Source organism: Cryptosporangium sp. NPDC048952, from assembly GCF_043197895.1.
In the GTDB taxonomy this organism is placed as follows: domain Bacteria; phylum Actinomycetota; class Actinomycetes; order Mycobacteriales; family Cryptosporangiaceae; genus Cryptosporangium.
In genome coordinates this window covers 608,745-664,563 of the sequence record NZ_JBICTY010000004.1, presented here as the reverse complement: position 1 = coordinate 664,563, position 55,819 = coordinate 608,745, and the positions used below count along the sequence as shown (strand labels likewise).

Sequence of the window (55,819 nt, the reverse complement as noted above, 5' to 3'; positions counted from 1 at the left end):
CACCGGGGACATGCCCGCGATCACACCGATCGTCGGCGGCCACGAAGGTGCGGGCATCGTCGAGGAGGTCGGCGAGGGCGTCACCACGCTGAAGCCGGGTGACCACGTCGTCCCGATGTTCATTCCGGCGTGCGGGCAGTGCCGCTGGTGTGCGCAGGGCCGTTCGAACCTGTGCGACGTCGGCGGCACGCTGATGATGGGCATCGGTCTGGACGGCACCACCCGGCTGCACGCGCGCGGGCAGGACGTCTACACGATGGTGTTCCTGTCGACGTTCAGCCAGTACGCGGTGATGAACGCGCACTCGCTGGTGAAGATCCCGGACGACATCCCGCTCGACGCCGCGGCGCTGGTCGGCTGCGGGGTGACGACCGGATACGGCTCGGCCGTGCACACCGCGAAGGTTCAGCCGGGCGAGACAGTGGTGGTCGTCGGCATCGGGGGCGTGGGCGCGGCCGCGGTACAGGGTGCGCGGATCGCCGGAGCGGAGCAGATCCTCGCGGTCGACCCGATCGAGTTCAAGCGCGAGGAAGCGAAGAAGTTCGGCGCCACGCACACCGCGGCCAGCGTCGCGGAAGCCACCGAACTGCTCAAGGAGATCACTCCCAACGGCATGATGGCCGACGCCGCTGTCTACACCGTCGGCGTGGCCCGGGGCGACGAGATCGCCGGCCTGATGGCGCTGGTGTCCAAGGGCGGACGGGTCGTGGTCACAGCGGTGTCCCCGATGGAGGACACGCAGGTCACGATGTCGCTGTTCGAGCTGACGATCTGGCAGAAGGAGCTGCGCGGGACGCTGTTCGGCGCCGCGAACGGCCGCAAGGAGATCCCGGCGCTGCTGCGGATGTACCAGTCCGGTCAGCTGATGCTCGACGAGATGATCACCAACCGGTACACCCTCGAGACGATCAACGAGGGCTACAAGGACATGCACGCCGGGGTGAACATCCGCGGGGTGATCGACATTGAGCACGGTTGAGCAGCCACAGTTGACGGTCGGCGCCTTTTGGGGCGCCGAACCGCACGCCGGGTTGGCTTGGCTGCGCGAGAACGACCCCATCTACTGGGATGCGCACGGCGAGGTGTGGGGCCTGACCCGGTACGCCGACGTCAAAGAGGCGTCGCTGCACCCGGAGCTGTTCTCGAACGCGGGTGGCATCCGGCCCGACCAGGACGCGACGCCGATGCTGATCGACCTGGACGACCCGGCGCACATCCGGCGCCGGAAGCTGATCAGCAAGGGCTTCACCCCGCGCCGTGTCGCCGACCAGCGGGCCCGCATCGACGAGGTCACGCACGCACTGATCGACAAGGTGTGCGAACGCGGGTCGTGCGACTTCGTCTGGGACCTCGCCGCCTGGCTGCCGCTGATCGTCATCGGCGGCCAGCTCGGCGTGCGCGACGACCAGTACGAGAACCTGCTGCGCTGGTCGGACGACATGATGCGCGGGCAGGGCACGCAGGACCCGGGCCTGCTGGAGAAGATGATGGTCGCCGCCGCGGAGTACGGCGAGTACATCTATCCGATCCTGGCCGACCGGCGCGAGAACGGCGGCGACGACCTGATCGGCGTGCTGGTGCGTGCCGAGGTCGACGGTCAGCGCCTCGACGACGACACGCTGTACTTCGACTCGCTGCTGCTGCTCATCGGCGGCGACGAGACGACGCGGCACGTCATCACGGGTGGCCTCTACCAGCTGCTGCGGAACCGCGACCAGTGGGAGCGGCTGCGTGCCGACCGGTCGCTGCTGCCGGGCGCGATCGAGGAGATGCTGCGCTGGGTCAGCCCGATCCGGAACATGAACCGCACGGTGACACAGGATGTCGTCTTCCGGGGAAAGCAGTTCCGTGCAGGCCAGAACGTGCTCTTGCTGTACCCGTCGGCGAATCGGGACTCGGCGGTGTTCGAGGATCCGTTCCGGTTCGACATCACGCGCAGTCCGAACAACCACCTGGCGTTCGGAGTGGGGGCGCACTTCTGCCTCGGAAGTTCACTGGCTCGGCTGGAGCTGGAGTCGATCTTCACCGCGCTGCTCGACCGGCTGCCCGACATCTCGCTGGCCGATTCGAAGGAACCCGAACTTCGGCCCGCGACGTTCGTCAGCGGCTACGAAGGCATGAAGGTGCAGTTCTCGCCGACAGCACCACATGGTGTTCCGACCTGAGGGCGCTCGGCGCGCGCCGTGGTCGGGGCGCGCGCCGTCCTCGGACGCGCGGGAGAAGATCGTCGACGCGACGGTGGCGTGCGTCCGGCAGTACGGCCTGGAACGGACGTCGATCAGCTCGATCGCGGTGGCCGCGGGCGTCTCGCGGCCGACGGTGTACGCGTACTTCCCGTCGCGGGACGCGCTGGTCGCGGCGGCGATGGAGCGAGCCGCCGAGGCCGTGGCGAGCCGGGTCGTGGCCTCCGCGCGGCGCCGCGCCCGCACGCCGGCCGAGTTCGCTGTCGAGGCGCTCGTCGTGGCGCGCCGAGAGTTCCGCAAAGAGCCGGCGTTCTACCCGATCAGCCACGCCCGCACCGATCCGTGGGCGGTGGACCAGCAGCTCACGGAGGAGTCGCTGGCGCTGACCCGCACGATCCTGTCGCCGATCGCTTCCTACGACGCGCGGCTCGAACCGCATCTGGACGAGATCACCGAACTGCTCGTGCGGTGGCTGCTGTCCGTGCTGATGTACGACACGAAACGGACGTCGTCCGAGGCGAAGCTGCGCGCGTACCTGCACCGGGTGGTGGCGCCGGTGATCGACGCGTATCTCGCCTAGTGGAGGCCGGCTCTCGCTTAGCGGAGGTCGGCGGCGAGCAGGTCGATGAAGCCGTCGGCGATGCGGTAGACCTCGCTCATGCCGACACCGTGGTAGATGGCCTGGGTGAGCATCGAGTGGATGATCGCCCACATCATCGTCGCGGAGTCCGCGGCGCGGCCCGGGCCGAGGACGGCGAAATCCTGCACGAGGCTCGCCTGCGCCGCGTCGGCGAAGTCGGTGAGCAGCGCCTTCGCGTTGGGGTCGGTGCTGCTCTGCAGCACGACGTGCACCTTGTAGAACTGCGGCTGCCGTTCGAACGCGGTGATGACGCCACGGATGCGCGAACGCAGGTGCTGTTCGGGGTTCTTCTTCTTCGTCGTGCGCTCGCCGGCACGGCCGAGCGCGGACCATTCCAACAGCACCGCCGCGTACAAGTGCTCTTTCGACGAGAAGTAGCGGTACAGCGTTCCGAGGGCGACGCCTGCCTCCTGGGCGACGTCGCGGATCTGGATGCGGTCGTAGTCGTGCTTCTCGAGGAGGGAAAGTCCGGCGGCGACGATGCGCTCGCGGCGCGCGAGTTGCCAGGCGGGCAGGCCCTCCACCGAGAGACCACCTGCCGTCCCCTGCGCCTGCTCCGCCATCGTCCGCCCTCTGCTCGTGGCTACCTCCGAAGCACGGTACTGGACACGCTGGCACTAACCGCGCGGCAGGCGCAGGACACGTTCTGCGATGACGTTCAGTTGGATTTCGACAGTGCCGCCGCCGATGAGTTGCCCTGGCGTGTTCAGTTCGCGCGCGGCGACGTCGATCGCGCCGCCGCGTACCGCGGCTTCCGGGCCGACCAGCGCGAACGTGAGGTCGGCGGCGTCGCGGTGGAGTTGTGCGGAGGCGACCTTGGCGACGCTCGCGCCCGGGCCCGGTTGCCGGCCGGCGAGGCGGCGGAGGGTTTCGCGGATGGTGAGCGCGGACACGGCGGCGCCGTAGGCGTTGACGTGGGCGAGTGCTCTCGTCGCCTCCGTTCTCTTGACGGCGCTCTTGTGGATCAGGGTGCGGATCGGCTCCTCGTCGGTGCTGCCGAGCGTCGCGCTGATCGACGTGCGTTCGTTGCCGAGCGTCGTCATCGTGAGACGCCAGCCCTCGCCGGGGGCGCCGACCAGGCAGTCGTCGGGGACGAAGACGTCGGTGAGGAAGACCTCGTTGAACTCGGCGTTGCCGGTGGCCTGGCGGAGCGGGCGCACGTCGACGCCCGGGGTGCGGAGGTCGACGAGGAAGTAGCTGATGCCCTTGTGCTTGGGGGCGTCGGGGTCGGTGCGGGCGAGGCAGATTCCCCAGTCGGCGAGGTGCGCGGAGGAGGTCCAGACCTTCTGACCGTTGAGGGTCCAGCCGCCGTCGACCTTGACGGCCTTGGTGGCGAGGCCCGCCAGGTCGGACCCGGCGCCCGGTTCGCTGAACAGCTGGCACCAGACGAGTTCGCCGCGCAGCGTCGGGCCGGCGAAGCGTTCGACCTGCTCCGGGGTGCCGTGAGCGAGGATCGTGGGCATGGCCCAGTCGCCGATCACTATCGACGGTGGGGTGAGGTTTCGCCGGGCGAACTCCTCGGCGATGACGAGTTGCTGGATCGGCGTGGCGCCGAGGCCGTGGGGAGCGGGCCAGTGCGGGGCGATGAGCCCCGCGTCCGCGAGGTAGGTGCGCCGCGGCCCGGTGCGGTGGCCGGGGGTCGTGAGGGTGTCTTCGGGGAGCTGCATGGCGCGGTCGATAAGCGCCCCGATGCGTTCGCGGAAGTCGGCGCGCGGCGCGGCAGCGGTGCTGGCGCTTTCGGCGGCGGCGCTGGCGGCGGCGCCGGCACTATCGGCGGCTGTGCCGGCGCTATCGGCGGCGCTTGGGTCGAGGGCGTCGAGCGCGACGTTGCTGGTGCGGCGGGAGATGAGGGCGGCTTCGCCGAGGTCGGTGAGCCAGGTGCCGGTGGGGCCGGTGAGCGCGGCGAGGCTCATCGCGCGTCGCCAGTAGAGGTGGACGTCGTGCTCCCAGGTGAAGCCGATGCCGCCGAAGAGCGTGACGGCTTCGAGGACCGCGTCGGTGGCGCGGCCGAGCGCGACGACCGCCGCGCCGCCGACGGCAAGGCGCTGCTGATCGAGCCCTTGGTCGAGGCTACGAACCGCGTCCCAGGCCGCAGCCGCAGCGAGTTCCGCCGCGACGAACAGACGCGCGGCCTTGTGCTTCACGGCCTGAAACGACCCGATCGGCCGCCCGAACTGCTCCCGCGCCTGCGCGTACTCCACAGTGGCTTTCACGGCCCAGGCCAGCACTCCGGCGACCTCGGCCGCACTCAACGCGGTAACCAGATACCGCACCGCCTCCGCATCGATCTCCCCGAGATCGTCAGCGGCGGTCACACCGGCCAAATCAAGCCGCCCCACATCCCGAGTGAGATCCACCCCTTCCTCAACAACAATATTCACACCGTCAGCCCCAGGCTCCACCCGCATCCACACCGTCCGACCGCCACCAGCCGGACCGGAGCCGGCGAGCGCTGCGCCATCGCGGGCCACGCGAGGGGCGCCTTCATCGGTGAGCACGACACCACCGGCCGGAAGCGCACCGGCGGCCGCGGGATAGCCGGCCGCGGGATAGCCGGCCGCGGGATAGCCGGCCGCAGGATGGCCGGCCGCAGGATAGCCGGCCGCAGGATGGCCGGCCGCAGGATAGCCGGCCGCAGGATGGCCGGCCGCAGGATGGCCGGCCGCAGGATGGCCGGCCGCAGGGTGCCCAGCGGCGGCGTGCCCAGCGGCGGCGTGCCCAGCGGCCGCGGGATGCCCGGCGGCGGAGTGCCCGGCGGCGGAGTGCCCGGCGGCGGAGTGCCCGGCGGCGGGGCGCGCGGCAGCGGAGTGCCCGGCGGCGGGGCGCGCGGCAGCGCCCGCCGGCTCGGTGACTGTGGCGCCGACGATCACGACCTCGGCGCTCGGGAGCCCGAGAATCGGCGTGGTGCGTCCGGTGAGGACCCACCCGTCCGCAGACGGGGTCGCGGTGAGCCCGGCGTCGGGCTGAACGAGCGCAGCGGCAGCGCCACCGGCCAGCACGTCCAACAGCGCAGACCGAACGTCCCCCGCAGGCGCACGCGAAACAACGGCGGAGGCGAGAACGGTCGGGCCGAAAGGCCCGGGCAACAGCCCCCGCCCGACCTCCTCGAGCACGACCGCGAGTTCACCGAGCCCGCCACCCTGCCCCCCGAACTCCTCGGGCAGGTGCACGGCATGCAACCCCTGAGCAACGAGCGCGGCCCAATGCGCGGGCCGCCCACCAGCCGCGAGAGCGTCGAAAAGCTCCCGCGTACCAGCAACCGGCGCGTGCCGCGCAACGAAGCCGCTCACCGCAGCGCCGAGCTCGAGCTGATCTTCAGTCACCGCGATGGACATACCCTCACCGTAAATGAACTGGATTCTACTTGTACAGCAGAGACCATCTCAGATATACAAAATACGACGGCGCCTGACGCTGCCCGGGGGTTCGCATGCTGACAAACGACCTCGACCGCCTTCCACCCGACACCCGCGCCGCCCTCACCGGCCCGGGCTCTCCGTTCGAGCTCGTCCGCGAGAACGTGCGCGGCGTCGAGATGACGGTCTTCGCGAATCGCCCCCCACACCTCCCCGCGCTGCTGCAGAACGTCACCGCGCAGCACCCCGACCGCCCCTACCTCGTCTTCCCGGAACGCCAGCTCACCTACCAGGAAACAACCGACCAGGTAGCCGCCGTCGCCGCCGCACTGCAAACAGCCGGCATCACCCGCGGCGACCGAGTCGCCCTGGTCGGCCCCAACAGCCTCGAATACGCCCTGACGCTCTGGGCGCTGGCGTGGCTCGGCGCGGTCAGCGTCAGCCTCAACGGCTGGTGGACCGGAACCGAACTCGACCACGGCATGGCGCTCGCCGAGCCGAAACTCCTCATCGGAGACGAGCACCAACTGGCCCGTACGAACGCGGCGTCGCTCACGTTCGCGGACCTGTTCGCGACGGTGAGTTCCACGGGCGTCCCGATCACCCCGGACCTCGTCGAGGACGATCCCGTCTCGATCCTCTTCACCAGCGGCACCACCGGCCGCCCGAAAGGCGCTGTCATCACCCACCGCGGCCTGGTCAACTTCGCCCAGGACGCCCAGCTCCGCGGCTACGCCGACGCTCTGTTGAGCGGCGCGACCGACCCGCCGCCCAGCCCTCCGGTCGCGCTGGTCGTGAGTCCGTTCTTCCACATCTCGGGCCTCGGCCCGCTGCTCGGAGGCGGACCGTACAACGGCATGACGATGGTCTTCCCACCGCGCGGACGCTGGGATCCCGTCGTCCACCTGGAGCTGACCGAGCGCTTCGGCGTCACCCAGTGGTCAGGGGTGCCGACCCAGCTGGTGCGGTTACTGCGCCATCCAGATATCCACCGCTTCGACGTCAGCTCGGTGCGGACGCTCGGCATGGGTGGCGCGCCGATCACCGCGGAGCTCGCGGTGCTGTTCGGCGCGGTGCTCCCGGGAGCCAAGCCCGCGCAGGGGTTCGGGATGAGCGAAACCTGCGGTCAGGGCACGACGATCGCCGGCGCGCGGATGGTCGAGAATCCGCAGTCGATCGGGCTGGCGACCCCGACCTCCGACGTGACGATCCGCGACGCCGTCGGCACGGACGTCGCCGACGGCGACATCGGCGAGATCGCCATCCGCTCCCCCAGTGGGTTCCTCGGTTACTGGAACGACCCGGCGGCCACCGCGGCCGTGCTCGACGCCGAGGGTTGGTACCGCACCGGCGACTACGGCCGCGTCGTCGACGGCATGCTGCAGCTGGAGTCCCGGCTGCGGGACATGATCATTCGCGGCGGCGAGAACGTCTACCCGATCGAGATCGAAAACCGACTCTCCGAGCATCCCGCGGTACTCGACGCCGCGGTGATCGGCGTGCCGCACGACGAGCTCGGCCAGGAGGTGATGGCCGTAGTGGTCGGCTCGCTGACCGCCGTGGAGGTGCAGACGTGGTGCGCCGAGACGTTGGCGCCGTACAAGGTCCCCGCCCACGTGCACTTCGTTGACGCCCTTCCCTACAGCGCCACCGGCAAACTCCTCAAGCGAGAACTAGAGAACCAGGTTCTCGCCTAGCGAACGTTCTGCACGAAGGCAGGCAGAACCGGTGATCTGGGCGGACCGGAAACGTTTGAGTTCGCGGGGTGGGGCGCGGGGCGACAGACCTGGCCGGGTCAGGAAGCTGACTTCGGCGTGTTCTCGGTGCTCAGCGCCCCGTGAGCAAGCCCATTCGTCAGTAGCCAGCTCATGAGCCTGAAGATCTCCTCGGGTTTGGTGCCTTCGGGGTCGGCCAGCCAGGAGAGGGTCACGCCGTCGAAGAGGGCGGAAACCAGCTGGGCCAGCGTGTCGTGACTGAACGGCAGCCCGGCACCGACCTCCTGGTAGAGCGGCGCGGTCAGCCGGCCGGCGGTCTCCCGGTAGGCCGCGTATTGCTGGGTGGCGAGGTGCTCGCGTTCGGGGGCCCGCAAGGCCCAGGTCGTCAGTTCGTAGATCGCGATCTGGCGGCCACGGTCGTCGGCCCGCACGACGTGGTCGAAGGCGCGGTCGAAGCGCCGCACGATCGCGTCTTCGAGATCGTCCTGGCTCTCTTCCGCGGATCCCGCCGAGGCTTCGACCTCGCCTAGCAGCGCCGTGACGACCGCCTCCAGCAACTCGTCCTTGTCGGCGAACCAGTAGTGGACGAGCCCGGCGGGAAGGCCGGCCTCGGCGGCGATCTTGCGCGTGCTGGCGGCGGCGACGCCGTCCCGCGAGATCACCTTCGCGGCCGCCTCGATCAACTGCTGCCGCCGGTCATCATCGCGTCGGCGCCGTGGAGCTCGCTGTGAAGTGGTCACGGTGTCATTTTGCATCACCCGTATTGGGCACTTGACCAAGACAGTTGCCCAATGAATACTCGCCGGTATGGAAGAGGACGGCAAACACTCGCCCGACCTGGTCAGAGATCGATCGACCGCCGTGTGCGTGGTCGGCGCCGGGCCAGCCGGGCTGGCGATGGCGCGGGCCTTACGTGCCCGAGGAATCGACTACGACCAGTTCGAGCGCAACGCCGATGTCGGTGGCCTGTGGGACATCGACAGCGTCGGCAGTCCGATGTACGAGGCGGCGCACTTCATCTCCAGCCGGACGCTTTCGGGGTTCGAGAACTTCCCGATGCCCGATGACTACCCGGACTATCCCTCGCACCGGCAGGTTCTGACCTACTTACGGTCATTCGCCGCGCATTACGGCCTATCGGACGGCATTCGTTTCAACGTGTCGGTGGAGAAAGCCGAGCAGGGCGCCGACGGTCTGTGGAGCGTCTGGTTGAGCGACGGCACCGCGGCCGTCTACCGCGCGGTGATCGGCTGCTCCGGCGCGCAGTGGTACCCGAACATGCCGGGTGCTCCCGCTGGCTTCAGTGGAGAAGTGTTGCACTCCTCTGCCTACCGCAGCAGCGACATCGCCACAGGTAAGCGGGTCATGGTCGTGGGAGGCGGCAACTCCGCCTGTGACATCGCGGTGGACGTATCGCACACCGCGGAAACGACGATCATCAGCATGCGCCGGGGCTACTGGTTCATTCCCAAGCACCTTTTCGGCATCCCTTCCGATCTTTTCGCGGAGAATGGGCCGACATTGCCGAAGTGGCTCGAACAGCGCCTGTTCGGGTGGGTTCTGCAACGCCTGTACGGCAAGCCGGAGAAGCTCGGTCTCCAGCGCCCTGATCACCGTCTATTCGAGACTCATCCGGTCCTCAACAGCAATTTGTTTCACAGCCTCCAACACGGCGACGTCGTCGCGCGGCCAGCCATCCGGTCGGCGGAGGGTACACGGGTCGAATTCGTCGACGGACGCCATGACGACGTGGACATGATCATTTATGCCACCGGCTACAAGCACCGCGCCCCGTACGTCCAGTCGTACCTAGGGAGCGAACAGCACCCGGAGTTGTACCTGACCTGCTTCTCGCGCGACTACAAGAATCTCTTCGGCGTGAGCTTCACCGAATCCAACACGGGCGCCTACCTGCAGTTCGACATGTCGGCGCGGATGATCGCCAGCTACCTGGAAGATCAGGACCGCCGGCCGGACCGTGCGCGCGAGTTCGAAGCGCTGATCAAGAAGGACCATCCCGACCTCAGCGGCGGCCTCCACTTCGACGGATCGGCCCGGCACAAGGGCTACGTCGACGGCCACACCATCATCCGCTACCGGCAGCGTCTCTGCGCCCGCATGGGTTGGCCGTTCAAGGACGCCCCGACAGCGGACGCCCAACGCCTGACCCCCATCGACGCGATCGGAGTGTCAGCAATTGACGAGTAACGGCGAAACGATCGGTGGGATCGTCGCCGGCAAGACGCTGCCCGGAACCGGTGAGGGCGTCATCCGGCGCAGGAGTCCGGGCGACGGATCGCCACTGAGCGATGTGGCCGTCTCCGGGAGGCCGGAGGTCGACGAGGCCGTCCGGATCGGCGCCGAAGCGTTCGAATCGGGTATCTGGAGTGATCAAAGCCCGCAGGCGCGCGGCGAAGTCCTGCGGAAGCTGGCTGATCTGGTCGAAAGGGACGCCCGGTTGCTGGCCGAGCTGGACGCCGTCGAGGCCGGCAAGCCCATCAGCGAGTGCATCGAAGGTGATGTGCCCGCCGCACTCGAAGCCTTGCGGTGGTTCGCCGGCGCGGCGGACAAACTCTACGGCACCACGAGCCCCACGAACGGCCAGGAGCTAGGTCTGACCCTCCGCGAACCGATCGGTGTCGTCGCGGCGATCATGCCGTGGAACTATCCGATGGCCCAGGCCGCGTGGAAGTTGGGCCCGGCGCTTGCCGCGGGTAACAGCGTGCTCCTCAAGCCTGCGGATCAGACACCCAGTTCGGCGCTGCACATTGCGCGCCTGGCCTACGAGGCGGGCGTTCCCACCGAGGTTCTCAGCGTGTTGCCGGGCGACGGCGCCAGCACCGGAGCCGCGATCGCCTCGCACCCGGGCATCGACGCGCTCTCGTTCACGGGCTCGACAGCGACGGGCCGAGCAATACTGCACGCTGCCGCACGCAGCAACCTCAAGCGCGTCTCTCTGGAGATGGGCGGCAAAAGCCCGCAGATCCTGCTGGCGGACGCCCTGACCTACGGCGACGAACTCTTCGACCAGATGATCGACGCGTCGTTCCTCACGATGGGACAGAACTGCACCGCCGGAAGCAGGATTCTCGTCCACGAATCGATCGCCGATGAAGTCAGCGACCGGTTCGCGAAGCGTGCCCACCGGCTCGTGGTGGGACCGCCCCTCGAACCCACCACCAAGATCGGGCCGCTCATCACCCAGGCCGCCGCAGACCGGGTCAACGCCCTGGTCGACCGGGCGGTGGACGATGGCGCGGAGGTACTGCTGCGCGGGTCCGACCCGAGGCAGGACGGTCCGACCCCGCAATACGTCGCGCCGATCGTGCTGCGCGGTTGCACACCGGACAGCGAAATCCAGCAGACGGAGATCTTCGGGCCGGTGGCGACCCTGACAACCTTCGCCTCCGAGGACGAGGCGGTGGCGTTGGCCAACAACACCTCCTACGGCCTGGCGGCGTCGGTCTGGACCCAGGACCTCAACGCGGCGATGCGCCTGTCCCGCGCCGTCAAGGCAGGCGTGGTGTCGGTGAACTGTTACAGCGAGGGCGGTATGTCGACGCCCTTCGGCGGTTACAAGCAGTCCGGCTTCGGCGGCAAGGAGCGCGCGTTCGAGGCGTTCGATCAGTGGGTCCAGACCAAGACCGTCTGGATCCGGCTGCACCGGACCAGCGAGCGATGAGCACTCGGATCCCGCGGGTCGTCGATCTGACCCGGACGCTGACGCCCGGCTTTCCCACGGCGATCGCCGACGTGCCCCCTGTACGACGGTGGCAGGCGACCACGTATGAGAGTCACGGGTTCAGTGCCAACGGATGGTCACTGGTCGAACACATCGGGACCCACGTGGATGCCCCGGTCCATTTCGTACCGGGCGGCCGGGACGTCGATGCGATCCCCGCCGACGAGCTGGTCCTACCGGCCCGGGTGGTGCACCTGCCCTCGGCGCAGCTGGTGACCGTGGCTGACCTCCTCGTCGAGGAACGGCGGCGCGGGCCGATCCCGGCGCGCAGCGCCGTCCTCCTGTGCTGCGGGTGGGGTACCCGGGAGCCGGACGACCGGAGTTACCTCGGTTGGGACGGCACGGCGTACCGCGCGCCGGGCTGGTCAGCGGAGGCCGTCGAATGGCTGGTGGAAAACCGGGCGATCGTCGCCTTGGGCACCGACACCAGCAGCATCGACGCCGGGGATGCGTCGGCGGCCCACCTAGCGCTGCTCGGCGCGGGTCGTTATGCCATCGAGGGCCTGGTCAATCTCGAGCAGCTCGTGGAGTGTTCCTCGTTCACGCTCGTCGTCGGGGTGATCCCGTGGGAGTCCGGTACCGGCGGCCCCTGCCGGGCGCTGGCGCTGGTCGCACCGGCCGAAGAGTCACCATGAGCAGCGGACGTGTGCTCGTGCTCGCCGACGATCTGACCAGCGCCGCCGAGGTGGGCGGAATGCTGGCGCGGCGGGGCGAACCGGCGCTGGTGACGACGCGCCCGGACGCGCCGATCGTCTCCGCCGCGGCCGAGCGAGTCTGCATCACGACTGCGAGTCGCGCCATGTCGGCCGAGGACGCACGGGGCACGCTGGACCGTTGCGTCAAGACGGTGTCGGGGAAGCCAGGCCTCGTCTTCAAGACCATGGACAGCAGCCTGCGCGGGAACTGGGCCGCCGAGCTGGACGCGACGATGCGCGGCCTCGGCCGGCACACGGCCCTCGTCGCCCCCGCATTCCCGGCCGAAAACCGGATTACGCAGGGCGGCATCCAGTACGCCGACGGCGTGCCGGTCGATCTCGGTCCGGCTGGCTTCGATCCCTGCACTCCGGTCAGCATCTCGCGGGTGTCAGAGCACCTCAGGGCGGCCGGCCTGCACGCCACCGAGCTGCGCCGTCCCACCCTGGACAACGGGGAGGCGCTGCGGAATTGGCTCGCGGCGCGCGCCTACGCGCCCGAACTGGCTGCGGTCATCGTCGACGCCGAGGACGCGGCGGACCTGGAACTGATCGTCCGCAGCGGCGCACCGGAGCGCCTCGTGTGGTGCGGTAGCCCAGGGCTGGCCGCTGCCCTGCTGGCCGACGCCCCCCTGGCTCCTCCGCCGGTGTCGGCGGCCGCGCTGGCGGTGGTCGGCAGCTTGCATCCGGTCAGCCGGGGCCAGGTCGAGCACGCGCACGCCCATGGCATCCCCGTGATCGAGATCGCCGCCGATGCCTCTCCCAGCGCCACCGCGCTAGCGGTCGAGGGGCGGCTGCGGACCGCCCGACGAGCGATTCTCTGCACTCCGATGTCCACCCTGATGGACGCCCCGGACGCTCACGCCGCTGCCGTCGTCCGCGAAGTGGTGCTCCGCACCGAGGATCTGGCGCTCGTCCTGACCGGGGGCGACACGGCCAGCGCCGTACTCGCCGGGTTGGACGCCGACGTTCTGCACGTCGTCGGCCAGTGGGCACCCGGAATTCCGGTCGGTCGGCTCGACGGCGTCCGCACGCTGCCCTTGGCCACCAAGGCCGGCGGCTTCGGCCGGCCCGACACGCTCGTATCCCTGCTCACCCAGCTCACCCGAGGAGCGTCTTCGTGACCAGGCCGCTCGCGTTGACCATGGGCGACCCCGCCGGCATCGGTCCGGAAATCGTCGTCTCGGCTCTCACCACCGCCTCGGACCACGCGCCCGGCCCGGTCGTGGTCCTCGGTGACCTGTGGCGGCTACGGGATGCCGCAGCGATCCTCGGCGTCGACGTCGCGGTAGTCGCAGCGCCGGGCTCCTGGGACGAGCTCGATCCCGATGTGCTCAGCGTCGTCCAGATCGGAGAGCTTCCACCGAATCTTCCGTTCGGCCAGGTGGACGCGCGAGCCGGTGCCGCCTCATTCGCCTACTTCAGCGAGGGAGTGGCGCTGGCTCTCCAAGGACGGGTCGCCGCCGTTGTCACCGCCCCGATCCAGAAGGAGGCCTGGCAGGCCGGCGGGGTGCCGTTCCCCGACCACACGAGCGCCCTGGTCGCGCTGACCGGCGCCGAGCGCCACGCGATGATGCTGGCCAACGACGAACTCAGCACCGTCCTCGTGACGATTCACCTCGCGCTCAAAGACGCCATCGGCGCCCTCACCCAGCAGCGAATAGAAGCCACGATCGAAATCGCCCACGACGAGATGCGCAGCCGTGGGATAGCCGAGCCGCGGATCGCGGTCGCGGCCCTGAATCCCCACGCCGGAGAGGGCGGCATGTTCGGCGACGAGGAAATCCGTCTGATCGGTCCGGCCATCGAGGCGACGCGCGCGGCCGGCATCCGAGCCTCTGGCCCCTATCCGGCCGACACGGTGTTCATGCGGGCACGCCGAGGCGAGTTCGACGTCGTGATCTCCCAATACCACGACCAGGGGCTGATTCCGATCAAGCTGCTCGGCATCGAGAACGGCGTCAACGTCACGCTGGGGCTGCCCATCGTGCGCACCAGCGTCGACCACGGCACCGCCATGGACATCGCGGGCACCGGCACGGCGTCGGGGAAAAGTCTTCAGTACGCCATCACCGCAGCTCGCCGCATCGTCGACGCCAAAACCCGGACCCTGCGAACGCGAGGTGCCCGCTAGTGGAATTCATCCTGATGCTGACCCGCGACGACCGCACGGTGGCCGACGCCCACTCACTGGTCGACCTCTTCGCCGACGCCGGAGTACGGCACATCGGCTTCAAGGACGTCGGCATCCCGCTGGCCGAGCTCGCCCCGCTGGCGGCGCACATCTCCGCGCGTGGAGCGACTTCGTACCTCGAGGTCGTCAGCGTGAGCGCCGACGACGAGCAGCAGAGCGTCAGGGCCGCACTGGACCTCGGCGTGGATAACGTGCTCGGCGGAACGCGTGTAGCGGAAGCCACCGAGATCCTCGCCGGCTCCGCGATCCGGTACTGGCCCTTCCTCGGTGACGTCCGCGGCCACCCCAGCCAATTGCACGGCTCCATCGAAAGCATCGTGGACCAGGCCAAGCGCTGGTCCGAGCTCGACAGCGTGCACGGGTTCGACCTGCTGGCCTATCGCTATGCGGGGAACGCGGAAGCTCTCGCGCGGGCCGTCGTCGCCGCGGCGGGGGTACCGGTGATCGCCGCCGGGAGTGTCGACAGCGCGGAGCGCATCAGCAGCCTCGGCGAGGCGGGCGCTCACGGCTTCACGATCGGCACCGCTTTGCTGGATCGGTCTCTGAAGATCGACGCCCCGTCGTCATCGCTCGCCGATTTGGCCCGCGCGGTGCTCGTCGCCACGCAGACAGCGTCCAGAGCACGGTGAGGCGCGGATGACACCCGAAGCCGCTCTGGACCCGCTCACGGCCAGACAGACGCCGGTCTCCGGCCGATGGATCGCGCTCTTCTCTCTGGCGTGGCTCGGTCTGTGGATGACGCAGTTGACCGCCATCCAGCTCCTGCTGCCCGATCAGGTCGCCGCGGCGACGTCGTCAGCTCAGTGGCAATCGACCCTGCGGGTGTTCGGTCTGGTCAGTGCGGTAGCGGGTCTCGTCGCGCTGGTCGCCTACCCGGTGTCGGGAGCCTTCAGCGACCGGACCACGTCACGGTGGGGCCGACGCCGGCCGTGGGTGGTGGGCGGCGTCCTGCTCAGCGCCGGCTGCTATGCGCTGATCGGCATTCAGCACTCGATCGTCGGGATGACGATCTTCTGGTCGTTGAGCACCGCCGGATTCTGCGCCGCCTCGTCCGGCCTCACCGCGATGATCTGCGATCGGGTGCCGGTCGAGCAGCGGGGCTTCGTATCCGGTTGGATCGCCGTGCCGCAGGCCCTAGGCGTGGTGGTGGGCGTGGCGCTGGCCAGCGGCGTCATCACTGGCCCGACCGCCGGATACGGGCTGCTCGCGGCCCTCCTGAGCCTGCTGACGGTGCCGTTCGTGGTGCTGGAGCCCGACCCTCCGGCGCCGCCGCGCACGGCGGGTACGACGCCGTTGCTCGGCTGGCTCTGGATCAGCCCCCGCGAGCACCCTGACTTCGGCTGGGCACTGCTCAGCCGAACCCTGGTCAACCTGGCCAACGCCTTGGGAACCGGGCTGCTCCTCTACTTCTTCACCTACGACCTCGAGCTCGACGATCCCGCCGGCTTCCTGGCCACGACCACGGTTATCTACGTGGCCTGCGCCGTGCTGGGTTCGGTACTGCTCGGGCGCGTCAGTGACCGCGTCGGCCGACGTAAACCGTTCGTGCTGATCGCGGGCGTGCTGCAAGCGGCGTCGGCCTTGCTGCTCGCCTCACTTCCCAGTGTCGGCACCGCGATTGTGGGCGCGCTTCTCGTCGGCGCAGGTACCGGCGCCTACTTCTCGGTCGACCAGGCCCTTGCCACGCAGGTGCTACCCAACCCCGCCGACCACGGAAAAGACCTGGCCATCATGAACCTGGCACTGATCGTCCCGCAGGCCGCCGGACCACTGCTCGGGGCATTCGCCGTCGCCGCTTTCGGCGGATTCAGCGGGCTCTACTGGGTCGCCGGGGTCGCTGGTCTGCTGGGAGCACTTGCGGTGCTGCCTATCCGGGGCGCGGCCTGAGCGCATTGACCAACCCACGATGTAGCAGCGCTGACGGGCGTGTCATCCGCCGCGAAGTCGGAGCAGCTGTTTCACGGCGGAACGCCCGAGGGTGGCCCGGACGCGCCGAGGGCCGGGAAGCGTGTGCTTCCCGGCCTCCGGCTGCGGCTGATCGTCAGCTGCAGGGGTTGTAGTCCCAGCAGTCGTTGTAGCGCTTCTTGTGGTGGCGACGACGGCGCGGCTTGCACTCCTCGTAGGAGTAGTCGTTGCAGTTGTCGTACGAGTAGTCGTAGCAGCCGCTCATGTCGTCCAGCCTCCAGTGATTTCCTTCGCGGGGTGTTTCCCCGTCCTGGAACCAGGTTCCCGCGAAACGACGCCCCGCTCGATCGCCGGCCTGACGCCCTGAACGTTCGGTTCGCAACACTCGCTCATGCCGTCGAGATCGGGGCATCGCCTGATGCGTCCTCCCCCGCGCAGCACCGTCCAGCCGCCAGAGGTAGGCCTTCCGGTCGAAAGCACTCAGCGCGGCGCCGCCCGCGACGAGTGACCCACACCTGGCGCGCCAGGGCGTCACGCATTACCCGCTGGGCGAATGCCTTCAGTCCGAGTCGTCTCGAGAATCTGCTGCCCCGTGACCGCCGCGGGTGCGGAGATCGTCGTCGGTGATGGCTCGGACTACTCGACAGGGGGACCCGACCGCGACGGTCATGTCCGGGATGTCGTGAGTCACGACGCTGCCCGCGCCGATGACAGCGCCGTAGCCGACGTGAACTCCCGGGAGTACGACGGCGTTGCTGCCGATCCAGACCTTGTCGTCGATCACGATCGGTTCGGAGAACCGCCGGAAGTCCTCCCGAAGGTCCGGGTGGATCGGATGGCCGGTCGTGGTGAGAGTGACGCTGGGCGCGATCATCACCCCGTTGCCGATTCGGATCTCCGCGTCGTCGACGAATGTCAGATTGACGTTGCCGAAGAAGTCGTCGCCGATGTGCACCTTGCTGCCGAATCCGGCATAGAACGGCGACAGCAGCACGGTTCGCTCTCCGACGGACCCGAAGATCGCCTCAACGAGTAGCCGCCTTCGTGCGGTGTCGCTGGGGAGCGTCCGGTTGTATTCGAAGATCAGGTCCGACCGACGTTCACTGTCCCGGAAGGACGCTTCCGACTCCGTGTAGAAAAGGCCTCGCCGGATCCGGTCCAGCACTTCCTCGTCAGATTCTGCCACGGGTTGCACCCTTTCACGCCGCGGACGCTGTCCGCGCCGTGTCGGCGGTCCCGCGCACGGGCCGTTGCTGCTCCGCGTCAATTTCTGGCGATGACATCGCTGTCCGTCACGTTCGCGCCGGCCGAGGCGAATGACGCGCGCCAACCGCGCCGAGCACCGATGAGGTGCCGTCGTCAGAGGTCCGTCTGCGCCGAACAGAACAGGTGCTGGACGCGGGTCGTCGAGCCCAGGTGCGGCAGCGTCACGGGGCCGACGCCGGGCGTCGGCCCTGCCGGGTCCACCGCGTTGCCTGGCAGGACTCCGAGGCAGAAGCGCACGCCGGTGACAGGGTCAGGCAGCGCGACGGGCCCGTCACCGTAGTCGTCGCCGTAAGGGTGGTATCGACGCAGCGGAAGCGACACGGTGAAGGACTCCTCGGCTGCGCCGCCGCGCGGAACGAGCGTGCCGCCGACCCGGGCAGGGTTCGCCCAGCTCTTCTTCTCGGTGTCCGGCATCGCGAACGCCCGCTTGGACACCTCGACCTGGCCGCCGCTTCCGCGCCCGGTGACGTATACCGCGTTCGGATCGTCGAACCCACCGTCGGAGGGCGACGCCGCCCGGTTGAGCACGACGAGATTCCCAGCCGACTCGTTCACCAGCCGGTAATGCACGTGCAGTTGCTGCCCGTCGGCCTCGATGGCCGAGGTGAATTGCACGGCCGGCCCGGTGCCGGTCGCCGACGGGTCGGGTGGCTCGGCCGGCGACGACGGTGCGGACGTCCCGGTGCTGCACGCGGCACAACCGAGCACGGCGGCGAGCGCCAGGGCCCACCGTCGGGCGGGCCGCCGCCTAGTAGGCGTCACGGTGGGGCGCGCCCATCTCCTCGCGCAGACCGTTCTCGGTCAGCGCGTAGGGGTGCCGGGAGTAGATCTGGTTCGGCGTGGAGGGGTCGTCGTCCTCGTCGATCGGCAGACCCGCGGCCTCGCGCTCCCGGTTGGGCACGCCCGGGTTGTCCGGACCGTCGTACGTGCCCGGCGCCAGTGAGTCGTTCATGTAGTCGTAGACGTGCGCCATCTCGTGGTACAGCACCGCCGACGGCGGCCCCTCGACAGTGCGGCCGGTGCCCATCGTCAACTGGTTGATGTGCGTGTTGTAGCTGATGACGTTGTCACCGTCCTGGTGGGAGGCGGTGCTGTTGTTCGGGTCGGCCGGGTTGTCGTACTCCCGGATCGTGAGCGAGTCACCGTCGTGGTGCCAGAGCCACCAACCGCCCTCGGTGTCCTCGTGGCCCTTCTGGAGCGCGGCGAGCATCTCCTGACCACGCGGGGAAGCGCCGAGCATCGCGAGGTCGGCCTCGATCCGCTCCTTGAACTCCGGAGACCCTTCCACGTTGATGAACGTCTGCAGGGTCTTGATCTCGATGGCAACGTTCTGCTCCGTGCCGGACGAGACGTCCTGCCGCTCGCCGATGACCTTGTCGGTGCCGAGCCCACCGGTAGTCGTGTCCACACCAGCGCCCGCGTAGACGACGTCGTTACCGCCGCCTGCCCGGAGCGTGTCGTCGCCCTCGCCGCCGGAGACGATGTCGTTGCCGGTACCCGCGTCGATGCCGTCGGCGCCGGTTCCGCCCTCCAGGAAGTCGTCGCCCTCGCCGCCGACGAGCGCGTCCTTACCGCTCAGCGCATAGATGATGTCGTTTCCGCTGCCACCGCCGAGCACGTCGTCGCCCGCGCCGCCGTCCACGTAGTCGCGGCCCGCTCCGGCGGACACCCGGTCGTTGCCGGCGCGCGCGTAGATCCGGTCGTTGCCGCCGAGGCCGACGAGGACGTCCGCCCCGCTGCCACCCGTCAACACGTCCTCACCGGCACCGCCGACCAGCGTCACGTGTACGTTGGCACCGGAAGCGACCTGAATGGTGTCGTCGCCGTCCCCGCCGCGAATCACGATGTCGGTGCCGGGCTGGAACGCCCACCGTTTCCCGTTGACCTCGACCATCTGCAGCCCGGTCCGTGGGTCGACGCTGATCGTCACGTTGTCGTTGCCGATGCCGGTGTTCACCAGGATCCGATTGCCATCACGGATGACACCGGTCTTTTCCGCCTCCGGGGGCAGCCGGAACGGGCTCGTGTCCCCCTCGGCGATCGACGCCCAGGCAGACGCGATCGCCGCGAACTCGGTGCGCGCCTTCGTGATCCGCGCGATGTCGGCGGAGAGCCAGCCGTCGAGATGCGAGCGGATCTCGACGCACTGCGCCAGCGAGTCGCTGACGACCTTCGCCTGCGCGTCCGTCGTCGGCTGGAACAGGATGTGCATCGGCGCGTCGTAGGTGAACGGGACGACCGCGACCTTCGCCCACTCGCCGGTCAGGCGCTCCTGGGCCTCCCGAAGCGAGTCCGCGGCACCGGCCGTCGCTGTGGCCGCCGCGGTTGCCTGCGACTCGGCCCGGTCGATGTCGGCGACCAGCTTTCGGCGGTGCGCGTCGTAGGAATCCGCGGCGACGCTGCTCCAACCGTGTGAGAGCAGCGTCGACGCTGCTCCGTTCACCTCGTCGGCGGTCTTGCCGAGGGCAGCCGCGGTGTCGCGCCAGGCGGACGCGGCGTCGTCGACCTGGTCGGGTCTGGCATGCAGGCTCCAGACGTCCGGCGTGGAAATCGCGGCGGGCGGAGAACCGCCGCCCGGGTCAGGTATCACGTGGATTGCCTACCGGATAATCAGATCGGGATGTTGGGGTGCAGCCGCTGAAACTCGCGGGCCTCCTCCTCGTCGAGCTTCTGGTAGGCGAACGCGGTGCGATACAGCCGATCCATGTCGCCTTCGAGTACCGCGGCCAGCCGCCCGACGGTCACGTCGGCGGAATCCACTGCCTCGTGAAGGGCGGCTCGCACGTCCTTGGCGGAGACCGTGTCGCCGAACGCCGCCTCGGGCACCGTCAATTTCGCTTGTTCGAGTCGCCACGCCTCGGCAGCGGCCAGGGAGGAGCGCAGCATCTGATCACCTGCGCGGGTGAGCTCCGCGGGGGCTACCCGGACCTCGTCGTTCGCCACCCGGCCACCCTAGTCGCGTGCGCAAGCACTGATTGAACGCTGGCAACAACCGCCCTCGCCGAAACGTCCGCTCATGCCGCCACGCATGCAACCTTTCTTCGCGGAACCTCCGTCCTTCTGGCGAGACATCGTGCGGCGAGGAGGCCTGATTTGCGGAGAGCCGATGAGGAACGATTCCGTGTCTTCGTGAGTGAGCGCATGGGCCGCTGGCGACGCGGCGCGTTCCTGCTGTGCCGCGATTGGCACGTCGCCGACGACGTGGTCTCGGTGACGGTGGGCAGGATCTTCGAGAAGTGGCGGAAGGCCGCCGCCGCGGACAACCCCGACGCCTATGCGCGGCGCATGCTGTCGGTCGAGGAGACCGCGGAGGCATTGGACATTTCATCCGGAACTGTGAAGAGCCAGTCGGCGCGTGCACTGACCACGCTGCGCTCGCTCGCCAACTCTCCCCACGCCTGACAGGAGGCGACAGAATGACGCAGCAGATGTTCGAGGACCTGGTCGGCCAGCCTCCGCCGTCGACGGTCGACGGTCGACGCGATCATCCGGGACCGGACACGGCGGCGGCGAATCCGTCAGGCCCCGATGGTGATGGCGGCTGTGGTGCTGGTCGCGGTCGGCGCGACCGTCGCCGGCTTCGGCCACCTCGGCACCGGAACGACCTCCAAGGGTGACGTCGTCGTCGGCCAGGCACCGGCCGGCGGCACCAAGATTCGGCTAGTCGTGGACACCGCAGAGGGCAAGGCCAAGAGCGCCGAAGAGCTGACCAAGGCCTACGACGAAGCGGTGAAAAAGGCAGTGCGCGGCGCCGAATGGAAGGGCGGAAAGCCCCCTCGGGTGACCGATGAGGAAGCCGCGCCTCCGGCCGAGTTCATTTTCGGCGCCACCCTGATCGTCGACGGCAAGCCCGGAGCGCTGGTCATCCAGATCGAGAACTCCGGCGAAGGGCCCGATGACCTCGCCTCATTCCCCCTGAACTGCGACAACCCGGATGGACACTGCAAGGTGACCGAGGGCCCCAACGGTGAGAAGCTCGTTGTTCGCCGGTGGGACTACCGGGACGGCAACTGGCAAAAGGGCGATGTCTATACCAACGTCACCGTCGGTCTGGGCGAAAACCGGACGCTGAACCTGGAGTCGCACCAGGATCTGCTGACCGAGAAGCAGATCAGCGCCATCGTCTCCGACCTCGCCAGCCGCATCGAGAACGCCCCACCTTCGGCGTCCGCCCAGCCTGATCACAGGCTCGGCGGACGCCGTGGCGTCTTCCCTCTCGGCGACCTTCCACCAGCAGTCAGGCGGCACTCGGAGACACGCAGGGTGGAACGCGTCCAGCCGTTTTCGAGCTATCGTGCGCGAATGAGTACGCACCAGGAGCCGGCGCAGACCGACGACCTGCCGCCGATCGGACGACCGGCAACTCGCGCTCTGCTCGCGGCTGGGATCCGGACCCTGGAATTGGTGGCCACTCATAGCCGTCGCGAACTCCTCGCTCTGCACGGCGTCGGACCGAAGGCGGTCAGCATCCTGGCTTCCGCGCTGGCCGAGTGCGGCCTCGCCTTCGCCGACGAACAACCCTGACCGTGCACGTGCCAACCATGGAGCCCTCGAGCACTGCGGCACCGAGCTCCAGGTCTTCCGCGAACGAGCCGCCCGCGGCGCCGACGCCTTGGAAGCCGTAGTCGCGCCGCCCGCAGGGATTAACCAGCCCGAGTGACGCCGGACCAGCCGCAAGTTCCCGGCCCTACGACGGGTTCCAGGGCCTACGACCGGCGAGCGTAGGCCCGGGAACCCGTCGTAGGCCCGAGTAACCACCCGGCGGTACCGACGCGGCGAAACCCGGAACGCGTCGCGCTCCGGATCGACGACTGCTTCCTTCCGCGACGGAACGGCTGGAACGTTCGCCTCGCCACACTCCCCCCTCCGAGGGATCCGGTTCGCGCGCCAGAGGGATCCCCCCGGCGCCGGGTGCGACGACGCTCGATCACGTCGAGCCGGCGCATGAGAGGGACGTGCGATGCCAAAGATCAAAGCGACAGCGATGGGCCTACTCGGGCTACCGTCGACGGCCCAAGCACAGCCGAACCACCACGAGCCTCCCCAGAGGGTGACCGGCGTCGGACAGATCCAACTCGACGAGCCGAACGTCGTCGGTGACCGCATCTGCACCGCAGTCGCCGGTGGGTTCACCGTCCATGGTGGTTAACCGTTGGGCGGGCTACGCGGCCGCCGCCTGGTCACTGCTCTATGCCGCGCTCGGGCTGTACTGGACGCTCGGTGGCAGCGGCTTCCCGTTCGCCCCGATCGACGACGACCACGTCACGGGATCGGTGCTCGAGGGCAGCCGCGCCGAAATCGTCGCACCGATCATGGCTGTCCTCGGACTGCTCGGCGCGATCGTCGCCCTGGCGATGGCTCGAGGAGCCGCCACCGGCCGCGTCGCACCCGCGCTGATCGTTGTCGGCTGGACCATGGCAGCCGGCTTGACCCTGGTGATCCCCGACTACACCATGCTCGCCCTGGTGGCGTTCGCACCCGCGCTGCTGATCTTCGCCTTCACCGGCGTACCGGGCGACCAAGGCGGCATCGGCGACATCCTGTACTGGCACCGGAACAACCTGATCATCCTGTTCATCGGCGGTCTGCTCTGGGCCGCGGCGACTCTCGCCTATCAGCGTCGGGTGCGCGTCGCGTGCGGGCACTGCGGCCGCCGTTCCGGCGCGAGCGTCCCATCCCGGCAAAAACTACTGCGGTGGGGACGCTGGGCTGTCGTGGTCGCGGTGCTGGCGACGCTCCCGTACGAGGTCACCAGGCTGGCGTGGTACTTCGGATACCCGCTCGGTATCCCCGACGACTTCTTACGAATGATGCAGGACACCCCCGGCATGCTCGACATGGGCCTGGGCTGCGCGGTCGCCTCAGTGCTCGGCGGCGTCCTGACCCACGGCCTGGTCAGCACATGGGGCGAGGTCTACCCGCGCTGGATCTGGTTCAAGGCCGGGAAGCCGGTACCGCTCGCACTCGCGGTCGTCCCGGCGTCGGTCGTGTCCGTCACGCTGATTCCGGCCGGGCTGATGGCGCTGTGGACCCCCGAGCTCAGGGAGAGCTGGGCGCTGTGGGTACCGAGCCTCTTCTGGGTGGTCTGGGGCGCAGCTCTCGGTGCAGCAACCGTCACCTACTACCTGCGTCGACGTGGCGCGTGCAGGCACTGCGGACAGGGCGACGACACGGCGCGCACATCGGCCGACGTTGTCACAATGGGGCGATGAGCCTTCCCCGGGCGGTCGCGCCGCTGGTCAGCGCGACCACGTACCGGCGGGGTGTCCATCTGCTCCTCGGCGCAGTCATCGCGCTCGCGTATCTGATGCTCGTCCGCACGTTCTGGCAGATGCTCGTCGAGGACCCCGTCAACCGTCCGACGATCGTGATGACCGCTCTCGCCGCCGCGGTCATCGCCACGATGCCGGCGTTTCTCAGCGGAACGCGCGCGTTGGAGATCGCCGCCGCTCGGGCCCTGCTCGACGTCGACCTGGCGGATCCGGAACCCGGCAGTCGACCCGCAGTGGAGACGCGAGTTCGGGCTGCACTCTGGTTCGCGCTGCATCTTGTGGCGGGGACGGTGCTCGCATTGCTGCTGTTCGCTGCCGTACCGGTGGTCATGCTGACGCTCGGCCACCAGGTCGGTGTGGTGACCGAGCTCCCGGGTGGCTATGGCACGGCCGGATGGCTCGTGATCGCCTTCGGGCTGCTCGTGGGGACGGGCTACGCGACGGCGGGATTCGGGGCGCTGGCCACCGTGATGGCACCGGTCCTGCTCGGTCCGTCCGCCACCGAACGTGAGCGCGCGCTGGAAGTGCGGGCGCGGCAGTTGGCGGACCGCAACCGGCTGGCCCGTGAACTGCACGACTCGATCGGCCACGCGTTGACGCTCGCGGCGCTGCAGGCGGGTGCGGCGGGGCAGTTGTTCGAGACCGATCCGCAGTTCGCCCGACGCGCGCTGAGCGTCATCGAGGAGACCAGCCGAACCGCGATGGAGGACCTCGACCACGTCCTCGGAGTGCTCCGCGAGCACAGCGACGATCGACCGCGTCGACCGCGTCCGACGCTGGCCCAGCTCGCGCGACTGTGCGAGGACTCGCTGGCCAGCGGCGTGCCGGTGGACCTCACGACGAGCGGCTCGTTGACGGCGGTGCCCGCTGCGGTGTCCCGGGAGGGGTACCGGATCGTGCAGGAGGCACTGACCAACGTGGCGAGGCACGCCGGCCAGGTACCGGCGACGTTGCGAATAGCAGTGGCAGACGGTGGCCTGGCCATCGAGGTGACCAATCCGGTCCCGGACCGGCCGAGGAAGCCGCACAGAACCGGGCGCGGACTCGACGGCATGCGCGAACGGGTCGACCTCCTCGGAGGCCGGCTCACCGCCGACCGCTGTGCCGACGTCTGGCGGATAACAGCCGAACTGCCACTGCGTGATCCGGACGACGTTCGATGACCGACGCGACGAAGTTGCTCATCGTCGACGACGAGGAACTCGTCCGGATGGGACTCCGCGCTGTCCTCGACGCACAACCGGACCTGCGCGTGGTCGGTGAGGCCGCCGACGGCGCGGAGGTGCCGCCGCTGGTGGCCCGGTTGCGCCCGGACGTCGTGCTGATGGACGTGCGGATGCCCGCCACCGACGGCATCCAGGCCACCCGACACCTGTCGGCGCGTGTCGACCACCCACCGAAGGTACTGGTGATCACGACCTTCGAGAACGACGAGTACGTCTACGCCGCCCTGCGGGCCGGCGCCAGTGGGTTCGTGCTGAAGAGAGCTCGTCCCGCACAGCTGGTCGACGCCGTGCGCGTCGTCGCCAGGGGTGAGTCTTTGCTGTTTCCGGCGGCGATCCGGCGCCTGGCAGGTGCCTACGGCAACGGTGCGCACCGGCTGGCCGACGCGGGACTGACCACACGTGAGCTGGACGTGCTGCGTCGCATGGCGGCTGGGCGGTCCAACGCGGAGATCGCCCGCGACCTCGTCCTCAGCGTGGAGACGGTCAAGACGCACGTCGGGAACGTGCTCGCGAAGCTGCCGGCCCGGGACCGCACTCAGGCCGTAATCGCCGCATACGAGTCGGGGCTCATCACGCCGGCCGGGTGACGCGGGGCTCGCGTTGCGGGAGTTCGTCCTCGACGAACGCCGGGCGCGCCAGCGTGATCGCGGGGATGATCGTCAGAAGGGCAACAGTGATCAGGAACCACAGCGGCAACGTCCACCCACCGCTGACGTCGTGCAGCAGCCCGACGACCAACGGGCCGAGCGCACCGAGCGCATAGGCCACCCCCTGAGCGAAACCGCTCAACGCCACGGTGCCGCCATGCGTCCGCGTGCGCACGTTGATGAGCACGAGGTTCACCGGGAACAGGATCGACCCCGACCCGACGAGCAGCACCCACACCAACGTGAGCGTCGCCGGTGCGACGAGCAGCCCGAGGTAACCGAGCACGAAGCTCGCGATACCCGCGGCGATCAGCCAGCCGACATTGCGCAGCCGCGGCACGAGCAGGGGCGCAATGAGGGCGCCGGGCAAACTGACGAGGCCGGTGACGGCGAGCAGCACACCGGCTTCGGTCGGCGTCGAGCCGGCGACGTCGCCGAGGATCTCGGGCAGCCATGCGAAGACCGCGTAGGTACAGATCGTGCTGGTGGAGAACGCGACGGTGATCGACAGCGCCGCGCGCGACCGCCACAGTCGCGGAACGCGATCGGGAGGCGAGGACTCAGCATCCGTGAGTCGCTCCCGCACGATGACCACGAGCCAGGGAACGAGCGCGGCCACAGAGGTCGCCGCCCAGATGCCGAGCGAGAACCGCCAGCCGATCTGCTCGGCGAGCGGAGCGGCGAGGGCTGCGGGCACGGCCGTGCTCACGCCCACGATGCAGACGTAGACGGCGGTCAGCAGCTCGACCCGGTCGGGGAAGTAGCGCCGCACGATCGGCGGCAGAAGCACGTTGCCGATGCCCGTCCCGGCGAGCGCGACGACACTGCCGACGAGCAGCACCACGAAACCCGGGGCGAACGCGCGCACGAGATGGCCGACGGTCATGAGCAGCAGCGCGAGCACGATGCCGCCGTCAAGGCCCAGACTGCGGGCGACGCGCGGCGCGACGAACCCCGACACCGCGAGCAGGATCGGCGGCAACGTACCGAGCACCCCGACGCCGATGTTCGAGATCGGGATGTCCACCCGGATGTCGCCGAGAATCGGTGAGATGACGGCGACCGCCTGGCGCAGGGTGAACGCGACGAGCACGATGCCCAGCAGCGCGGCTGTGCGTCCCGCCCACAGCGGAAGGGGGCGGGGCTCGGACACTCCCCGAGCCTAGCCTCGGCGCTCAGGACTCCAGATCCCAGAGTCGACGGTAATAGTCGATCCGGGTCGGGTCGGGCGCGATCCCGTACGCCTCGAAGAACTCGCCCTGGTGGCCCTCGCCGTAGTTCCAGTCCAGGCTCATCGACGCGACCGCCAGGTCGGCCCACCGGTCGCCCACGGTCAGGTCACCGAAGTCGACGTTGCCCGTCCAGGCGCCCTCGGCGGAGATCAGGGTGTTCGGAGCGCACGCGTCGCCGTGTACGAGCACCGGGTCGTGCACGTCCGGGCGGGGGCCGTGCGTGCGCGCCGGCCAGCTCTGTGACGTCCACTCGGAGGGGAAGTCATCGGTCGGGATGGCGTGGATCGCGCGAAGACCTGCGGCTATCGCCGAGATGGCCTCCCGGTGCCGGGCACGCCACGGGGGGCCGACGGCGTGCTCGCCCGGCACCGCGGTGGTCACCAACCACTGCGCGTGCCCGTCCTGGCCCCAGCCGATCACCCTCGGTGCCGGATGACGCCCGTCGAGCCACTGCAGACGCAGCCGTTCCTTCTCCAGATCGACGCCGGTCCGCCACGGGTTCCACTTCACGAACCTACTGTCGAGCCGAAACGTCAGCCCACCCATCTCGTTGCGCCACACCAACTCGCACCGGCCACCAGCCGCGAGCCCGACGACAGCCGGCGGGATCGAGTCCCCGCCCAGCGTGTGCTGCGCCGCGAACAACGGATCCGACACGGCCGCAGGCTACCCCTGCGACGATGGGCGTGGGCGCGCCCCTTGCCCATGGGCGCGAGCTTACCGAGCTGCGGCTGCGGTCTCGGTCATGATCAGCTCCATGTTGAGCGCGGCCGCCACCGCCATCCCCTGCGCAGCGGCAGTGATCACCTGTGCCTGCAGGTCGGTGACGTTGCCGGCCAGCCACAACCCCGGCACCGTGGTCGCGCCGGTCGGCTCGGCCGGATAGGTCATCCCGACGGCCTCACCGAACGGATGCGCCACCGGCTTGAGCCCCAGATCGTCGAGCACCGGCGACGAAGCCACCATCCGCGGCCCCACCGCGACCGCATCGCACGCGACCAGCTGCCCGTCGGCCAGCCGCACGCCACGGAGCTGATCGTCGTCGATCTCGAGCCGGTCGACGACACCCGCCACCACCGTGATCCCGCGTGCCGCCAGTTGCGCCGCCTGCTCGGGCGCCGGCTGGTCGGTGGTGTGCGTCAGCAGCACCAGGTCGTCGGTCCACTGCCGGAACAGCAAAGCCTGGTGGACGCCCATCGGACCGCTGGCGAGCACCGCGATGCGCTTACCCCGCACCTCCCAGCCGTGGCAGTACGGACAGTGCACCACGTCCCGGCCGAAACGCTCTTTCACGCCGTCGACGTCGGGCAGCTCGTCGGTGAGGCCGGTCGTCACCAGGAGGCGCCGCGCCTCGATCACCTCGCCGTCGGTGAGGGTGACCTCGAATCCGTCGTCGCGCGTGCGGGCCGTCACCGCACTGCCGGAGCGCACGCGACCGCCGTAGCGGGCCAGCTCCTCGCGGCCGGTGGCGAGCAGCTCGGCGGGGCTGATGCCGTCCCGGCTCAGGAAGCCGTGCACGCCGGCGGCCGGTGCGTTGCGCGGCTGGCCGGCGTCGACCACGACCACCGAGCGCAGGGCGCGGGCCAGCGTGATCGCCGCGCTCAGACCTGCCGGTCCGCCGCCGATCACCACGACGTCGGTTCGTCCATTGTGGGGCTGTGTCATGTAACCGATAGTGATCGCGGGTCTCATCACCTTGCAAAGAATCTTGCGGATCGGAAAGGTGCGAGGGGTGGATGCACAGGACGTCGGACCGCGTCTGCGGGCGCTGCGGCGGGAGCGGCAGCTGACGCTCGCCCGGCTCGCCGCGGACACCGGGATCGCCGAGAGCACGCTGTCCCGCCTCGAGAACGGCCGCCTGCAGCCGACGTTGGCGCAGTTGTTGCCGCTGGCGAGGGTGTACGACATGGGCCTGGACGACCTCCTCGGGCTGACCCGGCCGCGCACCGCCGGGGTGATCCATCGGCACGGCGCGGTGTTCCTGCCCCTCAATCACCAGCGTGGGGGGATCCGCGCCTACAAGATGTTCTCCCCCGCCCGGGAGACGCTGACCGCACCCGATCCGCGCACCCATGATGGGTTCCAGTGGGTGCACGTGCTCACCGGTCGGTTGCGGTTCGTGCTCGGGAACGAGGACTTCGTGCTGAAGGGCGGCGAGTCCGCGGAGTACGACACGAGCGTTCCGCACTGGATGGGCCACGCCGACTACGCACCCGTCGAGGCACTCCTGATGTTCGGCCCCCAGGGCGAACGCACCCGCCTCCGCGCCCGCACCCGCGGCCTGGCTCCGCCGCCGTGACGACGATCGATACGGTTGCCCGCATGGCCATCGCTCGGGCGCCGCTGACCGTCATCGATTGTCCGGATCCTGCCGCGCTAGCCACCTTCTACGGCGCGATGCTGGATTGGGAGGTGGAGGCCTCCGAGGATCGGGCTTCGGCGTGCTCGGAGCAGGGCCAGTGCCTCTCCTTCCACCGGGTGGCCGACTACCAGCCGCCGACGTGGCCCGGTCCGGAGCGGCCCAAGCAGATGCACCTCGATGTGCTGGTCGATGATCTCGACGCTGCCGAGGCCGCGGTGATCGAGCTCGGTGCGAGCAAGCATCCCGTTCAGCCCGGTGCGTCGTACCGGGTCTTTCTCGACCCGGCGGGTCACCCTTTCTGTCTGTGCGCGAGCTGATCCGGATGAGCGCGGAGCAGCCCTGCGGCGGTTGGTCGATCTGAGCGGCCCGAGCACGACGCGGTTCTGCTGCACCGGCGGCACCGCCCAGCTCACCGTCGCAGCCGCCCACTGGCTAGCCGCCCAGGGCGCCACGCTCGTTGGCGCCGACGCCGATGCTGGACACGCCTTCGCCGCCGTCTGAGTTCGCCCGGCGATTGCCGCTCAGGCCGGCGTACTCTGCTCGGGTCCCGCCGAACTCGCCGGTGCCGCCGACTCGCTCGGCGCCGCGGAGGACACCGAGGCGCCTGGCGCCGCCGGGGCGTCCTCCGGGTTCGTTGCTCGCTCGACTCGGTTGCGGCCAGCGGACTTGGCTCGGTACATCGCCTCGTCCGCGCTGGCGGTCAGCACCATGGCGTCGACAGTGCCCTGGGCGGACGCGACGCCCAACGAGCCGGTGATCCACAGCGGGTCACCCGAGGGAAGCGCGACCGGGTGAGCGGCGAGCGTCACCCGCAGACGCTCGGCCATCGCGGCGGCGCCCTCCTCGTCGGTGTCCGGCAGCAGCCAGACGAACTCCTCCCCGCCGTAGCGGGCGACCACGTCGGAGTCGCGCGTGATGACTTGGAGCAGCGTCCCGACCTGGATCAACGCGGCGTCACCAGCCGGGTGACCGTACCGATCGTTGATCTGCTTGAAGTGATCCAGATCCAACACCACGAGGCTCAGCGGCCGCTTGTTGCGACGAGCCCGCACCACCTCGGTCGCCAACGACTGCTCGAAGTACCGCCGGTTCGACAACCCGGTCAAGGGATCGGTGATCGCCAGGCGCTGCTGCTCGGCCAACGCCTCGGCGAGCTGATCGGCCAGCCGCGTCCGCTCACGAACGACCAGCGCCAACCGCGTGAGCAGTCCGATCACCACCAGGCCGGCCACCAGCAGCGGCACCTGCACACCGGACGTCCGGGCGTCGACGACGACGAGTCCGATCACCGCGGCACCTGCCGCCACCAGCGACGGAAGCATCGTGACGTCCCGGCTCACCGGAAAGTGGACCCCGTCGGTCTCCGGCGAACGCAACGCGGTCAACGCACCGAGCGCCATCAACGCGACCGGCGCCAGGTAGAGGCTGGCCAGCCGCGGATCCCCCGGGTCGAACTGCCCACTGACCCCCGCGAACAGCGTCAGGCACCCACACGCCGCGGCGACCACGTGCGCCCACCCGACCAGCGTCAACGAAGCGGGAAGGCGCCGGCCACCGAACACACCCATCGGCACCAGGAACAGCACCGTCGCCAGGCCGCAGATCGGGTAGACGATCGCGGTGGTCCGGTCCGATGCGACGGTCGGGTCGAGCCCGGCGTGGACGAACAGCCGCCACCCCAACGCCCCGGCGCCAGCCGCGACGAGCACCAGGTCGAACCCGAGCCAGAACCGCCCCGAGCGGTGACCAGGATGAAGGGCGGTCAAGAACCCACCCACAGCGACGGCAGCCGCCGCGATGAAGAATGCGTCCGCGACCGGCGCGTACCCGCTCCACGTGGCCCAACCTCCAGCCGCGAGTGCCGTCGACAGCGCGAAGAGCAACCAGATCCGACTGGTGCCCTGCCGCGATCGACGACTTCTGGCGACGGCGAGCATAAGGCTGAAGGTCAGGATGAGACCGACGGACGAGAGCGCGTCGGCGAACGAGCACAGCATCGGCCGGTCCTGCGACACCAAGAACATGTGGGTGCCGACCAGCAGGATGCTGGTCGGCACCGCGCCGAGCAGGACCCGGTCGCCGCGGATCGCGCCGAGCGCGGTCAGCCGCCTGGCCGCTGCTCGACCGCTACCCGCGGTATCGCCTGGTCCCCGCATGTTCACACCCACCGTCGTCCGCTGATTCGGTCCCTGATGAACCATCGGAGCGGAGCGGGGAACGGCGAGGGTCGTTGTGTTGCTGATCGGTTTCGGCTCGGTTGGTGACTTACCGACCGCTCCATGTGACTCAGCGTAATGGCACATCGATCACCCCGCCGAGTGCGGGGTGATCGAAGGGACGTCAGACGGCGGCGGGCGCCTTGCGAACGGACTGCAGCGCGGTGCTCCACGCGACGGTCTGGTCGAGCACCGTCCCCAGCGTCGCCGCCAGGTAGTCGTTGGGCTTGAAAACGCTGAAGTTCTCGAACTCGGTGACGATCGAGATCGCGACCTGGGCGCGGACGTCGGCGATCTGCAGCTCGCCGAGGATCAGGCGCAGGTGCTCCGCGGCACGGGCGCCACCGACGCCGCCGTAGGAGACAATGCCGGCCGCCTTGTTGTTCCACTCGGCGTACAGGTAGTCGATGGCGTTCTTGAGCACGCCCGACGTGCTGTGGTTGTACTCCGGCGTCACGAAGATGTAGCCGTCGAACGAGGCGATCTTCTCCGCCCACGCCTTGGTGTGGTCGTTCTGGTACTGGCCGGCCGATGCGGGGATCGGCTCGTCGAGGTGCGGCAGCGGGAAGTCGCGCAGGTCCACCAGCTCGTACTCGGCGTCACCGCGCTGCGAGGCGACATCGAGGACCCACTTGGCCACCTGCTCGCCGTTCCGGTTGGGACGGGTACTGCCGAGGATGATCCCGATACGGGCCATGGGGGTGTCTCCCGAAGAGTGCGGATTACTTGCTGCGTCAAGCAAACTCCTAGATGCTTGTCGTGTCAAGCAGATAGGATGTGACCCATGACGCCTGAACCGCTCACCGCGGACGAGATCGCGTTCTGGCGTGCGCTCAACCGCGCGATGCTCGCGCTCCCCCGCGCGCTCGACGCCGATCTGCTCCGCTCGCAGCGGATGTCGATGAGCGAGTACTTCGTGCTGATGCTGTTGTCCGAGACGCCCGGTCGGCGGCTCCGCATGAGTGAGCTCGCGGCGAAGTGCACGCTGTCGCTGAGCGGGGTGTCGCGGATCGTCACGCGACTGGAGCGGTCGGACCTCGTCGTCCGCGAACGGGCCTGCGCGGACGGGCGCGGCTGGGACGCGGTGCTCACCGACGCGGGGTTCCGGCGCCTCGAGGAAGCCTGGCCGGATCACCTGGCGAGCGTCAGGCGCCACCTGTTCGACCACGCCGAGGGCCTGGACCTGCGGAGTGTCACCGCGGTCATGGAACGCTTCGCGACCGACGCCCCCGAGCCAACACCCTGCGACGAGGGCGAGTGCTGAGCGCCGCCCCGATGGCCGCCCGAGCGCTGCACGCTCCGTGCCGTCACAAGGGCACAGAACGTGCAGCGCTCAGCGACTAGGCCTTCGCCTGGGCGCTCGAACGCGCCGGGTTGGCCTGGTCGGCCGCCTTCGGATCGGTCTCCGACTGCTTGGCCCGCACGCCGGCCTCCACCCGGTCACCCACATTCTTGTCGACGTTGTGCCAGTACTCGAACGCCCGCGCCAGAATCGGCTCGCTGACACCGTTGAGCAGGTGACCGACGATGTTGTCGACGAGCCGGTCCCGCTCGGCGTCGTTCAGCACCTCCCGCACCATCGTCCCGGCCTGGCCCCAGTCGTCGTCCTCGGGGCGCAGCGTGTACGCGGTGCGCACCATCTCGCCGTCGGAATACCAGGTGCCGCCGTCGTCGGTCAGCCGCGGATCCGCCTTCGGACCGCCGTAGGAATTCGGTGCGTACACGGGATTCGATGCGTTCCTGATCCGCATCGCGCCGTCCTTCGAGTACGAGTGCACCTCGACGCGGGGCGAGTTCACCGGGATCTGCCGGTAGTTGACGCCCAGCCGCGCGCGGTGGGCGTCGGAGTAGCTGAAGCCCCGGGCCAGCAGCATCTTGTCGGGTGAGAGCCCGGTCCCGGCCACAATGTTGTTCGGCTCGAACGCGGCCTGCTCCATCTCGGCGTGGTAGTCACTCACGTTGCGATTGAGGGTGAGACGCCCGACCTCATGCAGCGGGTAATCGGCGTGCGGCCAGACCTTCGTGAGGTCGAACGGGTTGAAGCGATAGGTCTTGGCGTCCTCGAACGGCATGATCTGCATCTTCAGCGTCCAGCTCGGGAATTCGCCGTCCCGGATGTGCTCGAAGAGATCGCGCTGGTGGTAGTCGGTGTCGATGGCCGCCATCTGGTCGGCTTCGTCCTGGGTGAACGTCTCGACGCCCTGGTCGGTCTTGAAGTGGTACTTCACCCAGAACTTCTCCCCCTGGGCGTTGATCCACGAGTACGTGTGGCTCGAGTAGCCGTTCATGTGACGCCAGGTGCGCGGGATGCCCCGATCGCCCATCAGCCAGGTGACCTGGTGCGCGGACTCCGGCACCAGCGTCCAGAAGTCCCACTGCATGTCGTGGTCGCGCAGGTTGTTGTCGGCGCGGCGCTTCTGCGAGCGGATGAAGTGCTGGAACTTCATCGGGTCGCGCAGGAAGAACACCGGCGTGTTGTTGCCGACGATGTCGAGGTTGCCCTCGCTGGTGTAGAACTTCACGGCGAAGCCGCGGGGGTCCCGCCAGGTGTCGGGGCTTCCGCGCTCCCCCGCAACCGTCGAAAAGCGGATGACGACGTCGGTCTGCGCGCCGGGGGCGAACACGGCCGCGCGGGTGAACGGGGTGACGTCCTGGGTCACTTCGAACGTGCCGAATGCGCCGCCGCCCTTGGCGTGGGGCTGGCGCTCCGGGATGCGTTCGCGGTTGAAGTTCGCCATCTGCTCGATCAGGTAGTGATCCTGGAGCAGCAGCGGACCGTCGGGACCGACGGACAGGGAGTACTCGTCGCTGGCGACGGGGTTACCCGCGTCGGTCGTGGTCGGTGGACGCTGGGGAGCAGTCATGCACTACGTGGTGGCCGTTTCTGGAACGGATCAAACGAACGACCGGGTCCGTTTTACGGCTTTATCGATACGCTTCCGTCCCTCCGGACCCGGACCCCCAGGCGCGCGGAGGCGTCCCGGAGACCGGCGTACATCACGTCGGCAGTGTCGCCGTGCTCGCCCGCAACCGCGTCGTACGCCGCCGCGTAGCGCTCCACCTCGTCAGCCGTCGCCAGCGCGGCCGCGGATCGCAGGAGGAGGTGGCCCGCGTAGGGGACGGCACGCACACCCTGACCGGCCGCGGTCAGCAGGGCCTGCGCCGTCTCGAGCGCGGTCAGCGCCTGCCCGGTAGCGAGCGTGAACGGGACCGCGTCGTAGCGCGGCCCGGTCGGTGGATCGAGGGTCATCGCCGCCAAGGCCCTGGGCGGGTCGAGGTACAGCAGCCCGCTGACGAAGTGCACGTCACCGCGGTCGATGCTCTCGACGGCCCGCAGCGCGCGCTCGGGAGCGAACCGCGCGAACAGCGGCAGGATCCGTCGCCAGACCTCCTGGTCGTAGACGGCCAGGCCGACGCGGATGTCGCTCCGCCGCGAGACCACAGCGGTCTCGAACTCGGCCAGCCGGGACGGGATCCCGTGGGCGGCGAGCGTCGCCGCGAATCCGAGCCGGCCGAGCGAGCCGGGCGGATACACCTCGGCGAGCTGCTCGAGCTGCCGCACCTCCACCTCCGCGGAGTCCAGGCACGCGGAGACCGACCAGGCCACGGTGTCGTCCAGCGCCGGATCGGCGGCCAGTTCCAGGAGGCGCGCGGTGATCTCCGGCCCCGGCGGCGCGGCGGCGTAGTAGGAGGCAAGCGCCCAGCTCAGCGCGAACGCACCCTGGCTGTCGGTCGCCCCGGGAGCCAGCGCGGGCAGGAGGTGCGCGGCGCCGCGCCCGCCGGTCGCCTCGAGGTACCGCAGCGCGAGCCGACCACCCGAGATGCTCGTGACGTCCTTCTCCTCGACGAGCAGCCCCGCGACGGCGTCCGCGTTCGATTCGTCGCGCCGGAGCAGGTCGTCGACGCTCACGACGGCCCGGCTCACGCTCATCCGGACCAGCCGACGGAAGTACCGCAGATCGCCGGTCAGCCGCACGAGCGCAGCGGTGGCCGCGGCGGTCGTCGTCGCGGTGGCGCCGTCCAGCGCCGTGGCCGCATCGGAGATCTCGCGGAGCTTCGGCACCGCCTCCTGGCATCGCAGCTGCCCGAGCGCGGTGATGATCGGACCGACGAGCTCCGCCGGCAGGTGACGACTCAGCAGGGTCGCGTAGAGGCGCCGACCGGCGTTCGGGCTCGCGCTCCCGCCGAGCGCTTCGACGACGGCCAGCCGGGCCGGCACTGCGACCCCGCTGTCGGTCAGGAGCGCCACGAGCCGCTCGAGAACACTGGAGGAGGCGCTCAGCGCGCTGAGACGACGAGCCGCCGCCGCGCGATCGAGGCCGCGGGAACCCCGGGTGAGGAGCGCGAAGAGATCGTCGACCACCGCGCCGTGCAGGGCCCGGTCGCTGATCCGGGGTGAGGTCTCCAGGCAGCGAGCGGCCAGCAGGAGGTCGGAGGAGAACAGATCGTCCTCGTCGGCGCGGATGCCGGTGAGGAGCGGGCCGGCGTCGGCGGTGCGGCCGGCGAAGAGCAGTACGACCTCCTCCCACCAGGGGTCGTGCCGGTGGCGCACCAGCTCGTCGACGCCGTCCTGCCCGGTCGCGAGCAGCGCGGTCGCCGCGAAGTACTCCTGCAGCGTGAGGTGCAGGAAGCCGTACCACCCGTAGGCCTGTGCCTTCAGGAGCCCGTGCTGCGTCGCGATCTCGTCGAGGATCGCCGGCGCGTCGGTCGGATCCAGGTCGACGGTCGGCAGGAACGCCGCGATCCGCCGCACGAGGTCGTCCTGCGCGAAGTACCGCATCCCCGCACGGTGGTACTCGATCGCGAGGTGCTCGAGCAGCTCGTGTGCGCGGCCGGTGGAAAGTCGCCCGGGCCGCTTGATCTGCCGGTGGCTGTCCCAGGCGTGGAGTAGCACCTCCGCGCATCGGCGGTACAGCTCGACGCGGCGTTCCGGCAGCTCCAGATCGGTCTCGCACACGATCGCGATCAGGCTGAGCAGGAGCGGGTTCGCGGCCAGCGCGCGCAGCTGTGGTTTCGCGTTCAGTCGTTCGCGGAGCCTGCGTCCGGTGTCCGGGTCCTCGGCGAACCACCCGGTGAGGAATTCGGTGATCTGTTCCTCGCCGAAGTCGAGCACGTCGACGTTCCGGAACGCCGGTAAGCCCTCCTTCCAGCCGTGCCTCCGGCAGGAGACCGCGATCCGGATCGACGGGTACCGCGACGCCAGCGTGGAGATCCGGTCGGTGACCCGTCCGTACGTCGTGCCGACGGCCGTCGCGTCCTGGTCGTCGCCGAGGATTTCGTCGAGTCCGTCGAGGAACAGGACGACCGTGCCGTCCTTCAGTGCGGTATCGAGGTGCTCCTCCGACAGCGACAGTCCGTGGTCGCGCCGGAGGGCGTCGCGGAGGTAGGACGCCAGGTCGTCGGTGCTGCTGTCGGCGTAACGGCGCAGCTCCACGTAGATCGGAAGCGCCGGGGACCCGTCGGCGTGTTCGACGGCCAGCTCCACGGCGAGGTGCCGGAGCATCGTGGTCTTCCCGGCGCCCGGATCGCCGAGCACGACGATGCGGCGGTAGCGGTGGAGCGCGTCGCGCGGTTCCAGCGATGCCGACGACGTGCCGTGGCGGATGCCCGGCTCCGTATCGGGCTCTCGGTAGCTGAGCACTCGCTGCTCGCGCACCCGCACCGTGACGTAGAGGCGGCGGAGGTCGAGCGGCCGGGTCATCGTCAGGATCTTGAGCTGGGAGAGCGTCGTGACGAGATCTCGGCAGTAGTCCCGTTGGTCGACGGCCTTCGCGGCCCGGTGATCCGCGGCCTCCAGCTCCGATGCTGCCCGGCGATCGGCTTCCTCCGCGTCGACGCGGGCCCGCTCGGCGTCTTCGCGGGCACGTGCCGCTTCGGCCTTCTGCCGTTCCCACTCGTGCTTCCGGCGTTCGAGTTCGAGCTTCTCCCGCTCGATCCGCCGGCTGCGGGACGCGATCCAGAGCGCACCGCAGGCGGTGACGAGCACGCCGATCAGCGCCAGGAGCGGTGCCGCGTACGCAGCCGACATCACGCCCCCTCACCCGCTCCGCTGTGGACCTCCCCCAGCGGTGACCGACAGGCTAGCCCCGCCCGGCGACAGTTCCGCCCCGGAACAGCCTTCGGCCGGGCAGACGACGTCGTCTGCCCGGCCGACGAGCGAATCAGTGAGCTGCGACGACCTCGGGCTCGTCCTCGACGGCGGGTGCCGGGGTGCCGGCAGCCGTGGCGGCCGGCTTCGGGATGAAGACCGCGATCGCGGCGGCCACTACCGCGGCGCCGACCGCGATCCACAGCACCACGCGGAACCCGGTCTGCGACGGCACCGTCGCCGGGCCGAACGCGACAGTCATGTTCGCGAGGATCGCGCCACCCACAGCACTGGCCACCGACGTACCCAGCGACCGCATCAGCGTGTTCAGGCTGTTCGCAGCCGCGGTCTCGGTGACCGGCACCGACGCCATGACCAGCGCGGGCATCGACCCGTACGCGAACCCGATACCGGCACCGATGATGCAGGTCGAAATCACGAGCTGCCAGATCTCGTCCATGAACACCGCACCGAACGCGTACCCGAGCCCGACGATCAGCGCTCCGATGATCAGCGTCAGCTTGAAGCCGCGAGCACGGGCGATCGTCGCCGCGAGCGGAGCGGCGACCAGCATCACCAGACCGGACGGGGCCATGACCAGACCGGCCGCCAGCATGCTCTGCCCCAGCCCGTACCCCGTGACGACAGGCAGCTGCAGCAGCGTCGGAATCACCAGCGACATCGAGAACATCGAGAAGCCGATCGCGATCGACGACGCGTTGGTCAGCAGCAGTCGAGGCTGCGCGGTGATCCGCAGGTCGACCAGCGGCTCACGGGTCCGCAGCTCCCACCAGCCCCAGGTAGCCAGCACCACGACCGCAACCGCGAACAGGCCGAGCGTCCGCCCGCTGGTCCATCCCCAGTCGCTGCCCTTGGAGATCGCGAGCAGCAGCGACACCAGCGCGACGGAAAGCCCCACCGCGCCGGGGAAGTCGAACCGGCCACCCGTGCGAACGGTGGAGTGCGGCACGATCGCAACGACCAGGGCAGCCACGACCGCACCGAGCCCCGCGGACACCCAGAAGAGCACGTGCCAGTTGAAGTTGTCGGCGAGCAGCGCCGACAACGGCAGGCCGAGCGCACCACCGATACCGAGCGACGCGCTCATCAGCGCGGTCGACGAGCCGAGCTTCTCCGGCGGCACCGTGTCACGCATGAGGCTGATGCCGAGCGGGATGACACCCGCCGCCGCACCCTGCAGGAGGCGCCCGACGATCATCGGCGTGAGGCTGTCGCTGAGCGCGCCGACCACCGAACCGACGACCATCATCCCGAGGCTGAACAGCAGCAGGTGCCGCTTGCCGAACATGTCACCCAGCCGGCCGACGACCGGCGTGGCGACCGCGGCGGCGAGCAGCGTCGCGGTGATCGCCCACGCCGCGTCGCTCGGCGCCGCGTGCAGCAGCGTCGGCAGCTCCGGGATGAGCGGAATGATCAGTGTCTGCATCAGAGACACCGCGATGCCGCCCAGTGCGAGGACGGCGACGATCAGGTTCGTCCGCGGTGCGGGCGCTGTCGTTGTCACGGGAAGCCTTCGGCTCGGAGAAGAAGTTAAAGCAGTTGCTTGACTTCACTCCATGGAATCGGTTGTCTGATGCAAAGGTCAAGTTGATTGGCGGTGCTGTGAGTCACAACGAGGTGCGACGCTCCGAAGCCACCCGGGACGCGATTTTGAGCACGGCCGAGCGGCTGTTCGCCGAACGTGGGCTGAACAACGTCTCGAACCGCCAGGTCAGCGAGGCTGCGGGGCAGGGCAACAACGCGGCGGTCTCCTACCACTTCGGCACGAAGACCGACCTCGTGCGGGCGATCATCCGCCGGTCCAACGGGCCCATCTCCGAGCGTCGGCAGGCTCTCGTGGAGCGCGTCGCCGGGTCGGTCGCACCCCGCGACTGGATCTCGTGTTGGGTACTCCCCGTAGTCGACTACTTCGAGGAGATCGGCGCCCCGACGTGGCACGCGCGCTTCGGCGCCCAGGTCGACGCCGAGCCGGCGTTCCGGGAGATCGTCGTGCAGGAGGCGCTCACCGACCCCGCGCTCGACGTCATCCTCGAAGGCCTGAACCGCTGCCTGCCGCCGCTGCCCGCAGACGTGCGGATCGCACGCAATTACATGACCCGCCAGTTGATCGTCTCCACGCTGGCGGAGTGCGAGCGCGTCCTCGCCGAGGGACGCGACACTCCATGGCCCAGAGCCGCCAACACCCTGATCGACGCCCTGGTCGGCCTCTGGCTCGCCCCCGTGACCCGCGTCGAGGACTGAGCCGGTCAGCGGGACGTCGAGGCAGGCACGCTCAGTGCGAGCAGGGCCGTGTCGTCATCGACGCCCGCGCCGAACCCGTCCAGCAGTGTGGTCACGGCGGCGACAGCCTCGGTAGCGGTGGTGGGGGCCAGCGAAGTCGCGAAGCCGAGCAGCGCGTCCTCGCCGTAGCGGCGGGAATCGGCCCGCCGGGAACGGGCCTCGGTCAGGCCGTCGGTGTAGAGCAGCAGAGTGTCCCCGGGCTCCAGCCGAACTGTCGCGGTGACGATCCGCGGGGCATCGAACACACCCATCAGCTGGCCGCCCGGGGTGTCGAGGGTCGCCGCGGTGCCGTCAGCACGCATCATCACCGCCGGCGGGTGCCCGCCGGCAGCCAGCGTGAGCAGGAAGGCGCCGTCGGTGCCGGCCGGCGTGAGGACGCCGAACACCACCGTGCAGAACCTGGGTGTCCTGCCCTGTTGTTCCTGGAGTAGCACCGTGTTGAGGTTGCGCAGCACCACCGCCGGATCGCTGTCGTAGACCGCAGCGGCCCGCAGCGTGTACCGGGCCAGCGAGGTGATCGCCGCTGCCTCTGCGCCTTTTCCGCACACGTCCCCGAGGAAGAGCCCCCAGGCCCCTTCGCGAAGCGCGAAGAGGTCGTAGAAATCGCCACCGACTTCGTCGACCGAAGCCGCGTGATAGGCAGCGGCGACGTCCAGGCCGGGAACCGGCAGCAGCCGGGGCGGCAGCAGAGTCTTCTGCAAGGTTCGGGCCAGTTCCGCCAACCGCACCCGCTCGACTTCGACCGTCGCGGTCGCGGCCTGCGCTGCCGCCCGGGCGGCTTCGGCCTGCCGGCGCGCATCCTCCGCGGCCTGGCTCGCGCGCAGCAGCTCCGCCTCGTACGACCGACGCTCGCGCGCATCGACGATCGTCGTGCGGATCAGCAGCGGCTGTCCGTCGTCCCCGGCCTTCACCACCGAGGTGACGAACACCGGTAGGCGCGTGCCGTCGGCCGTCCTCATCTCCAAGGCGATGCCGTTGAGCTGCCCTTGCATCTGCAGCAGCGGCGCCAGATGGGTCTCGGAGTAGATCCGTCCGCCGACGGTGAGCAGATCGGCGAACCGACGATGTCCGACGAGCTCGTCGCGGCTGTACCCGAGCCAGCGCAGCAGTGTCGCATTGATCTTGGCGATCGTCCCGTCAAGCCTCGTCGAGAGATAGCCGCACGGAGCGTTGTCGTACAGGTCTTCCACGCTGTCCTCGAGCACGCCCGAGAGCCCGACCTGCTGATTGCCGTCGCCGCCCGTCATTCCGCGGGCCGCCCGTGTGTGGAACTCACGCCTCATCCTGTCATCCGGCTCGAGACCGCACTGTCGTCAGCACGTGGCGCGTTCGACCACGACGGCAGGTTCCGCGGGCAACGGGCCCGGATCCATGCCCAGCGCGTGGCGAGCCGCGCAACGTCCATAGGCGACGGCATCGACCCGCACGGTCGTGAGCGCCGGCGACCACAGCGCGGCGATCTCATTGTCGTCGAACCCGATCACGGCGAGATCGGCCGGCGCGGCCAGCCCGAGGTCACGCATCCCCGCCAACACGCGCAGCGCCACGTCGTCGTCGAAAGCAGCAAGAGCGGTCACCGTCGGATGGTCCGCGAGAGCCGAAACGTCTCGCACGAGCACGGGCTCCGGAAGGCCGTAGGCCGCCGCGGCGGTCCGCGCCTGCTCCCAGCGCAACGAGGCCAACCGCGCCACCCGCGGATCCGACGGCACCGCAAAAGCCAGAGCTACGTGCCCCCGCGACGCCAGATACGCGATCTGCGTCAACGTGTGCGCCGCGAGCCCCGCGATCCACCCGCCGTCGTGCGCATCGGGGTCCTCCCCCGCGTACAACCCGGCGAGGTCCAGGATCGCGCGCGGAGACGCTGCCGACGCCACCCGCCCCACCGAATCCCCGTAGTGCACCAGCAGCGAATGCCCCAGCCGGGCGAGCTCGGCGTCCAGCCCATCGATGAACCCGGACAGGCTCGTGCGCCGCGGCAGCCGCCCGACGTTCAGCACGACCAGCCGCGACGTCCCCTCGCGCAACGCCCGTGCGATCCCGTGCGGTACGTACCCGAGTTCCTCGGCCGCCCGCCGCACCCGCTCCCGGGTGGCTGCCGGGATCGTCTGCCCGCTCACCTCGTTGAGCACGAAGCTCACGGTCGCCGGCGAGACCCCGCTCCGCCGGGCGACATCTTTCATCGTGACCCTCACGTCGGCTACGGTACCGGTTACTAATTCGATTTAGCGGAGGTCCCATGACGCAGGTACCGCACGCCCCGATCGCGCACCGCTTCATCGGAAAGGTCGCCTTCGTCACCGGAGCCGCGCGTGGCCAGGGCCGCGCCGAAGCGCTGCGGTTAGCGGCCGAAGGCGCCGACATCATCGCGCTCGACATCTGCGAGGACCTGCCGACGACGACCTACGCCGGCTCGACGCCCGAGGACCTCGCCGAGACCGTCCGCCTCGTGGAGAAGCTCGACCGGCGGATCGTGGCCCGCCAGGCCGACATCCGCGACTTCGACGCCGTGCAGGCGACAGTCCAGGCCGGAGTCGCCGAGCTCGGGCGCCTCGACGTCGTCATCGCGAACGCCGGAATGACCAGCGCCGCCCGCGCCTGGGAGATCGACGCCGAGCACTGGAAGGCGACGATCGACATCAACCTGACCGGCGCCTTCCACACCGCCAAAGCCGCCATCCCGACGATGATCGAACAGGACAGCGGCGGCTCGATCACGTTCACCAGCTCGGTCGCCGGGCTCGTCGGGCTGCCGATGCTGGCCGACTACGTCGCCGCGAAACACGGCGTCACCGGCCTATCGAAGACCCTCGCGAACGAGCTCGCGCCCTACCGGATCCGGGTCAACTCCGTCCACCCGTTCGGCGTCGAGACCGGGCTGCAGATGACCGAGCTGCACCCGGTGCTCGACAGCAACCCCGCGCTGGGCACGCTCTACATGCCGAGCCTGCCCGACGGGATCAGTCAGGCCGACGACATCGCCGCCGCGGTCGCGTGGATCGCGTCCGACGAGGCGCGTCACGTCACCGGCATCCAGCTCCCGGTCGACCTCGGTCGCACCAACCGCTGACCGTCGCCTGCACGGGCAGCAGTTCCAGGCCTGAGCACCGCGAGCAGCCTGACCGCACCGCCTCTGAGAGGCGCGTCCGCATACCGACCGGTAGAATCTACGGCCGGGCCGTCGCTGGCCGGCGTCAAGCAACGGCGTTCTCGTGCATTCCTCCCACCGGAGCACAGAAGACCACCGTGTACTCATCTCCACCCTCCGAGGCGCAGCGCCTCGCTGACGAGCCGCTACGCCACAGTCAGCTGCTGCTCAGTGCCAGTGAGGCGCTCCAGGGCGCGATGACCGTCGACGACGTCATCCGCGCTGTCGCCGACCTGGTCAGTGGTGACCTCGTGCCCTCGCACGTCGGCATCATGCTGCTCGATCCGGTCGCGGGGCAGCTCAACCTGGTCACGACTGATCCGCTGCCGCCCGGCCCCGCCGAGCGGTGGGCCACCGTTCCGGTCGCCAGCGACCAGTCCGCGGCACGTGCCGTCCGCGAGCGGCGTCCGCTGTTCTTCCGGGACCGCGACGAATTCCGCGAGGCGTTCCCCGACCAGGCCGGCGACCTGGACGAGATCGGCTGGGAGGCGCTCGTCTGCGCACCGCTGATGGGTGGCGACGGGCCGCTGGGCACCCTTCGCTTCGCCTGGGCGGACCCCCAGCGCCTCGACGTCAGCGAACGCGCTGTCATCCTGTCGCTGGCCAGCTACGTCACCCAGGCCCTGGAACGCGCCAACCACCTGCACGACCGCATCACGGTGGCCGAGACCCTGCAGCGGGCGATGCTTCCGGTCCTGCCCGCCGTGGCGCCGTACGAACTGGCCGCGCACTACCAGCCGGCGCATCGCATCGACCAGGTCGGTGGCGACTGGTACGACGCGGTGTGCCTGCCCGACGGCCGCCTCGCGCTGGTCATCGGCGACGTCACGGGCCACGACATCGGCGCGGCCGCGAGCATGGGTGCGCTGCGCAACATGCTGCGTGCCTACCTGCTCGACGAGGGCATCAGCCCGTCCGGCGCGCTCAGCCGCCTGGACCTGGCCAACAACGCGCTCGGCGACCGCACGATGGCCACCGCATTCGTCGCGACCCTGGAACACGACGCGGACCAGGGCCTGGTGCTGCGCTGGTCCCCCGCCGGGCACCCGCCGCCGATCCTGCTCTGCCCAGACGGCCGCTCACTCCTGCTCAGCCCCACCGGCCTGATGCTCGGCGTCCGGCCTCACCTGCCTCGTCTCACGCACACCGAAGCGCTGCCCTCCGGGTCGACGCTGCTGCTCTACACCGACGGCCTCGTCGAGGTCCCGGGGACGGGCCTCGACGAGGGCATCGAACGGTTGCAGCGCTTCGTGGAGGACAACGGTGACCTGCCGCTCGACCGACTGCTCGACGCGCTGCTGACCGACCATCGCGGCTACGCCCATCACGACGACGTCGCCATGCTCGCCCTGCGCGTGCCCTGAGTCACTTGCCCAGCTGGCTGATCTTGTCCTTGAACAGCGTCGTCGCGGTGGCGATCTTGTTCGGTTGGCCCTTCAGCCACGCCTGCGCGAACTTCGACGCCTGCTCGTAGCCGACCTTGCCCGGCAGCGGCGGCTCGTCGGGGTTCACGTCGACGTCGACCAGCGCCGGGCCGTCGAACGCGAGGGCTTCGGCGATCGCGGTTCGGACGTCGGCGGGGTCTTTAACCTTCCGGCCGTAACCGCCGCAGGCCTCGGCCCAGGCGGCGAAGTTGCCCTCCGGGCGCTCGAACCGCACCCCGTGCTCGGGGTAGCCCAGGATCATCTGCTCCCAGAGGATCTGGCCGAGCGAGTTGTTGTTGTTGATGACGACCTTCACCGGCAGCCCGTACCGCGCCGCGGTGAGGAACTCGGCCATCAGCATCGCGAACCCGCCGTCACCGACGTACGCGATGACCTGTCGTCCCGGGTAGGCGTGCTGCAGCGCGATCGCGTACGGCAGGCCCGGCGCCATCGTCGCGAGGTTGCCCGACAGGTAGAACTGCCGGTCGCCGCGGATCGACCAGTGGCGGGCCGCCCACGTCGCGATCGTGCCGGAGTCACAGGTGAGGATCGCGTCGTCGGTCGCGAGCTCCGACAGCACCCCGACGGGGTACTGCGGGGCGATCGGCGTGCGCTCGGCGTTCTCCAGCGCGGCCATGTCCTCCCGCCAGGAGCCCATCATCTTCTGGTACTTCTGCAGGTGCGACCGGTCTTCGGTGCGCTGGATCAGCGGCAGCAGCGCCTTCAGCCCTTCGCGGGCGTCCCCGATCATCGGCACCTCGGTCGGCAGCCGGGCTCCCGCCCGCGTCGGGTCCGCTTCGATCTGGACGACGCGCACCGTGCCGGGTTCGGGCAGGTGCTTGGTGTACGGGAAATTCGTGCCGACCATCAGGAGCGTGTCGCAGTCCTCGATCAGTTCCTCGCCGGGCCTGGTGCCGAGCAGGCCGATGCCGCCGACCGCGAACTCGGAGTCGTCGGGGATGACGGCCTTGCCCGGCAGGGTCTTGATCACCGGGGCGCCGAGCGCGTCGGCTAGTGCGAGGACCTCGGCGCGGGCGTGCAGGGCGCCGGCCCCGGCGAGGATCGCGGGCTTGCTCGCGGCGTTGAGGACGGCGGCGGCCGCGGTGAGGTCCTCGTCGCGGGGGCGCCCGGGCGGCGGCAGGTACGTGGGTGCGCTCGCCGGCGGGTTCGCCATCGCGACCGACTGATACGGGTCCGCGTCCGCGTCGGCGACCTGGACGTCGTTCGGAATCGTCAGGTGCGCGACGCCACGGCGGGCGTAGGCGGTGCGGATCGCGTTGTCGACGACGCCCGGCAGCTGCGCGGGGTTGTTGACCACGAGGTTGTACTCGGCGACGTCGGTGAAGACCTGGTCGAGTGCGACCTCCTGCTGGTAGCCGCTGCCCAGCACGCTCGTCTCCTGCAGACCCGTGATGGCCAGCACCGGCGCGTGGTCCAGTTTGGCGTCGTACAGGCCGTTGAGCAGGTGCAGTCCGCCGGGGCCGGACGTGGCCAGGCAGACGCCGATCTTGCCGGTCGCCTTCGCGTGCGCGGTGGCCATGAACGCGGCGGCTTCCTCGTGGTGGACGAGGATGAACTTCACCCGGTCGGAGTGGCGGCGCAGGCCCTCCATGATGCCGTTGATGCCGTCGCCGGGAAGGCCGTAGACGGTGTCGACGCCCCACTCGGCGAGTCGCTCGATCAGTGCTTCCGCTGCGATGCGTCCCATGCATGCCGGGTACCGATCTGGTGCGGGGTGAAACATAGTGTGGGGGACGTGACAACGTTTGCGATCGTCGGTGCGGGTCCGGGTGTGGGTGCTGCGGTGGCGCGGCGGTTCGGGCGGGAAGGGTTCTCGATTGCGTTGATTTCGCGGAGTGGTTCTGGTGCTCTGACGGATGCCCTGGTCGCCGAGGGCTTCGCGGCGCAGGGCTTCGCCGCGGACGTTCGGGACCGTTCGGCGCTCGTCGCGGCTTTGGACGCGGCCGCCTTCGCGCTCGGTCCGATCGAGGTGCTGCAGTACAGCCCGATTCCGCAGCGGGAGTTCCTGCGTCCGGTGCTGGAGACGTCGCACGCCGACCTCGAGGCCGCCCTGGAGTTCTCGGTGCACGGGCCGGTGGCGGCTGTTCAGCAGGTGCTGCCGGGCATGCGGGAGCTGGGGCGCGGCACGGTGGCGCTGGTGAACGGCGGGTCGGCGGCCCGACCGAACGCGGCGGTGGCCGGGACGTCGGTGGCGTTCGCCGCCGAGAGCGCCTACGCCCAGATGCTGCACGGGGTTCTCGCCCCGGAAAACATCCACGTGACGCAGCTGATCGTCCCGGGCGCGATCCGCGAGGACGACCCGGTGACCAACGGCCCCGCGATCGCGGACCACATCTGGACGCTGCACTCGACCCGCGAGAGGTTCCGTCACTTCCACACGCCACTCCCCGATCCCTGAGAGAGGGGCACGCTGCTACTTCACCGTGGCGCCGGCGTCCACGGGGAGTGCCGTTCCGGTGAGGAAGCGACCGGCGTCCGAGGCCAGGTACATGAGCGCTTCGGTCACGTCGTCGACGTCGACCCACGGTGTCGGCAGCAGGTTCATCGGCGTCATCGTGGCGGCGTAGTCCTCGCGGGACAGGTCGGGACCGCCGAAGAGCGTCTTCAGCGCCGCGTTCTGGATCATCGGGGTGTCGACGTTCGTCGGGTGGATCGTGTTGACCCGGATGCGGTGTGGTGCGAGTTCTTTCGCCAGGCTGCGGGCGAGTCCGACCAGTGCGTGTTTCGCCGCCGAGTAATGGCTGAGGAAGCCGGTGCCCTTGAGGCCGGCGATCGAGCTCGTGAAGACGATCGAGCCGCCGTCGTTCTGCCGGACGAGGTGTGGGATCGCGGCCTGTGCGGTGAAGAACTGACCCGTCAGGTTGATGTCGATCATCGTGCGCCAGGTGTCTTCGGGGAGATCCACTGCTGCGCCGAAGCCGGCGATTCCGGCGTTGGCGCTGACGACGTCGACGCGCCCCAGTTGGGCGACGCCGTCGTCGACGGCGGTGATCACGCCGGCGCGGTCGCGGACGTCGACCACCGACGCGACGATCCGGCGGTCGTGCGCTTCTACTGCCCGGACGGTTTCGTCGAGGTCTTCGCGGGTCGCCCCGGGGTAGTTGACCGTTTCGATGTCCTGGCAGGCGTCGATCGCGATGACGTCGGCGCCTTCCTGGGCGAAGCGGATCGCGTGGTTGCGGCCCTGGCCGCGTGCCGCGCCCGTCACGAACAGGACTTTGCCCTCGAACCGTCCAACCACGACGTTGCTCCCTTCGCTGGGTGTCGGACGGGATCGTAGCGGGCCCGCTTCTAGCGCTGCTAGCAATTGTTTCGGTGCTCTGGTAGTGTCATTCTTGTTCCTAGCACTGCTAGAAGTGGAGTCGTCCGATGCTTACTGTGGTCGCCTACGGGCTTGCGATCGTTGTTGTCGCGCTGGTCGCTTTCATCGGCCTGCGGTTCCTGCTGGCTCCCGAAGCCGCGGCCGCCGGCTACGGCGTGCCGGCGACGCCTGGCGTGTACGTGACCGTCAAGGGTCAGCGTGACTTCGTGCTCGCGTTGATCGGAGGAGCACTGTTGGCGTTCTCCGATGCGGACGCCGTCGGGTGGTACATGCTCGCGGGCGCCATCATCCCGCTGACTGACACGCTCATCGTCTTACGCAACGGCGGTTCGAGGGCCACAGCCTTCGGCATCCACTTCGCCACCGCCGTAGTCCTCCTCGTCGACGCTGCCCTCTTGTTCTCCCTCTGAGAGGCCCATCCGAGCGGCCACCGGCTCCGAATACCTACGTGGCACACACCCAGGACCCCACCCCTGCCCCGCGCCCCCGACCGAGTCTCTTCCGCCGAGCCGCAACCGCGCTGACCAACGGCCGCCCCGAGTCCGGGCCCCTCACCCGCGACCAGTCCGATCACGCCCAGCCCTCCGAGCCCGCGCAGCAGGCGGCGCCCGCCGAGCAGAGCAGGCCGACCCAGGCTGCCGATCGAGCCAGCCAGAGCGAGCAGACAGCGCCGGGCGGCAGGGGTGAGGCGTCGTGGGGACGGGCGGTTGTGCCTGTTCGGGCTATCGGGGTCGCGGGTGACCAGACCCGCATCGCGCCCGCGGTGTTCGGAGCGCGGGAACTCGCCTGGTCGCCACACCCGGATCGATCGTTCGACCCCGGCGAACCCCCGGCCTCGCGCCCCGCGTAACGCACCCGACGGCCCGACGGCCCGACGGCCCGACGGCCCGACGGCTAGGCGGCCGAGCACCGCCGCGGCTACGCGCTCTGTACCACCCGGCCGCGACCAGCGGCCTTCGCGGCATACATCGCAGCGTCGGCGCGATGCAACCAACCCTCGGCGTCGTCACCCCGAGCCGCGGCAACCAACCCGATGCTGGCGCCCACCACAACCTCTTCCCCACCCGCCACCACCGGCTCGGCCAGCGCAACGAGGATCCGATCGGCCACCTGCCGAGCGTCCGCATCACTACTCTCCGGCAGGATCAGCGCAAACTCGTCCCCACCGAGCCGAGCCACGACATCCCCCTCCCGAACCACATCCCGCAGCCGATCCGCGACCGCGATCAGCACCGCGTCCCCCGCCTCGTGCCCGAACGCATCGTTCACCGGCTTGAACCCGTCGAGATCGACGTACAGCAGCGCAGTAGGCCCACTACCGTCCCGCAACGTCCGCTCCCATACGCTGTGGAACGAACGCCGATTGGCCAACCCGGTCAGCTGGTCGGTACGCGCCTGCGTCTCCGCGGTCTGCAGCGTCACCGACAACAGCCGCAACGTGCCATGAAGCCGCGTGATGACCAGCAAGAACAGCACCACGCACCCCAACACGATCACGGGAACGTCCAGCGGCGCCCCGCGCAACCACTGAATCGCCAACGCCGCCGGCGCCATCAAACTCGCGGCCGCCAGCGCAACCAGCCTCCCCCGACCGATCCGGAAATCGTCCACCGGAGGCGAGGCAGAGGACAGCGCAGTCATGCTCGGATGCAACGCGGCAGCACCGGCCAGCGCATGCAACGCGAACCAGCCGGCGTCCAGCGGATTACCAGCCAGGTAGGTCCCGGCCAGCTCCAGCAACAGGTAACCCACATCCGCCACGAGCTGCAGAAACACCCCGACGGTCAGGAACCAGAACGCCCGGGTCCGATCCCCTCCACCGAGCGTCAACCGCACCAGAATCCCGAGCGCGAGCACGTCGATCGCCGGATAGGCCAGCGACACCGCCTCCCCGAACCCGGTCAACCCACCGTCGTGGACGTACGGCGACATCAAAAAGATCCACGCCAGCATCGCCACACCGGTCGACAACACCAACGCGTCGATCAGACGGCCCTCGTCATGACCGGGGCTACGCGCCCGAGCCAACCCGGCGAGCGCGACGATCAACATCAGGTTCGACGGGATGTAGAACGCATCGGACACCGACGGGAACACGTCCCGCTGCTGGAACACCGTCTGGTACCAGTAGATGACGTCACCGGCGCCGTAGATCACCCGGCTGAGCGCCAGTACGTACCAGGACCACCGCACCGCCGGCCGGCGCCACGCGACGCCGACGACGATCGCAATCGCCGACGCGACCCCGAGCACCCCGCACACCGACATCTGCAGGCCCGGCCGCGGCACCACGTAGAAAAGGACGGTCGCGACGCCACACGCGCCGAGAAATCCCGCCGTGACGTGCCCCGGTGCTCGGCCGCCTCTCATCACCGATCAGATCGGCGTCAAAGCCCCCGGTCTTAGCTCCCCGACCACGACCAGTCCGGACTTTCCATCGTCCCGGTGGCCGTCACCTTCTCACTGCCGTCGCCGCCGATCTCGTCGTCGCCGATCGTGAACGGCGTGGAACCGTCGAGCCCGATCACCTGAATTTTGTAGGTCGCGTCGGCGTCTTCCACTGATTGCGTCACGCATTTGCCGGGCTGCGCCACCGGTGACTTCGCGTTCGTCTCCGTGAGCAGAACGTAGGCGGCGTAGTCCCCGGTCGCGCAGATTGCGAAGCCCGCGCTGGTAGGAGCCTTAGCCACCGCGCGGAAGCCCGTCAACTGAGCCCAGCCGATCGTGCCGGCCATAATGGTGACGGACAACACAGATAACGCGATCAGCAGCCACGATTTCTTTCGCACACCGCAATAGTCGCCGCGAATTCCGGCTCGACAACGAGACTGAACCGATGCCTATCGAATTGCCCGCGAACGCTTATCGGCTGGCAATTTCCGCAGGTTTTCCCAACGAACGGTCGGGTAGGACGCCGCGCCCCGGTCACTCGGCCTTGGGCGTCCACTCCGGATCGCGCCCCGAGAAAGCGATGACCCGATCGATCGTGGGGGCGCCGTCGGCAATCGGAATTTCGGGGCCGAACGCCATGCCTGGGCCGCGCCATTCAGGCCTGATGGTCGCCTGGTAGAAAGCGAGCGCCTGCGCGGCGGTCGCCTCGTCCGGGCGCCAGGGCCGGCCGACGGCGCGGGCCAGCTCCCACCCGTGGGTCACCACTTCGATCAGAAGCATGCCGACGACGACACTGCCGGGAAACGAACCGCCCAGATAAGGCACGTTCACGACGGTCGTCTCGACTCCGGCGTCCAAGGCGGTCCGCAGCGTCGCCGAGAGCCGCGCAACGACCGCTTCGAGGTCGTCGGGGCCCGAGTAAGCGTGCGGGTCGGCCCCGTTGTTGTCGGCCGTCGGGTTCCGGAAGGCCGCCTCGAAGTACGTCAGCCCGCCGGTCAGATGCCGGCGCAAGCCCAGTACGTCGAGCCCGTCCGAGGGAGTCGGGAGCGCGTACTGGTCAGGGGTGGTAGCGGCGGCCACCCGCTCGAGGTCGTCGAGCACGTCCAAAATCATTGCGGAATGGTACCGAGTCCCAACCCGCTGGACACCCTATGTAGAGTTCCGACCATGGATTCCCCGCCTCGGATGACGACCGGCGTGGCAAAGGTGCTCGCCGCCTTCCTCGACGACCCGAACTCCGACCGCTACGGGCTGGATCTCATGCGAGCCACCGGCCACCCGAGCGGCACCCTCTACCCGATCCTGCTACGGCTCCAAAAAGCAGGATGGGTGACCGCGACCTGGGAGGACGTCGACCCCTCAGCGGCCGGACGACCAGCGCGCCGGTACTACCGGCTCACCCCGGAGGGTCTGGCAGCGGCACGCATCGAACTGGCCGCGCTCCGCCAGCAACTCGGTGGTTCCGGCGGTGCCGTCCAGCCCAATCCGAGGACCGTATGAACTGGCTACTGCGCCGGGCCGCACAGCGGTGGCCGGCAGACCTCCGCGACGACATGGAGCGCGAGTGGCGCGGTGAGATGGGCGCGATCGACGGCCCGGCCGCCTGGTTACGCCGCCTGACGTTCGTCGCCAGCCTCGCGTTCTCGCCACCGATTCCGGACGAGAACGGCGTGCCTCGCGGGTGGCGCGAACACGTCCCGGGACGGGTGGGCGCGCTGAGCCCGTTCGCGGCATTGTTCCTTGCCGGGTTGGCGACGATCGTCGTGCGCAACCTGTCGAACACGCTGTTCCGGTCGGTGGCGGCGCTGTTCGGCCTCGATCTGAGCATGCCGCTGTACGAACGGTTGCAGCCGGTCACCTACGTGGCGCCGTTCGGGTTCGCGGCGCTCGCCGGCTGGTGGCTGGCACGCCGGACGTCGACGCCGGACAACCGGGCGTACGCGGTCTGGCCGACGTCCATTCTGGTCGTGGGCGCGGGCGTCGCGGCGACCGTTCCGGGGTGGATTCCCGTGCTCTCCGTGCTGGTGTGGGCACCGCTGATGGTCTGGGTGACGCGCCGGGCCGCGGCTGCGCCGGGGCGTCGCGCGATGGCCTACACGGTGCCCGGGACGGTGGTCGCGGTCGTGCTGGCGGCAGCGGCCGTCGCGGCGCCACTGGTGTTCACGACGGTCGTCGGTCCGGCAGCCGCGCTCCGGTATCTCGTCGGGGTGCTGCCGGGACAGCCCGTGTTCGCGGCGCCGATGCCCGACAACGCGGACGAGACCCTGTACCTGCTGGCGAACGTGTCCGGCACGATCGTCGATCTGCTGATGTTCTCGTTGCTGGTACTGGGCTTCGGGCTCACCCGGAGCCGGTCGATCCCGAAGCCGGTGGCCGAGAAGGCGCCGGTGCCGGTCCGGATCGGTCGACCGACGGCGGCGGCCGGGCTGACCGGGCTGTTCCTCGCGGTCGTGGCCTGGGCGTACACGCTCACCGTCCTGACCCCGGCGATGCCCCGGACGGCAGCGGCGGCGCCCATGCCGGGCGGCGACGGCGAGATCTATCTCTGGGTCGCCGAACTGCGCTGGGCGTCGATCCTGCTGGCCGGGGCGTGTCTGTTCCTCGCGGTCGTCGACCGTCCGCGCGCGGTCGCGGCGACCGGTGTCCTGGTCGTCGCACTTCTCGGCGCGGACGGGCTGGGCGAGCGGCTCGGCTCGGACGGACTCGCCGCCTTCGCGCTGGCGCTGGCGGTGGGCGGGGTCGCGTCGATCTCGGCTGGGAAAGTGGCCGGAACCCCGTACCCGCATGCGGTGGTGCGACAACGGCTTACCGCCGTCGCGGTGGTCGCCGCACTGTCCTGGCCGTTACTCGCGGCGCAGTCCACGCCGTTGGTGAACCATCCGTTCCTGCCGCTCGGGCTACCGATCGTCACCACCGCGGTGATGCTCGGCTTCGGAGTGACAGCGGTGCTCGCGGCGCGGACCGCCCGGGGTCGGGAGTCGGGGCGCGGCACGGTGCTCTTCGCCGTGGTGCCAGCGGCGCTGAGCGTCGGCTTCGGCGTTCTCCAGCACCTCCGCGGCGATGAGCAGCCGAACGTCTTCCTGCTGTTCGAGATCTTCTATCTGGTCGTCATCGCCTGGATCCTGCTGCACCGCGAGGGCAGTCGCGGGTGGACCGCGGTGGTGCGGTGGGCCGGGCTAACGCTGATCACCCCGGCGCTCTACGCCGCCTTCGTTTTCGGCGGCTTGTACGGGCCTTCGGAGGCGCTGTTCCGGTGGAACGGAACGAGCTATCCGGCCGACGGACTGTCGCTGGTGCCCGGCTGCGCGGTGCTGGCGACCTCGGGCGCGGCAGCCGTCGCGGGCCTGTTGGCCCAAAGGGATCGCCTGCCGGCGCCCCGTCGTCGGAACAGCGTGCCGTCAGGGCCGCTCCCGAGCGCGGCCGGCTGATCGTCAGCGGGAGGACACCGACAGCGCCTGGCTAATCTGGGACAACCGGTCGGGTACGAGGCGGTAGTACGCCCACACGCCCCGCTTCTCGCGCTGCAGTAGCCCGGCGTCGACCAGCACCTTGAGGTGGTGCGACACGGTCGGCTGCGAGAGGCCGACCGGATCGGTGAGGTCACAGACGCAGGCCTCGCCGCCCTCGTGCGCGGCGACCAGCGAGAGCAGCCGCAGACGGGTCGGCTCGGCGATGGCTTTGAGCAGCGCGGCCAGCTGCTCGGCTTCCGGCGCGGACAGCGGGGTCCCGGTGATCGGGGCACAGCATGCTCGAGTCGCCATGCCACTCAGTCTGGCGCAGACATTGACGAGTGTCGATGGATAGTCGACAGTAGGACATCGACGGTCATCGATCTCTATGGATGGATGTGGTGTCATGAGCGACGAAACGCAGGACGCGCTGCGCGAACAGGTCCGTGACCGCTACGCCCGGGCCGCGCTGACGGTGCTGGAAACCGGCAGCGGCTGCTGCGCGCCGGGCGAGGCGCTGGAGATCGACGAGCGGTTCGGGGCCGGCCTCTACGGCGAGGACACCGAGGGCCTGCCCGCCGAGGCCGTCGCCGCATCGCTGGGCTGCGGTAACCCCCTCGCGGTCGCCGACCTCGCACCCGGCGAACGAGTTCTGGACCTCGGCTCCGGCGGCGGGATCGACGTCCTGCTCTCCGCCCGACGGGTCGGCCCGACCGGGCGGGCGTTCGGGCTCGACATGACCGACGAGATGCTCGCCCTCGCCCGGGCCAACGCCGCGAAAGCCGGCGCGACGAACGTCGAGTTCCTCAAAGGCCAGATCGAAGCGATCCCGCTGCCTGCCGACTCGATCGACGTCGTGATCTCCAACTGCGTGATCAATCTGTCCATCGACAAGCCGGCAGTGCTCGCGGAGATGTTCCGCGTCCTGGCGCCAGGTGGGCGGATCGGGATCAGCGACGTGGTCGCCGAGGACCACCTCACGCCTGGGCAGCGGGCCGAACGCGGTAGCTACGTCGGCTGCATCGCGGGCGCACTGTCCCAGTCGGAATACCTCGACGGTCTCGCCGCGGCCGGGTTCGCCGATGCGTCGGTGACGTTCACCCACGAAGCCGAGCCCAGCCTGCACGGCGCGATCGTCCGCGCGACCAAGCCTTCCACCGCGCCGGCCGCCGATCGCTGCTAGTCAGCGGTGGACGCGAAGGTGTTCCTCGATCTGAGCGGCGAAGCCCTCCGCCGTGGCCAGCTGATCGCGCAGCGCCTGCACCCGGGCCTGCGCGGCTTCGTGGAACATCGTCAGCCGTTCCAGCAGGGCCGCGCGATCCGACGCCGGGTCGGCGGCCGCGAGCGCGTCGAGGACGTCGAGCAGGTCGCGCATCTCCTCGAGGGTGAAGCCGAGCGGCTTCATGCGTTTGATGACCAGCAGGCGGGAGAGGTCGGGCTCGGTGTAGAGGCGGAATCCACCGTCGCTGCGCGCGGACGGCACGACCAGGCCGGCTTCCTCGTAGTGCCGGATCGTGCGGATACTCAGCCCGACCCGCTCGGCGGCCTCCCCGATCTGCATGTGCGCGCGTGTGGTCACCGCATCAGTGTGCCCGGCACCGGTCAGTGCGCGCCCTGGAGTTGCCCGGCCAGCAGTTCACGCATCCGGGCGCTGGCCTCGTTGAGGCCGGTGATCTCCACGGTCGTGCCGCGGGCCGCGTACTTCGTGGTGACCGCGTCGAGCGCGGCGACCGAAGACGCGTCCCAGATGTGCGCGCCGGACAGGTCGACGACCACCTTCGCGGGGTCGCCCGCGTAGTCGAACTGGGTGACCAGGTCGTTGCTGGAGGCGAAGAACAACTCGCCGTGCACCGAGTACACGCGGGTGTCACCGCGGGATTCGCTGGTCACCGTCACGAGGTGCGCGACCCGGCGAGCGAAGATCACCATCGCGGTCAGCACCCCGAGCACCACGCCGATCGCCAGGTTCCCGGTCGCGACGGTCGCGGCCACGGTCACCGCCATCACGGTCAGCTCACCGGCGGGCATCC

The 55,819-nt window shown here is 69.5% G+C and carries 55 protein-coding genes (2 of these 55 only partly in view); 29 read left to right on the top strand and 26 right to left on the bottom strand.

The window, feature by feature from the left end:
- The 3 genes in view from ACGFY5_RS25905 to ACGFY5_RS25895 are tightly spaced (each overlapping or abutting the next) and all read left to right on the top strand, a layout consistent with a single transcriptional unit that may run on beyond the window.
- Positions 1-979, top strand: the 3' portion of a protein-coding gene (locus tag ACGFY5_RS25905) for an NDMA-dependent alcohol dehydrogenase (RefSeq protein ID WP_392723643.1). The gene continues 140 nt to the left of window position 1, outside the view; 979 of the gene's 1,119 nt are visible here — the last part of the coding sequence; its start codon lies beyond the left edge, outside the window; it ends in the stop codon at positions 977-979.
- Entirely contained in the window at positions 966-2,165 is a 1,200-nt protein-coding gene (locus tag ACGFY5_RS25900; protein WP_392723641.1) for a cytochrome P450, read from the top strand. The genes ACGFY5_RS25905 and ACGFY5_RS25900 overlap by 14 nt, the downstream gene beginning before the upstream one ends.
- On the top strand, positions 2,152-2,763 hold the full coding sequence (locus ACGFY5_RS25895) for a TetR/AcrR family transcriptional regulator (protein WP_392723639.1): 612 nt from the start codon (positions 2,152-2,154) through the stop codon (positions 2,761-2,763). Before ACGFY5_RS25900 ends, ACGFY5_RS25895 begins: the two co-directional genes overlap by 14 nt.
- Before the next feature lie 17 nt (positions 2,764-2,780).
- Here the strand turns inward: ACGFY5_RS25895 and ACGFY5_RS25890 are convergent, their stop codons facing one another.
- Together ACGFY5_RS25890 and ACGFY5_RS25885 are read right to left on the bottom strand one after the other, a co-directional pair.
- The gene (locus tag ACGFY5_RS25890) at positions 2,781-3,386 is read right to left on the bottom strand and encodes a TetR/AcrR family transcriptional regulator (RefSeq protein ID WP_392723638.1); all 606 of its coding nucleotides are present in this window, start codon (positions 3,384-3,386) and stop codon (positions 2,781-2,783) included.
- A 54-nt stretch (positions 3,387-3,440) separates the two neighbouring features.
- Complete coding sequence (locus tag ACGFY5_RS25885) at positions 3,441-6,158, bottom strand: acyl-CoA dehydrogenase family protein (protein WP_392723637.1); 2,718 nt, start codon at positions 6,156-6,158, stop codon at positions 3,441-3,443.
- A gap of 95 nt (positions 6,159-6,253) precedes the next feature.
- Between ACGFY5_RS25885 and ACGFY5_RS25880 the strand changes: the two genes are divergently transcribed.
- Positions 6,254-7,876 carry a class I adenylate-forming enzyme family protein gene (locus ACGFY5_RS25880; protein ID WP_392723635.1) on the top strand — a complete coding sequence of 541 codons (1,623 nt, stop codon included), beginning with the start codon at positions 6,254-6,256 and terminating at the stop codon, positions 7,874-7,876.
- A gap of 98 nt (positions 7,877-7,974) precedes the next feature.
- Here the strand turns inward: ACGFY5_RS25880 and ACGFY5_RS25875 are convergent, their stop codons facing one another.
- The gene (locus ACGFY5_RS25875; protein WP_392723633.1) at positions 7,975-8,634 is read right to left on the bottom strand and encodes a TetR/AcrR family transcriptional regulator; all 660 of its coding nucleotides are present in this window, start codon (positions 8,632-8,634) and stop codon (positions 7,975-7,977) included.
- A gap of 67 nt (positions 8,635-8,701) precedes the next feature.
- Here ACGFY5_RS25875 and ACGFY5_RS25870 point away from each other — a divergent pair, with 67 nt between their 5' ends.
- From ACGFY5_RS25870 to ACGFY5_RS25840, 7 genes are read left to right on the top strand one after another with little or no spacing between them, the layout of a single operon-like run.
- Positions 8,702-10,102 (top strand): flavin-containing monooxygenase, encoded by a 1,401-nt coding sequence (locus tag ACGFY5_RS25870; protein WP_392723631.1) that lies wholly within the window; start codon positions 8,702-8,704, stop codon positions 10,100-10,102.
- Positions 10,092-11,576: an aldehyde dehydrogenase family protein gene (locus tag ACGFY5_RS25865; protein ID WP_392723630.1), complete on the top strand. Its 1,485-nt coding sequence runs from the start codon at positions 10,092-10,094 to the stop codon at positions 11,574-11,576. The genes ACGFY5_RS25870 and ACGFY5_RS25865 overlap by 11 nt, the downstream gene beginning before the upstream one ends.
- Positions 11,573-12,271, top strand: coding sequence for a cyclase family protein (locus ACGFY5_RS25860; RefSeq protein WP_392723628.1), 699 nt, complete (start codon positions 11,573-11,575; stop codon positions 12,269-12,271). Before ACGFY5_RS25865 ends, ACGFY5_RS25860 begins: the two co-directional genes overlap by 4 nt.
- Positions 12,268-13,452: a four-carbon acid sugar kinase family protein gene (locus ACGFY5_RS25855; RefSeq protein ID WP_392723627.1), complete on the top strand. Its 1,185-nt coding sequence runs from the start codon at positions 12,268-12,270 to the stop codon at positions 13,450-13,452. The genes ACGFY5_RS25860 and ACGFY5_RS25855 overlap by 4 nt, the downstream gene beginning before the upstream one ends.
- Positions 13,449-14,462, top strand: a complete 1,014-nt coding sequence (gene pdxA / locus ACGFY5_RS25850; protein ID WP_392723625.1) for a 4-hydroxythreonine-4-phosphate dehydrogenase PdxA — start codon at positions 13,449-13,451, stop codon at positions 14,460-14,462. The genes ACGFY5_RS25855 and pdxA overlap by 4 nt, the downstream gene beginning before the upstream one ends.
- The gene (locus ACGFY5_RS25845) at positions 14,462-15,151 is read left to right on the top strand and encodes a 4-hydroxythreonine-4-phosphate dehydrogenase (protein ID WP_392723623.1); all 690 of its coding nucleotides are present in this window, start codon (positions 14,462-14,464) and stop codon (positions 15,149-15,151) included. The genes pdxA and ACGFY5_RS25845 overlap by 1 nt, the downstream gene beginning before the upstream one ends.
- 7 nt (positions 15,152-15,158) lie before the next feature.
- A complete protein-coding gene (locus ACGFY5_RS25840; protein WP_392723621.1) occupies positions 15,159-16,409 on the top strand; it encodes an MFS transporter in 1,251 nt (416 codons plus the stop codon).
- Positions 16,410-16,563: 154 nt separating this feature from the next.
- On the opposite strand, the gene ACGFY5_RS25835 is transcribed toward ACGFY5_RS25840, so the two are convergent.
- The 5 genes from ACGFY5_RS25835 to ACGFY5_RS25815 form a co-directional block, all read right to left on the bottom strand.
- Positions 16,564-16,692: a hypothetical protein gene (locus tag ACGFY5_RS25835; RefSeq protein WP_392722392.1), complete on the bottom strand. Its 129-nt coding sequence runs from the start codon at positions 16,690-16,692 to the stop codon at positions 16,564-16,566.
- Between the two features lie 294 nt (positions 16,693-16,986).
- Positions 16,987-17,613 (bottom strand): sugar O-acetyltransferase, encoded by a 627-nt coding sequence (locus ACGFY5_RS25830; protein ID WP_392723619.1) that lies wholly within the window; start codon positions 17,611-17,613, stop codon positions 16,987-16,989.
- Positions 17,614-17,786: 173 nt separating this feature from the next.
- The gene (locus tag ACGFY5_RS25825; protein ID WP_392723618.1) at positions 17,787-18,455 is read right to left on the bottom strand and encodes a hypothetical protein; all 669 of its coding nucleotides are present in this window, start codon (positions 18,453-18,455) and stop codon (positions 17,787-17,789) included.
- Positions 18,442-20,283, bottom strand: coding sequence for a M91 family zinc metallopeptidase (locus tag ACGFY5_RS25820; RefSeq protein WP_392723616.1), 1,842 nt, complete (start codon positions 20,281-20,283; stop codon positions 18,442-18,444). The genes ACGFY5_RS25825 and ACGFY5_RS25820 overlap by 14 nt, the downstream gene beginning before the upstream one ends.
- A gap of 20 nt (positions 20,284-20,303) precedes the next feature.
- On the bottom strand, positions 20,304-20,636 hold the full coding sequence (locus tag ACGFY5_RS25815) for a hypothetical protein (RefSeq protein WP_392723614.1): 333 nt from the start codon (positions 20,634-20,636) through the stop codon (positions 20,304-20,306).
- A 186-nt stretch (positions 20,637-20,822) separates the two neighbouring features.
- Between ACGFY5_RS25815 and ACGFY5_RS25810 the strand changes: the two genes are divergently transcribed.
- From ACGFY5_RS25810 to ACGFY5_RS25785, 6 genes are all read left to right on the top strand, one after another.
- Positions 20,823-21,095 (top strand): sigma factor-like helix-turn-helix DNA-binding protein, encoded by a 273-nt coding sequence (locus ACGFY5_RS25810; RefSeq protein WP_392723612.1) that lies wholly within the window; start codon positions 20,823-20,825, stop codon positions 21,093-21,095.
- Between the two features lie 141 nt (positions 21,096-21,236).
- Complete coding sequence (locus ACGFY5_RS25805) at positions 21,237-22,217, top strand: hypothetical protein (protein WP_392723611.1); 981 nt, start codon at positions 21,237-21,239, stop codon at positions 22,215-22,217.
- Positions 22,218-22,653: 436 nt separating this feature from the next.
- Positions 22,654-22,842: a hypothetical protein gene (locus tag ACGFY5_RS25800; RefSeq protein ID WP_392723610.1), complete on the top strand. Its 189-nt coding sequence runs from the start codon at positions 22,654-22,656 to the stop codon at positions 22,840-22,842.
- A complete protein-coding gene (locus tag ACGFY5_RS25795) occupies positions 22,832-23,905 on the top strand; it encodes an NYN domain-containing protein (RefSeq protein ID WP_392723609.1) in 1,074 nt (357 codons plus the stop codon). The genes ACGFY5_RS25800 and ACGFY5_RS25795 overlap by 11 nt, the downstream gene beginning before the upstream one ends.
- Positions 23,902-25,128 carry a sensor histidine kinase gene (locus ACGFY5_RS25790; protein ID WP_392723607.1) on the top strand — a complete coding sequence of 409 codons (1,227 nt, stop codon included), beginning with the start codon at positions 23,902-23,904 and terminating at the stop codon, positions 25,126-25,128. The genes ACGFY5_RS25795 and ACGFY5_RS25790 overlap by 4 nt, the downstream gene beginning before the upstream one ends.
- Entirely contained in the window at positions 25,125-25,778 is a 654-nt protein-coding gene (locus ACGFY5_RS25785) for a response regulator (RefSeq protein WP_392723606.1), read from the top strand. The genes ACGFY5_RS25790 and ACGFY5_RS25785 overlap by 4 nt, the downstream gene beginning before the upstream one ends.
- Here ACGFY5_RS25785 and ACGFY5_RS25780 read toward each other — a convergent pair.
- Genes ACGFY5_RS25780 through ACGFY5_RS25770 form a run of 3 tightly spaced genes read right to left on the bottom strand, consistent with a single transcriptional unit; the run spans position 25,762 to position 28,735 of the window.
- Complete coding sequence (locus ACGFY5_RS25780) at positions 25,762-26,991, bottom strand: CynX/NimT family MFS transporter (RefSeq protein WP_392723604.1); 1,230 nt, start codon at positions 26,989-26,991, stop codon at positions 25,762-25,764. The genes ACGFY5_RS25785 and ACGFY5_RS25780 overlap by 17 nt on opposite strands.
- Before the next feature lie 22 nt (positions 26,992-27,013).
- On the bottom strand, positions 27,014-27,727 hold the full coding sequence (locus ACGFY5_RS25775) for a phosphotransferase (RefSeq protein WP_392723603.1): 714 nt from the start codon (positions 27,725-27,727) through the stop codon (positions 27,014-27,016).
- A 60-nt stretch (positions 27,728-27,787) separates the two neighbouring features.
- Positions 27,788-28,735, bottom strand: a complete 948-nt coding sequence (locus tag ACGFY5_RS25770; RefSeq protein WP_392723601.1) for an NAD(P)/FAD-dependent oxidoreductase — start codon at positions 28,733-28,735, stop codon at positions 27,788-27,790.
- Between the two features lie 67 nt (positions 28,736-28,802).
- Here ACGFY5_RS25770 and ACGFY5_RS25765 point away from each other — a divergent pair, with 67 nt between their 5' ends.
- From ACGFY5_RS25765 to ACGFY5_RS25755, 3 genes are read left to right on the top strand one after another with little or no spacing between them, the layout of a single operon-like run.
- Positions 28,803-29,369, top strand: a complete 567-nt coding sequence (locus tag ACGFY5_RS25765; RefSeq protein WP_392723598.1) for a helix-turn-helix domain-containing protein — start codon at positions 28,803-28,805, stop codon at positions 29,367-29,369.
- A 23-nt stretch (positions 29,370-29,392) separates the two neighbouring features.
- Complete coding sequence (locus ACGFY5_RS25760; protein WP_392723595.1) at positions 29,393-29,749, top strand: VOC family protein; 357 nt, start codon at positions 29,393-29,395, stop codon at positions 29,747-29,749.
- 31 nt (positions 29,750-29,780) lie between these two features.
- A complete protein-coding gene (locus ACGFY5_RS25755; protein WP_392723593.1) occupies positions 29,781-29,933 on the top strand; it encodes a hypothetical protein in 153 nt (50 codons plus the stop codon).
- Positions 29,934-29,953: 20 nt separating this feature from the next.
- On the opposite strand, the gene ACGFY5_RS25750 is transcribed toward ACGFY5_RS25755, so the two are convergent.
- A complete protein-coding gene (locus ACGFY5_RS25750) occupies positions 29,954-31,588 on the bottom strand; it encodes a GGDEF domain-containing protein (protein WP_392723592.1) in 1,635 nt (544 codons plus the stop codon).
- A 184-nt stretch (positions 31,589-31,772) separates the two neighbouring features.
- Positions 31,773-32,345 (bottom strand): NADPH-dependent FMN reductase, encoded by a 573-nt coding sequence (locus ACGFY5_RS25745; protein ID WP_392723590.1) that lies wholly within the window; start codon positions 32,343-32,345, stop codon positions 31,773-31,775.
- A gap of 87 nt (positions 32,346-32,432) precedes the next feature.
- Between ACGFY5_RS25745 and ACGFY5_RS25740 the strand changes: the two genes are divergently transcribed.
- Entirely contained in the window at positions 32,433-32,912 is a 480-nt protein-coding gene (locus tag ACGFY5_RS25740; RefSeq protein WP_392723588.1) for a MarR family winged helix-turn-helix transcriptional regulator, read from the top strand.
- Positions 32,913-32,988: 76 nt separating this feature from the next.
- Here the strand turns inward: ACGFY5_RS25740 and ACGFY5_RS25735 are convergent, their stop codons facing one another.
- From ACGFY5_RS25735 to ACGFY5_RS25725, 3 genes are all read right to left on the bottom strand, one after another.
- Positions 32,989-34,512, bottom strand: a complete 1,524-nt coding sequence (locus ACGFY5_RS25735; protein ID WP_392723586.1) for a catalase — start codon at positions 34,510-34,512, stop codon at positions 32,989-32,991.
- Positions 34,513-34,565: 53 nt separating this feature from the next.
- Positions 34,566-37,676, bottom strand: coding sequence for an NACHT domain-containing protein (locus tag ACGFY5_RS25730; RefSeq protein ID WP_392723584.1), 3,111 nt, complete (start codon positions 37,674-37,676; stop codon positions 34,566-34,568).
- 133 nt (positions 37,677-37,809) lie between these two features.
- Positions 37,810-39,261 carry an MFS transporter gene (locus tag ACGFY5_RS25725; RefSeq protein WP_392723583.1) on the bottom strand — a complete coding sequence of 484 codons (1,452 nt, stop codon included), beginning with the start codon at positions 39,259-39,261 and terminating at the stop codon, positions 37,810-37,812.
- Between the two features lie 98 nt (positions 39,262-39,359).
- Here ACGFY5_RS25725 and ACGFY5_RS25720 point away from each other — a divergent pair, with 98 nt between their 5' ends.
- Entirely contained in the window at positions 39,360-39,998 is a 639-nt protein-coding gene (locus ACGFY5_RS25720) for a TetR/AcrR family transcriptional regulator (RefSeq protein ID WP_392723582.1), read from the top strand.
- A 5-nt stretch (positions 39,999-40,003) separates the two neighbouring features.
- On the opposite strand, the gene ACGFY5_RS25715 is transcribed toward ACGFY5_RS25720, so the two are convergent.
- Entirely contained in the window at positions 40,004-41,284 is a 1,281-nt protein-coding gene (locus ACGFY5_RS25715) for a PP2C family protein-serine/threonine phosphatase (RefSeq protein ID WP_392723916.1), read from the bottom strand.
- 66 nt (positions 41,285-41,350) lie between these two features.
- On the bottom strand, positions 41,351-42,229 hold the full coding sequence (locus tag ACGFY5_RS25710) for a LacI family DNA-binding transcriptional regulator (protein ID WP_392723580.1): 879 nt from the start codon (positions 42,227-42,229) through the stop codon (positions 41,351-41,353).
- A gap of 44 nt (positions 42,230-42,273) precedes the next feature.
- Between ACGFY5_RS25710 and ACGFY5_RS25705 the strand changes: the two genes are divergently transcribed.
- The gene (locus ACGFY5_RS25705; RefSeq protein WP_392723579.1) at positions 42,274-43,104 is read left to right on the top strand and encodes a mycofactocin-coupled SDR family oxidoreductase; all 831 of its coding nucleotides are present in this window, start codon (positions 42,274-42,276) and stop codon (positions 43,102-43,104) included.
- Between the two features lie 176 nt (positions 43,105-43,280).
- On the top strand, positions 43,281-44,546 hold the full coding sequence (locus ACGFY5_RS25700) for a PP2C family protein-serine/threonine phosphatase (protein WP_392723577.1): 1,266 nt from the start codon (positions 43,281-43,283) through the stop codon (positions 44,544-44,546).
- A 1-nt stretch (position 44,547) separates the two neighbouring features.
- On the opposite strand, the gene ACGFY5_RS25695 is transcribed toward ACGFY5_RS25700, so the two are convergent.
- Positions 44,548-46,314, bottom strand: coding sequence for a thiamine pyrophosphate-dependent enzyme (locus ACGFY5_RS25695; RefSeq protein ID WP_392723575.1), 1,767 nt, complete (start codon positions 46,312-46,314; stop codon positions 44,548-44,550).
- 48 nt (positions 46,315-46,362) lie between these two features.
- On the opposite strand from ACGFY5_RS25695, the gene ACGFY5_RS25690 reads away from it, so the two are divergent.
- Positions 46,363-47,025, top strand: a complete 663-nt coding sequence (locus ACGFY5_RS25690; RefSeq protein WP_392723573.1) for an SDR family NAD(P)-dependent oxidoreductase — start codon at positions 46,363-46,365, stop codon at positions 47,023-47,025.
- 15 nt (positions 47,026-47,040) lie between these two features.
- Here the strand turns inward: ACGFY5_RS25690 and ACGFY5_RS25685 are convergent, their stop codons facing one another.
- Positions 47,041-47,868: a mycofactocin-coupled SDR family oxidoreductase gene (locus ACGFY5_RS25685; RefSeq protein WP_392723571.1), complete on the bottom strand. Its 828-nt coding sequence runs from the start codon at positions 47,866-47,868 to the stop codon at positions 47,041-47,043.
- 128 nt (positions 47,869-47,996) lie between these two features.
- Here ACGFY5_RS25685 and ACGFY5_RS25680 point away from each other — a divergent pair, with 128 nt between their 5' ends.
- Positions 47,997-48,359: a DUF4267 domain-containing protein gene (locus tag ACGFY5_RS25680; protein WP_392723570.1), complete on the top strand. Its 363-nt coding sequence runs from the start codon at positions 47,997-47,999 to the stop codon at positions 48,357-48,359.
- 508 nt (positions 48,360-48,867) lie between these two features.
- Here ACGFY5_RS25680 and ACGFY5_RS25675 read toward each other — a convergent pair.
- The 3 genes from ACGFY5_RS25675 to ACGFY5_RS25665 form a co-directional block, all read right to left on the bottom strand.
- Positions 48,868-50,319, bottom strand: coding sequence for a diguanylate cyclase domain-containing protein (locus tag ACGFY5_RS25675; protein WP_392723568.1), 1,452 nt, complete (start codon positions 50,317-50,319; stop codon positions 48,868-48,870).
- A 32-nt stretch (positions 50,320-50,351) separates the two neighbouring features.
- Entirely contained in the window at positions 50,352-50,738 is a 387-nt protein-coding gene (locus ACGFY5_RS25670) for a hypothetical protein (protein ID WP_392723567.1), read from the bottom strand.
- A gap of 136 nt (positions 50,739-50,874) precedes the next feature.
- Entirely contained in the window at positions 50,875-51,453 is a 579-nt protein-coding gene (locus tag ACGFY5_RS25665) for a TIGR03086 family metal-binding protein (RefSeq protein WP_392723566.1), read from the bottom strand.
- Positions 51,454-51,507: 54 nt separating this feature from the next.
- Between ACGFY5_RS25665 and ACGFY5_RS25660 the strand changes: the two genes are divergently transcribed.
- Both ACGFY5_RS25660 and ACGFY5_RS25655 read left to right on the top strand, forming a co-directional pair.
- Complete coding sequence (locus ACGFY5_RS25660; RefSeq protein WP_392723564.1) at positions 51,508-51,840, top strand: PadR family transcriptional regulator; 333 nt, start codon at positions 51,508-51,510, stop codon at positions 51,838-51,840.
- Positions 51,837-53,768, top strand: a complete 1,932-nt coding sequence (locus tag ACGFY5_RS25655) for a hypothetical protein (protein ID WP_392723562.1) — start codon at positions 51,837-51,839, stop codon at positions 53,766-53,768. The genes ACGFY5_RS25660 and ACGFY5_RS25655 overlap by 4 nt, the downstream gene beginning before the upstream one ends.
- A gap of 3 nt (positions 53,769-53,771) precedes the next feature.
- Here the strand turns inward: ACGFY5_RS25655 and ACGFY5_RS25650 are convergent, their stop codons facing one another.
- The gene (locus ACGFY5_RS25650; RefSeq protein WP_392723561.1) at positions 53,772-54,101 is read right to left on the bottom strand and encodes an ArsR/SmtB family transcription factor; all 330 of its coding nucleotides are present in this window, start codon (positions 54,099-54,101) and stop codon (positions 53,772-53,774) included.
- Between the two features lie 94 nt (positions 54,102-54,195).
- On the opposite strand from ACGFY5_RS25650, the gene arsM reads away from it, so the two are divergent.
- Positions 54,196-54,972 carry an arsenite methyltransferase gene (gene arsM, locus ACGFY5_RS25645; protein ID WP_392723559.1) on the top strand — a complete coding sequence of 259 codons (777 nt, stop codon included), beginning with the start codon at positions 54,196-54,198 and terminating at the stop codon, positions 54,970-54,972.
- Here arsM and ACGFY5_RS25640 read toward each other — a convergent pair whose 3' ends face one another.
- Together ACGFY5_RS25640 and ACGFY5_RS25635 are read right to left on the bottom strand one after the other, a co-directional pair.
- Positions 54,973-55,350, bottom strand: a complete 378-nt coding sequence (locus ACGFY5_RS25640; RefSeq protein WP_392723915.1) for a MerR family transcriptional regulator — start codon at positions 55,348-55,350, stop codon at positions 54,973-54,975.
- A gap of 41 nt (positions 55,351-55,391) precedes the next feature.
- A protein-coding gene (locus ACGFY5_RS25635) for a SulP family inorganic anion transporter (RefSeq protein ID WP_392723558.1) crosses the window boundary here: on the bottom strand, positions 55,392-55,819 show its final stretch. It continues 1,069 nt past the right edge of the window; 428 of the gene's 1,497 nt are visible here — the last part of the coding sequence; its start codon lies off the right edge, out of view; its stop codon occupies positions 55,392-55,394.

Bases quoted from the DNA above. Each gene is read 5' to 3' on its own strand.
- ACGFY5_RS25890 (WP_392723638.1), bottom strand. From the start codon at position 3,386: ATGGCGGAGCAGGCGCAGGGGACGGCAGGTGGTCTCTCGGTGGAGGGC.
- ACGFY5_RS25885 (WP_392723637.1), bottom strand. From the start codon at position 6,158: ATGTCCATCGCGGTGACTGAAGATCAGCTCGAGCTCGGCGCTGCGGTG.
- ACGFY5_RS25880 (WP_392723635.1), top strand. From the start codon at position 6,254: ATGCTGACAAACGACCTCGACCGCCTTCCACCCGACACCCGCGCCGCC.
- ACGFY5_RS25870 (WP_392723631.1), top strand. From the start codon at position 8,702: ATGGAAGAGGACGGCAAACACTCGCCCGACCTGGTCAGAGATCGATCG.
- ACGFY5_RS25860 (WP_392723628.1), top strand. From the start codon at position 11,573: ATGAGCACTCGGATCCCGCGGGTCGTCGATCTGACCCGGACGCTGACG.
- ACGFY5_RS25855 (WP_392723627.1), top strand. From the start codon at position 12,268: ATGAGCAGCGGACGTGTGCTCGTGCTCGCCGACGATCTGACCAGCGCC.
- ACGFY5_RS25840 (WP_392723621.1), top strand. From the start codon at position 15,159: ATGACACCCGAAGCCGCTCTGGACCCGCTCACGGCCAGACAGACGCCG.
- ACGFY5_RS25835 (WP_392722392.1), bottom strand. From the start codon at position 16,692: ATGAGCGGCTGCTACGACTACTCGTACGACAACTGCAACGACTACTCC.
- ACGFY5_RS25800 (WP_392723610.1), top strand. From the start codon at position 22,654: ATGCCAAAGATCAAAGCGACAGCGATGGGCCTACTCGGGCTACCGTCG.
- ACGFY5_RS25795 (WP_392723609.1), top strand. From the start codon at position 22,832: ATGGTGGTTAACCGTTGGGCGGGCTACGCGGCCGCCGCCTGGTCACTG.
- ACGFY5_RS25790 (WP_392723607.1), top strand. From the start codon at position 23,902: ATGAGCCTTCCCCGGGCGGTCGCGCCGCTGGTCAGCGCGACCACGTAC.
- ACGFY5_RS25785 (WP_392723606.1), top strand. From the start codon at position 25,125: ATGACCGACGCGACGAAGTTGCTCATCGTCGACGACGAGGAACTCGTC.
- ACGFY5_RS25770 (WP_392723601.1), bottom strand. From the start codon at position 28,735: ATGACACAGCCCCACAATGGACGAACCGACGTCGTGGTGATCGGCGGC.
- ACGFY5_RS25760 (WP_392723595.1), top strand. From the start codon at position 29,393: ATGGCCATCGCTCGGGCGCCGCTGACCGTCATCGATTGTCCGGATCCT.
- ACGFY5_RS25750 (WP_392723592.1), bottom strand. From the start codon at position 31,588: ATGCGGGGACCAGGCGATACCGCGGGTAGCGGTCGAGCAGCGGCCAGG.
- ACGFY5_RS25745 (WP_392723590.1), bottom strand. From the start codon at position 32,345: ATGGCCCGTATCGGGATCATCCTCGGCAGTACCCGTCCCAACCGGAAC.
- ACGFY5_RS25740 (WP_392723588.1), top strand. From the start codon at position 32,433: ATGACGCCTGAACCGCTCACCGCGGACGAGATCGCGTTCTGGCGTGCG.
- ACGFY5_RS25735 (WP_392723586.1), bottom strand. From the start codon at position 34,512: ATGACTGCTCCCCAGCGTCCACCGACCACGACCGACGCGGGTAACCCC.
- ACGFY5_RS25730 (WP_392723584.1), bottom strand. From the start codon at position 37,676: ATGTCGGCTGCGTACGCGGCACCGCTCCTGGCGCTGATCGGCGTGCTC.
- ACGFY5_RS25715 (WP_392723916.1), bottom strand. From the start codon at position 41,284: ATGACGGGCGGCGACGGCAATCAGCAGGTCGGGCTCTCGGGCGTGCTC.
- ACGFY5_RS25705 (WP_392723579.1), top strand. From the start codon at position 42,274: ATGACGCAGGTACCGCACGCCCCGATCGCGCACCGCTTCATCGGAAAG.
- ACGFY5_RS25695 (WP_392723575.1), bottom strand. From the start codon at position 46,314: ATGGGACGCATCGCAGCGGAAGCACTGATCGAGCGACTCGCCGAGTGG.
- ACGFY5_RS25680 (WP_392723570.1), top strand. From the start codon at position 47,997: ATGCTTACTGTGGTCGCCTACGGGCTTGCGATCGTTGTTGTCGCGCTG.
- ACGFY5_RS25675 (WP_392723568.1), bottom strand. From the start codon at position 50,319: ATGAGAGGCGGCCGAGCACCGGGGCACGTCACGGCGGGATTTCTCGGC.
- ACGFY5_RS25665 (WP_392723566.1), bottom strand. From the start codon at position 51,453: ATGATTTTGGACGTGCTCGACGACCTCGAGCGGGTGGCCGCCGCTACC.
- ACGFY5_RS25660 (WP_392723564.1), top strand. From the start codon at position 51,508: ATGGATTCCCCGCCTCGGATGACGACCGGCGTGGCAAAGGTGCTCGCC.
- ACGFY5_RS25655 (WP_392723562.1), top strand. From the start codon at position 51,837: ATGAACTGGCTACTGCGCCGGGCCGCACAGCGGTGGCCGGCAGACCTC.
- ACGFY5_RS25650 (WP_392723561.1), bottom strand. From the start codon at position 54,101: ATGGCGACTCGAGCATGCTGTGCCCCGATCACCGGGACCCCGCTGTCC.
- arsM (WP_392723559.1), top strand. From the start codon at position 54,196: ATGAGCGACGAAACGCAGGACGCGCTGCGCGAACAGGTCCGTGACCGC.
- ACGFY5_RS25640 (WP_392723915.1), bottom strand. From the start codon at position 55,350: ATGCAGATCGGGGAGGCCGCCGAGCGGGTCGGGCTGAGTATCCGCACG.